Below are 57,671 nucleotides of genomic sequence, written 5' to 3'. Positions count from 1 at the left end.
GCGGCTATAGCATTAACAATAAGCGCATGAGTAGTATAGATGTGCTGATTGATGGTGGAGTGAAAGCGCAGTGGCTATTCAATTATGCGCCCCTATCTCCAGCAACGCGTAACGATGCGGCGAGACTTGCAAGCTTATCTTACTGTGATGGTACTGACCCCAGCCAATGTCTAAATACCGATTTTGGTTGGTTTGAGCGTATTTATCAGCATAACTTGATAACAAACCATGCGCTTGCAGCCATCAATGACAATTACACCGTTGGCTTGGCTGTTCGCAAAGACAACGACTATGACGGTGATGGCGTAGCGGATTTATCGATTCCATTAGATGGTATCTATCTTTCCCGGGGCGGAAACAAGGTCAGTTATCGAACTTTGCCATATAAGAGCACTGAAAACTGGGCCGGAGACATTAATGGCGATGGCATCCCGGCTGCAAATGAATACAGTGGCAATGTGGTCAACGGTGCCATTGATTATGACCTTGATGGGGCGGATGATTTTGTCTACACCGATGATAATTCACAGTTAATCATCACCAGTTTACTTCCTAGCGGCGCTATCAAGCGCACCTATTCCACTGGCATCAATGCCACGTGTTACGCGTCGGTTTATCGCGATATTGGCGATAAGTTTTGCTCCAGCCACGTCATGGATTTTGATGGGGATGGTCGCAAAGACATTCTCTTAGCCACCAATAAGCAGGCCGGTGTTGGTAATTTCACCCTCACCTATAAGGCTTATCAACGCAAAGCCATTGGTGATGGTTTTGATTATCGCGGCAGTTTCAGTGTTAGCGCTGCAGAGCCGTTAATCCCCATGGATGTTGACGGTGACGGTGAGCTTGATTTGGCACCAAGCCAATTTAATTCAGCGCTTAAATGGTACAAGGTTGTCTTTGACCGTGCGAATAAAACTGTTTCATTTGTTGAGAAAAACCAAACCTTTGCCATTAGTGTCGATAAGACTTACCGCGCCACACCAAGTCGGTGGGTCGATTTCAATGGTGATGGATTAAGCGATATTTTAACCCTGCACAAAGTCAAAAGTACCGACAACTTTTTTACTCGTTACATCATTATTAACAAAGGGGCCGGATTATTTGAAGCGCCTTATAACACGGGAATGAAAGAGCTCGCCTGGACGATCGACGGCGGTAAGATTGTCAAAGACCCGCTCTATGGCGGGCCTGCAGGATACGTGCATGAGCGCTTTATTCAGTTTGTCGATTATAACGGTGATGGTCGCCAAGACATTCTATACCCAGATAGACTCCGTAAAAAATACACTTACGAGTGTTGGACTTGGAGTTCCAATGAAGCATGCGATGCTGTCGATGGTGCATCAGCCCCTTATTTTTACGATTACGATGTGTGGCATTGGAATGTGCTACTGACTAACCCTGATGGCAAAACCTTTACCGATGTGCAATTGCCAGTTTATGGCGCGTTAGCAACATTATCACCGATTGATTTAACGGGCGATGGCCGCGTCGATTTCGTCTCCGGGGTCGGTTTTGAGTCGGATGCAGTCAAGCGCACCTGGTTCTATGGCAGTAAGCAAGGTGGCAAGCCGAGTAGTTACCCGGTAGGTTTTTTAGTGTTTGCCCATGCAACGACACAGGATACGGTCATTAGCAATGTTAATACCGGCATGGGGCAGAAACTCCAATTGGATTATGACCAGTTGAAGCCGCGCTACAGTGTTGATGAGTCGACATTAAATTACCCTTATGTTTACTTCACCAACACCATGCGAGTGGTATCAACCTTAAAGAGTGATAATGGGGGTGGCGGGGTCGATACCACCCAATACAGCTATAAAAATGCGCGTTTCCATGTCGCAGGCCGCGGTTTTCAGGGCTTTAGCGACATTATTGAAACGCGCACCGATGCGCTTAACAGTGAAAGCCTCACCACTCTGACTCAATTTGAACAAACCTTCCCTTGGTCCGGGATGGTGAAGTACAAAAAGGTCACCGATAGCCGCAATAACACGCTCAGCGAATATTCAGTACAAAAAAATGCGCCCTTGCCAGGAAGTTACGTCGTGGGCCAAAGCGCGTGTTTTTATCCTCAAGAAAGCACCACCACGAAATGGACGGTTAACCCGAATATCAGTGTTGCAACGGTTAAGGATGTCACGCTTAAAAATGCCCACTGTCAAGTGACCTCAAACACGGTTACCAGTGAAGACAATACGGTGCTGCATACTCAAACTACTAACCAAGCCTTTACGAATAGTCTCGGCTGGTTAATGCCGACGGTGAGCAGCACCAATCAAACGGTAACTTATAAAACAACCCATGAAAGTGTGGTGCTTAATCCTGCTAACACCGCAACGGGACAAAGAGTCACTCATACCTATGGCACCAATGAGCAGGGTGTAATGGCACTCACATCGACTAAGGTCGAGGGTATTGGCTCCTTAACCGGCACTGGAAGTACGACGCAATTTAGTGCTTATGACCCCTATGGGCATGCATTAAAAACCACTGTCGGTGACCGCTATACCCAAGTCTCCATGAGTAATGATGGTTACTTTGTGTATCAAACATTTAATGCCCAGTGGCCGGGCGTTGCGTCGTTAACAACACAATACGACCCCTTGACTGGCGCAGTGCTCACCTCGATAGATATCAACGGTGTGACCACCACTAATACCGTGAACTTTATCGGCAAAATCACCAGTAGCGGCAGCGCTAAAGGGGCCACAGTCGTCACGCCAACCGTGTATAGCAGTATGGAATGGTTAACTGGTTATTATGCCTACAGCGTCACGCAGCGCAGCAGTGGCCAACCGGAAACCATCAGCTATTTTGACAGCTTAAATCGAGAGGTGAAGACCGTTACTGCAGGGTTTGCTGGGGATATTATTACCGAAAAACAATATGACGTTAGAGGCAATTTGGTGAGCGAGACTCGACCAACCCAATCCTATGGGACGGCTGAGGTCGTGCAATATCAAGGTTTTGACGTATTGGGGCGACCCAGTCGCAAATTGTATGACGATGGCATGGTCGCCTATCAATCGCAATACACTTATGTTGATGGTATTCGAACCGACATCAGTGTCTCGGGTGGCTTTAACCTCCAGATGAGCCGCAGCTATAACAGCTTGGGCCAACTGCTGAGTACAACAGATGCCAAAGGGCACAACAGCTATTTTGCCTATAATGCTGCAGGCTTACCGGTACTCATTCAGGATGTGCTCGGTAGTCGTATTACCGCGCAATATGATGATTTGGGGCGCAAGGCATGGTTTGATGACCCCAATATGGGTAAGTGGCTATTCAGTTACAACCAGTTTGCTGAGTTAGCCACCCAAACTGATGCGCGCAATCTCGTCACCACGTTTACCTACGACAAACTGGGCAGACAAACAAAGCAAACCAATACCCAAACTACACGCACTTGGGTGTATGACACCACGGTCGGTAATGGCAAGTTGTATCAAGCCAGTGTCACGGGGCACATCCAAACCCACAGTTACGATACTGTGGGGCGAATGATACAAACTATCACCCAAATGGGCGGCCTTAACTTAACTGAAAAGTATGCCTACGACAGTCAATTTGGCCGCCTCAAAGCGATAGCTTTCCCCAGTGGTGAGCATGTTGCTTACCGTTTTGATGATAACGGTTATCTGATACAAGACTATCAACGCTTTACCGATGGCAGTGAATTGTCTCTACGCACAGTTGAGTCGTACAGTGCCTTAGGGAGTATCAATCAACAACGATTCAGCAACGGTAAGATACAACAATTCTTCCGCAATGAAGCTGGCTCTCCACTTTCAATTTGTACCAGTAATAACGGCAGTTGTAGCACAGTAGGTATTCAGTATCTTAACTATGACTACGATGCTATGGGCAATCTGGTTCGGCAAGAAAATGCCATCGCTCGCTTTGCAGAGGATTATACCTACGATGAACTGATGCGGGTCGATAATTCCACCAAAACCATCAAAGGCACCACGTATGCGCCTATCAATTATGACTATGATGCCGCGGGGAATATTCTGGTCAAAGGTGATTATGGCAGCAGTTATCTCTATGGTAACGTGGGTAAAGGTTTAGGGGGGAATGCAGGCCCCAACGCGATACGGCAGTTTATTCGCGGCGGTACAACCTACAACTTTACCTATGATAACAATGGTAATCGGTTAATTGGCGATGGGGCGACCTTAACTTACGATGACCAAAACAAGCCGTTAACTGTCGTACGTAATGGCACTACCAGTACCTTTAGTTATGATGCGAATGGTCAGCGCTATAAACAGGTTAAGCAGCAAGGTAGCAGCATCACCACTACCTACTATGTAGGCAGTTTTGAACGTGAGGTGAGCAGCAGTGCCACCATCGATAAAACTTACATCGGTGACCACACCATCAAGATGAAAGCCCATGTGGGGAGCTTAGGCAATCAGTCACCATTCCAGCACGTATTAAGGGACCACTTAGGCAGTGTCGATACCTTAATCGATGGACAAACCGGCGCAGTCCTGCAATACCGGGGTTATGATGTGTTCGGTCGGCCACAGGATATTGCCGCAGGCAATGTATTACTGACGGCCTGGCAAGGCGTGACTAAGGGCTACACCAATCACGAGCATTTGAATGAGCAGCAGTTAATTCATATGAACGGGCGGATTTACGACTTCAACGTCGGTCGCTTCCTGAGTGTTGACCCGTTCTTGCAGTTCCCCGAGAACAGCCAAAGTGCTAACCCATATTCGTACATCCTCAATAATCCGATGAGCGGCACAGACCCCACAGGATATGCAGCGACTGGTGGCGGTTGTAGTACAGGGTCAAATACAGGTTTTGAAGGCTTTTGTACCTCAGTGCAGTTGGCAGACACTGAGTCAAAGAAGAAAAATAAAGCAACGGTAGGTAACGGCGAAGCCAACGGTAAACTGACAATTTCTGGAGAAGCTAAAAGAGTTGGGGAAGTTGGCCTCCAATTAGAAAAATCAGGTGGTAAATTAGTATCGGGTCAAACAAACTTAGATGGTAGTGCTACTGCGACTTATAGCTTTGGGGGAGATTCTAGTGGAGGCTGGAGTTATGGCAAGTACAGTGACTTGTATGCCGAAACTGCCTCAACAATTGCCAATGGTGCCGTAGCGGCAGTCGGTAACTTGATACCAGATATGGTAAACGGCATTGCTGACTGGACTGAACGTTTCCTTCATCAAGATTCAGGTTCGTTTGGCAGGATGGACCAGTGGGCTGATGTAGACAATGAAGTTGCCCAAGGAGTTGCTTATGACTTTAGGAAAGTTGGCTCAGTTTTACTTGCGAATACCCCTCTACGTGCAAGTTCCTCAACTTCAATGCGGTTACCTTCTGGTGGACTGTCTGGAAACATGGTTGCCCAGCCCAAGTTGCTATGGGGGCGAAGTGCAGAACAAATAGCTGCCACATTGACTGCTGAAGGTTACCAAGTAGCAGTACGGCAATCGACAAGAGGCTCTGGTAACGCAACAATTATCATCGTAGACGGACATAAACAAGTTACACAAATCCAAGTTCATGCAGGGGGGGGCCGACATGGCGGCGCATATTACAAAATATCTACCAGCACCCAAGGTAAAGTCTGGGTTGTTAATCCTGCAACATTCCGTGCCGACTCTAGCCAAAAAGGCACAATAGTAAGTGGAGTTAATTAATGGTTAGCGAACAATTTGAATGGGCGTTATTAGCACTGGCTCAACCTGCAAAAGTTCAACTTGGATTGTTTCCTGATTTTTCCAATGCGGCCGATGAGCTAGCATTAAGCTGGGAAGAAGCTTTGGAGGATACCAATTTGGATGAACTTCCTGATAGTGCAAGAAGCACTATCAAAGAGCTTGATGACTATATGCTATCTATTAGCGGTCAAGAGAATGCTGGACTGTGGACTAATGACTCGGTGTCAAATAGTGTTCAATGGGCGAAGATGAGAAAAATGGCTAACAAAGTAATTAAGGAGCTTGGTTGGATAAAGTCTTCTCCTCATAAGCCATCATGGGCAATTTATGTTCATGATGACGAATCTACTTAAATATAGAGAATGAACAGGCATCACACTTTTGGTCAATCGACAAAACAGGACAGCCAGATCTTTTTGATGTTCGATAACCCTTCGACTACAAAGAGACAGCAGGCATAACTCTTTTTGTTAATCATCCCCATTTGCTTGGGGCTTTTTCTTGTCTGCAATTGGGCAATTCGACCAGCGGCCTGGGCAGCACGTGCCGGTAGAAGTTATCACTGTTTGCCAGCAGGGCGGGCAGTTTGGTGCCGCGCCGCCAATTGGCGGCACTGGCGCAATTGATCGCTTCTGCTGCCTATGATTAATCACTTCAGCGGTTTTGTGCTGCTCAGTCTGCTGCGAGTTTTGACCAAATGGGTTTTTGGAGCTCATTCGCTTAAGTTCGTGCAAAGAAAATGGCTTGTTTATCGGGTTTAATACTAACGTTCAATAATCGCCTTACAAATAAATAGCGGGGACAGTCACATCTTTTTGTGTTTTTCAGCACCTTCACCTAGGCTTTAAATTATCCTGATTTTGTCTGTGTGGAGTTTGTGATGACCTCGGCCAGAAGACAGCTAATTGATGCCAATGCGACGCCTTTCTATCATGTGATAAATCGCTGTGTTCGTAGGGCTTTTTTATGTGGTGAAGATAAACTCACGGGCCGCAGTTATGAGCATAGACGTGGCTGGATTGTGGATAAAATCAAGGCATTATCTGCGATTTTCTGCATCGATATCTGTGCCTATGCGGTGATGAGTAACCACTATCATTTAGTGCTTAAAATTGATGTCGACAAGGCCAAATCGTTAACGCAAAAAGACATTATCAGCCGCTGGTGTCAAATCACTAAGGGCCATGCTGTCGCGACTAAGTATATGAATGGTGATGGGTTAATCGACGGTGAAGTGATGTTACTCGATAGCTTAATTACCGAGTGGCATGAACGATTAAGTAGTATCAGCTGGTTTATGCGCTGTTTAAATGAAGAAATCGCCCGCAAGGCCAATCGTGAAGATGAATGTAAAGGCGCCTTTTGGGAAGGTCGTTTTAAGTCGCAAGCGCTGTTAGATGAGCAAGCACTACTGGCCTGTATGATGTATGTGGATTTAAATCCCATTCGAGCAGGTATTGCCGATTCTTTGCAATCCTCTGATTTTACATCGATTCAGGAGCGAATTAACTCGCTAAATTCCCCAAATCATCCATTAACCCTCCCTGTGCCACAAACTGACTTCTCAACTAATGAAGCTTATATTCCCCACAAGTCACTCGTCCAATTCGATGGTGCAGCACACCTGAATGAACAAACGGGCATTCCGTTTCATTTTGCTGATTATCTCGAACTCATTGATTGGACTGGCCGAGCCATCCGCCTTGATAAAAAAGGTTATATCGATAATCAACGACCAAAACTGCTCAATGAGTTAGGCATTGCGCCTGATGCTTGGCTTACTTCTGCTAAAGAGTTTCGTCGTCAATACAGTGGTATAAGCGGTCGATGGGATAGCATGTGTGAGTTTAAAAAGCAGCATAACAGCGGGAAATGGTGTAAAGGTAAAGCGTCAAGCCAAGCATTACATCCTTAGGCTAATAACTGCTCACGATTAGCGCTTGGGGATTATTTTTGTTTATCCTAAATGAAGTTTATCCTGCGAAAAATGCAGCGTGCTTTTGCCCAAAAATGACTTTGATGGTGCTAGCTTCTACGAGTAGATTTAACAACACCATCAAAACTGTCAGATCCTGTATGAGTCACTGCATATAAATAATTATCAATTTGCTTTTTTAGGAGTGTTGATAATATCCTTCAAATATTGTGACAATTTTTCTAACGCTTCCCTTCGCTCCTCGAAATAATCATGCTGGTTATAAATCCCTTCAACACCCTTTAGTTTGTGGTTAAGGCAACGTTCAGCGACGTGTCCTGGCGTACCTTGTTTGGCAAGCAGGGTGCGGCAGGTACGACGTAGATCGTGCACAGTGAAGTGGGGCATATCACCCATTAAGTTTTGGGGTTGTTTTTTCTTACCGGCTTCGTGGCCAAATAGTTTAGTGATTGCTCGGTTTAGCGTATCAGGACCCATATGGGGATTTTTACTTGAGCGTCTGCTGGGGAAGACATACTCGGAGTCATATGCTCTGATTTTTAGCTCATATAGCCATTCCATCACTATGGGCGGCAATGGAATCGCAATACCCACACCTGATTTGCTTCTGTCTTTGGACAGATTCCACACCTTTTCATCAAGATTAAACTCCCTCCAAGGCGCTTCAGCCAACTCAGACTTACGTACTCCCAATGTAATCAGTAGTGCACAGGCTAGATAGTTGTCACGGCTAAAGCTGTTACTATTTTCTCTAGCGATTTTAAAAAACGTGGTGACTTCCTCTAGCGTTAAAGCGCGGTCTTTACTTTTTTCTAAGCCACCAGCATCTGATATAGAAAATGCACTTGCGGGATTTGCGCCAAGCAGATCCAGCTTTATGCCGTGATTAAAAAGCTGCTTGCAGTACATTAGAGCATCGTTAGCTATTGCTGGGCGGTTAGTGGCTGCAATGGCTTGTAATACAGCCTTTATGTCTCTGGCTGTGACGCTATCGACGTTGAAGCTGCCTATATGGGGAGCAATGTCTTTACGGTAGATACGTTCGGGGATTTCGTGGTGCTTGAGTCTTTTAACGTTACCTAAATGCCAATCGGCAAAGAGATCGTCAACGGTTTTGATTTGGGATTGCTCTGCACGTTTTTTGGCTATGAGCGGGTCGAGACCATCGCGAAACTGTTTCATTTTGGTAGCAGCTTCCGCACGCGCATCCGCAAGAGACATATCATTGTATTTTGCTAAGGTCATTTCCTTGCGTTTGGATTGCGCCGTGTAACGGAGCATCCAATATGGAACTCCAAGCTTTGGGACAACAAAATACAGACCGCCTCCATCTGCATACCGGCCTGGTTCTCCTTTAGCCTTGGACTCAATCTCTTTTACTGTTAGGTTTCCCATAAATCCATTCCCCATCATGACCTTAAGGTTGCTTTTATGAAAGCCAATAATACCCACCACTGACGATCGGGATTATTGTAGCATACTCACCAATATACCCACCATATAGCGGTGGGTAGTGGTGGGTATAGATGGATGTTAGTAGACGGATGAAATGTTGAAATTGATTAAAAACAATGGTTAATGATGTTTGGTGGATGGCTATGGATATCATTCAACGTTCTGGATCTGCTCTCTCATCTGTTCGATAAGTACCTTAAGTTCCACTGCGGCCGAAGTGATTTCGGTGCTGATGGATTTAGAGGCGAGTGTGTTCGATTCGCGGTTGAATTCCTGCATCATAAAATCTAAACGGCGACCTTCGCTGCCGCCTTTCTTGAGGATGCGGCGGGCTTCGGCCACATGGGCTTCGAGTCTGTCCATTTCTTCGGCGACATCTTGTTTCTGTGCAAGTAGTACCATTTCTTGCTCGATGCGGGCAGGATCCAGTTCACCTTTGATTTCGGCTAGGCGATTGGTGAGCTTTTCGCGTTGATATTCCATCACTTTTGGCATGTGCTCGCGTACGATGGCGATTTGCTCGCTCACGCCGTCTAAGCGGCTTAACAGCATGTCTTTGATGGCTTCGCCTTCACGGCCACGGGCTTCGATAAATTGATCTATGGCTGAATCGAAGGCCGTCATCAAATCTGCACCGATGGCATCCATATCTTGCTCAGAGCTTGATAACACACCTGGCCAACGAAGGATGTCGGTCAGATTCACTTCGCCTTGTCCCGCTTCTTGCTTGAGCCAAGTGGCGGCATCGAGCAATTGTTTTGCGAGGCCTTGATTTAATTGCAGTTCGTTATTGCTATTGTCGGCCAGTTCGTAGCGCAGATTGACTTCGACTTTGCCACGGCTTAAACGCTTACGCAGACGGTCGCGTAGTACGGGTTCGAAGCTGCGAAATTGCTCGGGTAAACGTAGATAGGTTTCGAGATAGCGTTGATTGACTGAGCGAATTTCCCAGGAGGCTGTGCCCCATTGTGCTTTGTGCTCGATGCGAGCGTAGGCTGTCATGCTTTGGATCATGGGTTGTCCTAATGGTGTAATCGTCATAATGAGAGGGGATTATAGAGTCAATGGCTTTAGGATTAAAGGCATACAGTATACTAGTGTAATTTATTGGGTAGATTGGCAAGATGAGTTTGCCAGAGAATTGCCCTAGGCATGGCATCCTAGGGCGCAAGCCCCTATAATATGCAGCCAAAATTGGTCAATGACTCAGAATACAGGAATCCCGCATGCGTCCAAGTAACAGAACGCCAGCACAAACTCGTCCCATCACTATCACTCGCCAGTTTACGGCCCATGCCGAAGGTTCAGTGTTAGTGGAATTTGGCGAAACGAAAGTGCTTTGTACCGCCAGTTTTACTGAAGGTGTGCCACGTTTCCTTAAGGGTCAAGGTCAAGGTTGGGTAACGGCGGAATACGGCATGTTGCCACGTTCGACCCATAGCCGTATGGATCGTGAAGCCGCTCGCGGTAAGCAATCTGGTCGTACACAAGAAATTCAACGTCTTATCGGTCGTGCGCTGCGCGCCTGTGTGGATATGAAGGCCCTAGGCGAAAACACTATAGTGATCGATTGTGATGTGATCCAAGCCGATGGTGGCACGCGTACCGCTTCTATCACTGGTGCCTGTGTCGCCTTAGTGGATGCGTTGAACTGGGCACGCGGTAAAGGCATCATTAAATCTAACCCGCTTAAGTTTTTGATCGCTGCAGTCAGCGTCGGTATTTACAAGGGTGAAGCGATAAGCGATCTCGAATATGTGGAAGACAGCGCCGCCGAAACCGATATGAACGTGGTGATGACTGAAACCGGTAAGATTATTGAGATCCAAGGTACTGCAGAGGGCGAGCCCTTTAGCCACGAAGAGCTGATTGAGCTACTCGGATTGGCGAAGAACAGTATTCGTGAAATCGTCGATGTGCAGAAAGCCGCATTGAACTAATCCCGATTGATAACAAGCCCCGTCATTTATAGAGTGCGGGGCTTTTTATTAGCTGCAGCTTTAATGCGCATCCAGATTTAATACAAACTCTGTACCGAATTAACAGTTAACCATAAAAGACAAAGTCGTAAGGAGAGATTGTGAAAGCCTATCAACGTGAGTTTATTGAATTTGCCCTAGAGCGTCAGGTATTGCGATTCGGCGAGTTTACCCTTAAATCGGGCCGTATCAGTCCTTACTTCTTTAATGCAGGTTTATTCAATACTGGCCGTGATTTAGCGCGTTTAGGCCGCTTTTATGCCGCGGCCTTAGTGGATTCAGGAATCGAGTATGACCTGTTATTTGGCCCTGCTTACAAAGGTATTCCGATTGCGACGACGACAGCCGTGGCACTGTGTGAACACCACAATATCGATATTCCTTACTGCTTTAACCGCAAAGAGAAAAAAGACCACGGTGAAGGTGGTAGCTTAGTCGGTAGCGAGCTGAAAGGCCGGGTGATGCTGGTGGACGATGTGATCACCGCAGGTACTGCGATTCGTGAGTCGATGGAAATCATCGAAGCCCATAAAGCGCAATTAGCGGGCGTGTTGATTGCGCTAGATAGACAAGAGAAAGGCAAAGGCGAGTTATCGGCGATTCAAGAAGTTGAGCGTGATTTTGGTTGCGGCATAGTGGCGATTATCAAACTCGCGGACCTTATCAGCTACTTATCTGAAAAGCCTGGGATGGAAGCGCAACTTGCGGCTGTGAGCCAGTACCGCGAGCAGTATGGCATCGAGGCCTAATTGGCTTAAGCGTGTTATAAATCGCTAAAATAAAAACGCTGCTATTCATCAAGAATGGCAGCGTTTTTTATGAGTGCTTATTAAAACTAATCCCTTATTTGGACTGATTTAAAAACTCGGCGCGAGTCGCTGGGTTGGATTTGAAAATCCCGCCAAGCGCTGTAGTGGTGGTTGAACTGGTTGAGTCCATCACGCCACGGGATTTTACGCAGTAATGTACCGCATCCATTTTGACCGCAACATCTTTGGTTTCGAGCAAGGTTTGTAGCGCGACTAACACTTGTTGCGTCAAACGCTCTTGTACCTGTGGGCGCTGGGCAAAGAAACGCACAATACGATTAATCTTTGATAAACCAATGATTTTTTTGCGTGGCAGATAAGCAATGGTCGCAGTGCCATCGATCGTCACTAAATGGTGTTCACAGGTACTGGTCAGGCTAATATCTTGCACGCGCACCATTTCATCGAAACCCATTTTATTATCGATGACGGTAATTTTAGGGAAATTTTCATAGTCTAAGCCTGAGAAAATTTCATCGACGTACATTTTTGCGATGCGGCGCGGCGTATCTGCCAGGCTATCATCTGAAAGATCCAATGACATAAGTGTCAGTATTTCCTTCATATGATGCTCAATCTTATCCTTACGTTCTTCACTGCTGTAAACGTTTGGGAGCATCGGGGTTTCAAGCCCGCGTTCCTGTAGGGCTGCCTGTACTTTTACTGCTGCTTCACTTAATGCCATCTTATCCTCCACTACATCGTAGCGGCTATAACCAGAAACCTAGGCGAACTAGGGTGCAAATTGGGAGTCTTGCATGGGCAAGAAACGGGTTGGGAGAATAGCGTGAATCGCAGATAATTCATACTAAAATCGTACATTAAACCTATGAAAAAGGCCGCTATTGCGTGCGGCCTGGTAAAGGATTGATATCTGACTTTCAGATATTTGACCTGCGTTTTAGTGGCTAAATTGATAAGTGTTTCTTAATAAAGCTGAGCATGCTTTCGTAATAGATTTCACGACTTTCAGGTGTATAGAAGCCATGACCTGCCTTATCCCAAATCTTTTTATCATAAGGGTAATTGGCTTTTTTCAATGCAGCTTCCATCGCATCGAATTGCTCCATGGGGGCACGAACATCTTCTTCACCATGAAGCAGTAAAACAGACGCTTTGAGTTTATCGACATTGTGGGTCGGCGACATATCTCGTAGCTTCTGTATATTATTGCCGAGCACCCTATCGAGGAATGCACCACCCGAATATGATTGAGGTATATCGCCACTGTCATGTAACTCTTCGAGATCATATACTCCTGCAGTCCCTACTGCACATTTGAACATATCGGGTGCGAGCATAGGAGCCATTAACGCAGAGTAACCACCAAAGCTACCGCCAGAGATACAGATTTTATCTTTGTTTGCCCAGCCTTGATCGATAGCATATTGCGTGGCATCGATAATGTCATATTGGATCTTCTCGCCCCATTGCTGATAGCCATCTTCTTCGAACTTGGGGCCGTAACCGCCAGAGCCTCTAAAGTTTACTTGAAGTACGGCAATGCCATGTTGGGCTAGCAATTGGTTTTCAGAGTTGAACTCCCAATAATCCCTTGGACCATGGGGGCCGCCATGAGGGTTGACTACTAGTGGTAAATTCTTGGCCTCTTGGCCATTTGGCAGCGTTAAATAACCATGGAGCTCTTGACCATCACGGGCGGTAAACGTAATTGGTTTAACTTCAGCCATTGATTCAGGGTCTAGCCAACTTTTTTGTGCAAAAAGGTGTTTAAGCTTGAATTTTTTACTATCAAATAGATAGTAATCTCCGGGGTTTCTGTCATTCATCGCAACCACGATCAATTTTTCACCATCCCGGGTTTCACTAATGATTTGAATACGATGATCTGGAACAGCCTGCATAAGCTGATTAAGCACTTTGGCTTTTTTACTTTCCTTATCTAAAAACTCATATTCTGGATGACCATTTTCAAATTCAACGGCATATAACTCTTTGGTCTTTTTATCGATTAATATCTCGTTAGGATCAACCACCGGATGCTGGATGATCTTATGCTGTTTGCCTGTCTCTAGCTCAATCTTGTAGATAGCGCGCGTTTCATTCTTTTTCGCACCAATTGCATAAATAGACTTGTTATCAGTTGTAAAGGCGAGCGGTCTAAACTCCAGTAAGTCTCCTTTAAATTTATCACCTGAAATCCATTTGTCTTGGTTTTCATCAAAGTAGTAAAGCAAATCATTTAACTTTGCATCTTGGCTAAAGCTAAAGCGTACGTTTTGATTATGATCGATTAAAAAGTTGGCGTTCTGTACTGGTGATGAGGCCAGCTTCTTGCGTTTTCCGGAATAAACGTCGACGCGATATATTTCGGTTATTGCGTGGTTAGTGCCTGTCCAAGGGTATGCGAACACTAAAATATCATCTTCTTCATCTGGCAGTGGATCGAGCATGTAGCTTGTCGCAAAAATCGGTTCTGATTTTTTAATGTTAGTGCCAGCAGAAATGCTGCCATCGCCTTTATAACCAAAGATATATTTAGGTTTACTGCCATCGGCATTCACCGCTAACATTTCACCGTAGTAAGCTGATGTTTCTATACGCTCTTGTTTATAGGTTTTCTGCAGAACGACCCGATTATCATTGACCCAATAATAGGCACCGACTTCACCTGTTCCATCAAAGTTAACGATATAGGACGGTTTCATGGTTTTCATCTCTAGGATGATAAGAGCCCGTTTATCTTCCGCTTTGTCTACGGTTATGCCACCCAGATACTCACCCGTTGGAGATATTTGTATATCGGTAAATTCAGCTGAGGCACTGAAGGCTTTGATTAATTGGCTTGGTTCTGCATAGAGGTTTGTTGCGAGTAACCCGCAAATGAGAAGCAAGCATCTTTGAAGATGTTTCATCTACATTCCTTGTATTCTAATGTTGGTGTTTTGTTATGTGGCTGTAAAGACTAAATCAAACGTTGCAGTGGAGCAAGGGAGAGCAGGTAAAAATAAAGGACGGCTTTACCGTCCTTTGTTCTGTAATTTCATTAGCTTTGCAGTAATTGCTGTTGAATGAAAGTCCATTGTTCGTCGAAGTGATCTGTGGGTTTGAGTTTGAATTCACTTCGTACAAATTGAGCGATTCGGCCTTCGGCAAAGGCTAATAGCAAATTAGCCAATATGGCTTCGTCTAAGTTAAAGCCTTTGCCTTCCCGCAATGTTTTTTCCCGCAAAATTTGCTTTAACTGGGTTTCAATTTTGGCAAATAGGGTGCTGATCCGGCTGCGCAGGCGTTCATTTTCCCCCAGAAGCGCATCCCCATTGAGTACGCGGGAAATCCCTGGATTACGCTCGGCAAAAATCAGCAGTAGTTGCAGCACCAGTTGGCAGCGCTTCATGGTGTCTTTTTCATCATCCATGATTAAGTTAATGCGCGAGAGCAGTGACTCTTCGATAAATTCAATTAAGCCTTCGAACATCCGCGCCTTGCTGGGGAAATGGCGGTAAAGTGCGGCTTCCGATACACCCACTTCCGAGGCGAGTTTGGCGGTGGTGATCCTTTGTCCGGGACTGGTTTCTAGCATTTGTGCTAGGCATTGCAAAATATGTTCACGACGATTAATTTTTGGGCTTACAGCCATTGCAGTATCCTTGGCTTAATAACGACTTGGGGGATTATTTAGTGCCTGAATGGCCAAATCCACCTTCACCACGATCTGAACTGTCGAACTCATCAACGAGTTTGAATTGGGCCTGTACCACAGGAACAAACACCAACTGTGCGAGACGATCGCCAATTTCTAAGGTAAATGGGCAATCGCTTCTATTCCAGCAAGACACCATTAAGGGTCCTTGGTAATCGGAATCGATGAGTCCGACCAGATTCCCCAGTACGATACCGTGTTTATGACCAAGACCGGAGCGGGGTAAAATCACCGCAGCCAGCCCTGGGTCGGCAACATGAATGGCGATACCCGTTGGGATAAGCCGAGTTTCACCGGGTGCTATCGTCATTGTGGTGTCTATCATGGCACGAAGATCCATACCCGCACTGCCTGGAGTGGCGTAAGCGGGTAGGGGAAACTCAGAACCAATACGGGAATCGAGGATCTTTAATTCAATCGGTGTTTTCATGTATTTGTTTTTTCTTTCACTATCAACGAAAGTAATTGCCGTGCCAGCGTGAGCTTGTCAGTGGCGGGCAAATCTTGGCTACCTTGCGGCCAGAACACGCGCAGGGCATTGGCATCGGCATTAAAACCAAGGCCTGCGACGGAAACGTCGTTTGCGGCGATCATATTCAAGTTTTTACGTTTGAGTTTATCGCGGGCGTAGGTTTCTACATCATGGGTCTCTGCGGCAAATCCCACCACAAAAGGACGGTTAGGTAAGCTTGCGACCGTGGCTAAGATATCAGGATTCCTCACCAGTGCAAGTTGCATTTCTTCCGCCGATTTTTTGATTTTACAGGTGGCAACATCGCTAATGCGGTAGTCGGCAACGGCGGCGCAACCAATGAAAATATGTTTTTTATCAACATTATCTATTACAGCGTCGAGCATATTTTGCGCCGATTCAACATCGATACGAGTGACGCCTTCGGGAGTGGCTAGATTAACTGGCCCTGAGACCAAAGTCACAGTTGCGCCCATTTCGGCGGCGGCCTTTGCCAAGGCGAATCCCATCTTGCCAGAGCTGTGATTAGAGATATAACGCACGGGGTCGATAGCTTCGCGGGTCGGGCCGGCGGTGATCAGTACCGATTGTCCTAGCAGAGGTTTAGGCTCTGGGGTGTTATTCACTGCAAAAAATTGCGTCGCCAATTCGGCAATGTCCAATGGCTCTAACATACGTCCTGGGCCGACTTCGCCACATGCCTGGCTGCCGCTCGCGGGTCCCCAGAGGGTAAAACCACGGCTTTGCAGGCTCGCTAAATTCGCTTGAGTTGCGACATTGCGATACATCTGCTGATTCATCGCAGGACACAAGGCGATAGGTGCCTCGGTGGCAAGACAAGTGGTGGTGATCAGCTCATCTGCCATACCGGCATTGATTCTGGCGAGTAAGTTGGCCGTTGCGGGGGCGATAATGACTAGATCGGCCCAGCGAGCGAGTTCAATGTGGCCCATGGCAGCCTCTGCCGCAGGATCGAGCAAACTCGACGCGACGGGATGTCCAGACAAGGCTTGCAGTGTGAGGGGGGTGATAAACTCCATTGCACTTTGACTCATCACCACGCGCACATCAAAGCCGCGTTCTTTTAGTCGGCGCACTAAATCAGCACTTTTATAGGCCGCAATACCGCCGCCAATGCCCAGAAGGACGTTTTTATTTGTCAGACTCACAGACATCATCCGAGATTGAAATAATGCCGCCAACGATATCACAAAGCGGTTAATTTTAGTGACTATCCCAGTTCAAAAAATCTCGTCCATACTCTGTAAACTGAAAATAAGGGGAATGACAGGAGGTCGTATGGCGATTAAGGACTGGCCAGAGGGAGAAGGGCCCCGGGATAAACTGTTACAAAAAGGAGCCGCGCATCTGTCCGATGCGGAATTGCTTGCCGTTTTACTGCGCAATGGCTTATCTGGGCTCAATGCGGTGGATTTGGCGCGTTCACTTATCCAGGAATTTGGCGGATTAAGAAGCTTACTTTGTGCACCAAAGCATCAGGTGTGTCGACTTCCGGGCGTGGGACCTGTAAAATACGCCCAGCTTCAAGCTGCGGCTGAATTAGCGCGGCGTGTGGCACAAGAAAACCTGCAGAGAGGTCAGGTTTTGACAAATCCCGATTTAACTCGGGACTATTTAATGCGACAATTAGCTGACCGCTCCTATGAAGTGTTCGCAATTTTGCTGCTGGATAGCCAGCATAGAGTAATTCAGTTTGTCGAATTATTCCGCGGAACCATAGATTCAGCCTCAGTATATCCACGTGAAGTGGTGAGCTTAGTGCTTGAAAAAAAGGCTGCTGCCGTCATAGTGTGTCACAATCATCCGTCGGGTATTGCCGAGCCCAGTCAGGCTGACCGACGAATAACTGAGCGATTAAAAAATGCGTTAGCAACCATAGATGTATCCTTGTTGGATCATATGGTTGTCGGTGATCGAGAGATAGTTTCTTTTGCAGAACGAGGCTGGATTAATTAATCTAACACTTGATCTTCACTCTGTGATCGTGTATAAAATGCGCCCTCTTTGTGCCTCGGGCGACGGCCATACGAGGCACATTAATGCTCGAGCGTTAAAATTGTTTTTTGGAGAAGATTGACATGTCAAGAGTATGCCAAGTTACTGGCAAGAAGCCGATGGTTGGTAACAACCGTTCGCATGCAAAAAACGCGACCCGTCGTCGTTTTTTACCTAACCTACAAAACCACCGTTTTTGGTTAGAAGAAGAAAAACGTTTCGTACAGTTACGTGTATCTACTAAAGGTATCCGTCTGATCGATAAGAAAGGTATTGAAGTTGTTGTTGCTGAACTTCGTGCCCGTGGCGAGAAGGTGTAATAGATCATGGCTAAAGCTAAAGGTAATCGTGAGAAGATCAAATTAGTTTCTACAGCTAAAACTGGTCACTTCTACACAACTGAAAAAAACAAGCGTAACATGCCTGAAAAAATGGAAATCAAAAAATTTGATCCAGTTATTCGCCAGCACGTTATCTACAAAGAAGCCAAAATCAAGTAATCTTTGGTTAGTGTTTCGAGAAAAGCCCCTTATTTAAGGGGCTTTTTTTTTGCGTTTTTTAGCTGCCAGTCATCAAGCTGAGATAATTTTATCGCAAACTTAAGTCTTAGAATTTTGTGCCGTACAGTTAAAAAAATGTAAACACTTACTGAAAGTGTAAAATTGTGCGAATGTAAGCACTTTAATGTATTAAAACTGCATTTTAATGAGAATAAATTCTTTATATGTGAATTAAAATGCAATACCATACGCGAAACTTAACGATTCATTCCTGGCGTGTTCATAGTGACGTTGCCAGCTCAAAAATGAGGTGTAAATAACGCGTGCGTACCACTGAACTGGTTGATGGATTTCGTCATTCTGCCCCCTATGTTAATGCTCACAGAGGTAAAACTTTTGTGGTCATGCTGGGTGGCGAAGCTTTGGCTCAAAATCAATTTCGCGCCATCTTAAATGATGTCGCTTTGCTGCACAGTTTAGGGATTAAAGTCGTATTGGTATATGGCGCTAGGCCGCAGATAGATGCTGCGCTGGCGGCCAACGGTATTGAACCTGCCTACCATGATGGTGTACGCATCACGGATGAAGACTCTCTCAAAGTGATCAAACAGGTGGCGGGTGCGCTGCAGTTTGATATCACCGCACGTTTATCCATGAGTTTAAGTAACACTCCAATGCAGGGCGCGCAAATTAACTTAGTGAGTGGCAACTTTGTGATTGCCCAGCCGCTGGGTGTGGATAATGGCGTGGATTTTTGCCTGAGCGGTAAAGTACGCCGGATTGATGCTCAAGGTTTGAAACGTCAGCTCGACAACCACTGTATCGTATTGATGGGGCCGATTGCCGCTTCGGTTACCGGTGAAAGCTTTAACTTAACGGCGGAAGAGATTGCTACTCAAGTGGCGATTAAGCTTAAAGCCGATAAGATGATTGGCTTTAGTTCGCAGAACGGCATCCTCGACCGTAATGGTGATGTGATTGCCGAGTTAATGCCCAATGATGCGCAGAACATTCTCAATAAGCTTGCCGAGCAAGGCTCTGCCTGTGTGGGCACAATGGCCTTCTTGAAGGCGAGTATCGATGCCTGTCGCAATGGTGTACCACGCTGTCATTTAGTCAGCTATCTCGAAGATGGTGCGCTGCTGCAGGAACTGTTCTCCCGTGAAGGTATTGGTACTCAAATTGTGACTGAAAGTGCCGAGCGATTACGCCGTGCTTCGATCGCCGATATCGGTGGGGTGTTGAACCTTATCCGTCCATTGGAGGAGCAAGGCATTCTGGTGCGCCGTAGCCGTGAGCAACTCGAGATTGAAATCGAGCAGTTTATGCTGATTGAGCGCGATGGCTTAGTGATTGGCTGTGCCGCGCTTTATCCTTTTGAAGAAGATAATGCCGGTGAGTTTGCTTGTCTTGTGGTGCATCCCGATTATCGCGATGCCGACAGAGGTAGCCTGCTGCTGAAGAATATTATTGGCCAGGCGCGCAGCCGTGGTTATTCACGCTTGTTCGCGCTGACAACACGCAGCATTCACTGGTTTTTAGAGCATGGTTTTGTGATTGAAGATGTGGAAGCGCTGCCGCAGAAGAAAAAGCAGCTGTATAACTATCAGCGCCGTTCAAAAATTCTCGCCCTCGATCTATAAGCTTAAAGTACAACTTTATTATTAATGCCAGCCGAGTGCTGGCATTTTTGTTGACACAAAAGGCTACAGTTTATTACTGACAGTGCCACAAGGGATTGAATTTTTAGCACAGTTACAGAAGTGATTATGTCATCACTTCAGTAACTGTTTTGTTGGCGTGATAATGTTTACGCCGTTTTGCGTTTATAGGCCATATCTAAGGTAAAGACGAGCAGCGCGCTCCAGATAAAGCCGAAGGTCACCCCTTTTTCGGCATCGAAGGGCTCATTAAATAGGCTCACTGCGAGAATAAACATAATGCTCGGGCCGATATATTGGAAAAAGCCGAGCATAGACAATGGAATGCGAACCGCCGCCCCCGCAAAACACAGCAGTGGAATCGTGGTCACAATCCCCGCAGCGATAAGCAGTAAGTTTAAGTGCCAATCATTGGTTAGCATGTTGGCGGTTGCGGTATCCAGCGTTGCAATAAGATAAATTAACGCAACCGGTAATAGCACTGCGGTTTCAACTAATAGGCCAGCCTTGGCGTCCACATTGACCTTCTTTCGCAGCAGTGCATAGAAGCCAAAGGTGCCGGCAAGTGCCAGTGAGACAATGGGAATTGAGCCAAATGAGATCAGCTGGATCAACACGCCTGCGCTGGCGAGTGCGACCGCAAACCATTGCAATTTACGTAACCTTTCCCCTAAAAACAGCATGCCCAGCAATACATTCAACAGTGGGTTGATAAAGTAGCCTAAGCTGGCATCAAGCATATGATCGTTATTCACCGCCCAAATAAATAGCAACCAATTCCCTGCGATTAAGATAGAGGTAATGGCGAGTACTATTAGCTGTTTAGGTTGCTTGAATAGCAAGCGTAGTCGAGAAAATCCGCCGATAAATTGCATGATGATCAGCATAAACACAAATGACCAAATGACGCGGTGGAGCAATATTTCGGTGGCGGAAACATGGTGGAGTAACTTGAAATATAAAGGTGCAAAACCCCACATACAGTATGCACTGACGGCGAGTAGGATCCCTTTGCGGTATTCAAAATCTGGCATGAGATATCTTCGAAGGACAACGAGACCGCGATTGTAGGTGTGTCTGTCTACTGACTCAAGGAATTCGCAGGGTTCTTTCGTTACAGAATATCTCAATCAAAGGCTTGAGCTAATATTTTTATATTGTAATTGATTGATTAGTATGAATATTGTCTTCAGTCTGTTTTGAGGTTAGCCCGTAGATGAGCATCGCGAGTGAGCCCGCTAACCCACCATATAAGTCCCTGTCCCAAAAGCGATATGCGTGCCTTGCTCATTATGCAATTCCATGCGACATACTGACACTCGGTTACCCGCTCGGATGACGCTACCTGTGCCCGTAAAAGTGAGGCCGCGCCCCGGCCGCAGATAATCGACCCGCATATCAATCGTCCCAAGCGTTTGCAGGCGTTGCTGTAATTCTTCGATTGTCCAATCATCACGGCTGGCGACTAAGCCTGCAAAAGCTGTGAGTCCACCAACCACATCCAGTACAGTTGCAGTGACACCACCATGGAGAATTTGTTGATGAATATTGCCGATAAGTTCTGGTTTCATATTGATGACCACCTCTACGCCATCGATATCGTAGCGCTTAATATCGAGCCCGAGCAGATTATGAAAAGGTACATGCTTATCAAATACTTCTGCGACACGTTTTAATACCTCTGCTTGGATCTGGGTCGTCATTATGTTCATCCTTGTGGCGAAATTCGGCTTAATTGGATTTATTATCGACACTTAATCTATCGGTAAGTGCGGCTAGAGCAATTAATCTACAGTGAAGCTAACGATAAATGCAACTCTACAGCTTAGCGAAAGCCGCACCAGCGGAGGATCCGATATTGACGCAAGACAGGAGCGGTTCAGTCCTTTAGAATAAGCCCCTCACTTTTTAGATAGCAGATCCATGGAAACGCCTTTACTCAACATACATGATGATCCCCTTTCCCAGCGCCTCGCACAGGTATTTGGTTACCGTGACTTTCGAGATGGCCAGCGAGAGGTCATTGAGCGTGTATGTAGTGGGCAAGATTGCTTAGTGATTATGCCTACGGGCGGCGGTAAGAGCCTGTGCTACCAATTGCCCGCGCTGCTGATGGATGGCATTACTATTGTCGTCTCCCCATTGATTTCTTTGATGAAAGACCAAGTCGATAGTCTGTTGCAAACCGGTGTCGCTGCGGCTTATCTCAATTCTTCTTTGCCGCGCGAGCAGAGTGCCGAAGTGTTACGGCAGTTACGCCACGGTGAGTTAAAACTGCTCTATGTATCACCTGAGCGCTTATTAACCGCTGATTTTATTGAGCGCATGCAGTCGCTCCAGCTGGCAATGTTTGCCATCGATGAGGCACATTGTATCAGTCAGTGGGGTCATGATTTTCGCCCTGAATATGCCGCGCTTGGCCAGTTAAAACAATTGTTTCCCTATGTACCTATGATGGCGTTAACGGCGACTGCGGATCAGGCGACTCGGCAGAGTATTTGTGAGCGTTTAGGTATCGATCCTTACCGACTATTATCAAGTTTTGATCGGCCGAATATTCGCTATACAGTAGCTGAAAAACTCAATGCTGCTAATCAGTTACGACATTTTCTACTACAACAGAATGGTAGCAGTGGGATTATTTATTGCAGTAGCCGCCGCCGTGTCGATGAAGTGGCCGATCGTTTATGCCTGCAAGGTTTTAATGCTAAGGCTTACCATGCGGGAATGACCCAGGAAGACCGTGGTGCCGTGCAGGACAGTTTTCTTAAAGATCAAATTGATATCGTGGTCGCCACTGTGGCTTTCGGTATGGGGATCAACAAGTCAAACGTACGGTTTGTGGTGCATTACGATATTCCTAAGAGTATAGAAGCCTATTATCAAGAAACGGGCCGGGCGGGCCGAGATGGGCTCGATGCTGAAGCCTTTATGTTGTTTGACCCCGCCGATATTGGCCGGGTCAGGCATTTGATTGAACAGTCCGAACCTGGGCCGCAACAGCAGGTCGAATTCCATAAACTCAATACCATGGCAGCGTTTGCCGAGGCACAAACCTGTCGACGCCAAGTGTTGCTGCATTACTTTGATGAAAGTGCATTAGAGCCATGTGGTAACTGCGATATTTGTCTCGATCCGCCTAAGCGCTATAACGGCACCGAAGATGCGCAAAAGGTGCTGTCGTGTATTTATCGACTAGGGCAACGATTCGGTATCAATCACTTAATCGAAGTATTGCGAGGTTCGAAAGGTGCACCAATAGTCGACAGGGGCCATGATAAACTCACGACTTGGGGGATTGGTAAAGACAAGAGCCATGAGTATTGGTTGAGTGTGATCCGTCAACTCATTCATCTGGGACTGGCGAGTCAAGATGTGACTCGAGGTTCGTCTATTACCTTAAACCCTTCAGCGCGACCCATTCTCAAGGGGGAGGTCGCCTTAATGTTAGCCGAGCCTCGTATTTCGCTGACAACAACCAAGCGTAAAGCCGGGCAATCTAAGGCGCCACTCAATTACGACCGAAAATTATTTGCACGGCTGAAGCTATTGCGTCGAACCATTGCCGAACAACAGGATGTACCGCCGTATTTAGTGTTTAACGATGCGACGCTTGCGGAAATGGCGGCCATGATGCCAACCAGCGCAGGAGAAATGCTTGCAGTCAACGGCGTTGGCGAGCGTAAATTGAGTCGTTTTGGTGACGCATTTCTCGATGAAATTGCCGCTTACTTAGCGGGAGAATAGTGATTTTGAGGGGATTCCCCTACTTTCAATTTCCCCAGTTGATTAATACTCGCACGTTTTATTAACGACTCTAAGGTATCAAATTGTTGTAACGCAGCTATGCCAATATTGACTCTGCTTGAACCCTGCCAGGGTTGAATGGCTGCCGTTAATTGATTGACCACCCGCTGGGCGCCCATCGTCGACGTGTGGGGGAGGAGGATGATAATTTCATCCATAGAATAACGAATGAGTTTGTCCTGCTCGCGCAGTTTGTGCAGCAATTCATCTTGGAGCGGTGACATATCAACCTGACGTATCTGACTCGCGTTAAAAAGTAATAACGTCAGTGGGTAATTTCCCTGTTTTGCGCTGTGGAGCGCCATTTTGAGTTGTTCTAATGGTGAGAGTGGTTGCTCGTCTATCGTTGAACTTGGGGCGCGATTATTCTGCTTATCGATGAAATACCAAATAGCGCCGCCTAATACTGCCATGATCACCAAAAAGAGCGTGCTATACGCCCAATCCAGATCCAGTTCTTGAATAAGAGAAGGATTACTGATGATGCTGTCCGTTGTTACTTGTTGGATATCTTGCTGATTGAGGCGGGCTTTGAACTGCAAAATGCGTGTATGGTTCATTACCTGATTTGCAAGTTCAGCAACTTCAAAGCGTTTAAGTAAGTATGCATGGGCCTGCTGAAAATCCTCTTTCTTAGTGTAATAATCATCCAAAATTCCATAGAACCATTTTAGATCTGAGTACTGCTTTAAACTTTCTCCCTGCTCAATAGCGGATTTCATTAGGATTAAGGCTGCTTCGTCTTGATTTTGGGCAAAGCGTATTTGAGCTAACAGTCGAGTCGAACGCATCATTGCCAATAGCTGGTTTTGTTTTTTGAAGGTATTGATGGCGATAGAAAGGTATTCTTCTGCTGTGTCGATACGGCCTTTATCGAGCGAGATCGAGGCCAAAATGGCATAGCTGTAGGCAAGTTCTAGTGGCGAGCCGAGTTCAGGCAAAAGGGCTTTAGACTGTTGTTCTAGTTGATCACTGTAAGCGAACTCTTGATTATCAAAAGCTATTCTGGCCGCATTACGTAGAATGATGTGTAACACTTTCCCTTTGGCATCAGGGCTTTGTATTCCTAGATTTGTATAATACATGGCCTGGGGAAAATCATGGGTAGCATAGAGTAAATTGCCCATGGCCGCATAAATATAGGCTTGCGGTGGCCACACCCAATTTTGGGTTTGAGTATGAAGATCAGGGTAAATATCGATAGCGAGCCGTAAATCTTCAATAGCAGACGAGAAATTATCGGTATCAGTATCGAGTTGCCCCCGTAGGCGCAGGGCATCAACGAGTGCTTGGGGTTGTTGATAGCGGCGGGCTAGGGTGATCGCCGAGTCGAGCAAAGGTAGGGCATTTTGAATATTATTATAGTTGAGGTTGGCGTCTGCTTGGCAAATCAAAAAATAGGGGCGTGCTTGATCTAGTTTGAGTTGTTTTGCTTTTGCCTCCCCTAATTGAGCGAGATTAATGGCAGCTTCATTCTCACCTAATTGCAGTAGGTTTTGGCATTTTAGAATGCTAACGCGCAACCTATCGATATCTGTTGAGTTTTCAGGAGTTTGTTGCTTTTCTAATGTGGAAATCTGAGAGAAGGCTTTCGCTGGATACTGATAGATAAGTGCCGTTAACTCATCTAGTTGTTCGCTAGCACTGGCCCCATAGGGAAACAGCCATAACAGCAGGCTCAGCGCAAAGATGCGAAAATCCATTTTTTGCTCCATAAAATGCGTTTAATCAAATATCCATAACTGAGGGCGGCGATTATAACTTTTCCAAATCATTTTTTGCATAAAAAACTGTTTTTTTCTTCAGGGCGTAAGCCTACACATTGTATCGATTTTTCTGCACTAACAGCGGGTTAATTATGGGGGGGTGATCACTTTTTTACGAATAAAACGCGCCAACATTTGCTTTGGGACGAAAAAATCAGTGGAACATGAAAAAATTAGGGTTGACACTCTTGGCTAGGCAAGTTAAATATTAACCGTCCTAGATTATTTGAACAGAATAAATATTTAAATTAAATGAATAGAATTTACCGCAAACTCGACCTCCTCCTCTCTCTCCTCGCGGTATATACGCGGAGGTCTTAGTGTTGCACGCTCGATAAATAGGCAAAGCATTCACAAACCCCGCACCAATGTTGCGGGGTTTTTTGTATCTGAATACGGCAAAAATTAACTAACGAACGGTGACGTTCCATGGAGAAGCGAGATGTCTAACAGAGTAATTATATTTGATACTACCTTGCGGGATGGTGAGCAGGCGTTAGCCGCAAGTTTGTCGGTCAAAGAAAAACTACAGATCGCCATGGCGCTGGAACGTCTAGGTGTTGATGTGATGGAAGTGGGCTTTCCTGTGTCATCACCCGGTGATTTTGAGTCAGTGCAGACCATAGCGCGTACCATTACAAATAGCCGCGTTTGTGCATTATCCCGTGCATTGGAAAAGGACATAGATGCCGCGGCGCAGGCCTTGTCTGTTGCAGATCAATTCCGTATTCATACCTTTATCTCGACCTCGACGATTCACGTTGAGAGCAAGTTGAAGCGCTCCTTTGACCAAGTGTTAGAGATGGCCGTAGGCGCAGTGAAATACGCCCGCCGTTTTACCGACGATGTGGAGTTTTCCTGTGAGGATGCGGGGCGTACGCCCATCGATAATCTGTGCCGTATGGTGGAAGCAGCCATTCGTGCAGGCGCGCGCACCATTAACATTCCCGATACGGTCGGTTACACAGTGCCCAGCGAGTTTGGCACTATTATCCAAACCCTGTTTAACCGTGTGCCGAATATCGACCAAGCGGTGATCTCAGTGCATTGCCACGATGACTTAGGTTTATCTGTGGCGAACTCGATAACCGCAGTGCAGCACGGTGCCCGTCAAATTGAATGTACCATCAATGGTATAGGTGAGCGTGCGGGTAACTGTTCATTGGAAGAGATCGCTATGATTTTAGCGACACGTAAGGGGATGTTAGGGCTAGAAACCGGCATTAATGCCAAAGAAATCCACCGTACTTCTAATTTAGTCAGCCAGTTATGCAATATGCCAGTGCAGGCAAACAAGGCGATTGTCGGTGCCAATGCCTTTACCCATTCGTCGGGCATCCATCAGGATGGTATGTTAAAAGCGCAAAATACCTATGAAATCATGACGCCAGAAAGCATAGGTTTGAATCGCAATAACTTAAATATGACCTCGCGCTCGGGTCGCCATGTGATCAAGCATCGCATGGAAGAAATGGGCTATAGCGAGCACGATTACAATATGGATACTCTGTATGAAGAGTTTCTAAAATTGGCAGATAAAAAAGGCCAAGTATTTGATTATGATTTAGAAGCCTTGGCCTTTATGGAAGCGCAGGCCGAAGAAGATAATCACTATCAATTGCAGCAATTAGTGGTGCAGTCTGACTCTACCGAAGGCGTTGCCACAGCTACTGTGCGTATCGAAGTGGGCGGCGAAGTTAAAACCGAAGCCGCAACCGGTAATGGTCCCGTCGATGCTGCCTATAACGCGATTGCCCGCGCAACCGATCGTCGAATCGATATCATCAGCTACAAGTTAGGTGCTAAGGGTGTGGGCCAAAACGCCTTAGGTCAAGTGGACATTACCGCCGTTTACCATGAGCAAAATTTCCATGGCGTGGGTTTAGCTACAGATGTGGTTGAGGCCTCGGCGCGCGCTTTAGTGCATGTGATGAACCTCACCTGCCGCGCAGATAAGGTTGCCGATTACAAACAAAGCATGCAAAAAAATCGAGAGCTAGGTGGCGTCTAGTCGCTAAAAGCATCCAAAGAATAGCAAGGTCGAGCATAAAGCATTTACATTTAAAGGAGTTGGCTGGCGTATGAGTTATCAAATAGCAGTATTAGCAGGGGATGGGATCGGCCCAGAAGTGATGGCAGAAGCGCGTAAAGTGCTGCGTGAGGTTGAAGCGCGTTTCGATTTGAGTATCGAATACACTGAATTCGATGTTGGCGGTATTGCCATTGATAACCACGGTTGCCCACTACCTGATGCCACGCTAAAGGGCTGTGAAGCGGCCGATGCGATCCTGTTTGGTTCGGTAGGCGGTCCTAAGTGGGAAAAGTTACCGCCAAATGAACAACCTGAGCGCGGTGCGCTATTGCCACTGCGTGGTCACTTCGAACTGTTTTGTAATCTGCGCCCAGCTAAATTGCACGATGGCTTAGAACATATGTCGCCGCTGCGTAGCGATATTTCCGCCCGTGGCTTTGATGTCTTATGTGTGCGTGAGTTAACCGGCGGCATTTATTTTGGTAAGCCAAAGGGCCGCCAAGGTGAAGGCGAAAATGAAGAAGCCTTCGATACCATGCGTTATAGCCGCCGCGAAATTAGCCGTATCGCCCGCATCGCCTTCGAAGCGGCCCGTGGTCGCCGTAAAAAAGTGACCTCAGTGGATAAAGCCAACGTACTGGCTTGTTCAGTGTTATGGCGCCAAGTGGTAGAAGAAGTCGCGGTGGACTTCCCCGATGTCGAGCTGGAACATATCTATATCGATAATGCGACTATGCAATTGCTGCGCCGTCCCGATGAGTTTGATGTGATGCTATGTTCTAACCTGTTCGGTGACATTTTATCCGATGAAATCGCGATGTTAACGGGCTCTATGGGCTTGTTGTCCTCGGCGAGCATGAACAGCACTGGCTTTGGTTTATTTGAACCCGCGGGTGGCAGCGCACCGGATATCGCGGGCAAAGGCATTGCAAACCCTATCGCCCAAATTCTGTCGGCGGCATTAATGTTGCGCCACAGCTTAAAGCAAGAAGAAGCCGCCTGTGCGATTGAGCGTGCCGTAAGCAAAGCATTAAATTCTGGCTACTTAACTGGTGAGCTATTGAGCAGCGACAAGCGTAGCCAAGCGAAATCCACTCGCGAGATGGGTGACTTTATCGCCAATGCAATAAAGGCAGGTGTGTAATGACGAACGCAAAGACCTTATATCAAAAAGTATGGGATGCCCACGTTGTCGCGACTCCAGAAGGTGAAGCGCCGATCATTTATGTCGACAGACATTTAGTCCATGAAGTGACTTCTCCCCAAGCATTCAGTGGCTTAAAAGTGGCGGGGCGTAAGTTACGCGCCCCTGAGAAAACCTTCGCCACCATGGATCACAACACTTCGACCCGTAGCGCTAGCTTAGATGCCCTAAGCCCAATGGCGCGCACTCAGGTAGAAACTCTAGCGCAAAATTGTAGAGACTTTGGTGTGCGCTTATATGACATTCACCATCCTAATCAAGGGATTGTGCATGTGATGGGGCCTGAGTTGGGGATTACCTTACCCGGCACTGTGATTGTCTGCGGCGATTCCCATACCGCTACCCATGGCGCCTTTGGCGCATTGGCGTTTGGGATTGGTACATCTGAAGTTGAGCACGTGTTAGCGACGCAAACCCTACGTCAGTTAAAAGCGAAAACCATGAAGATTGAAGTGCGTGGCCATGTCACCGATGGCGTGACCGCCAAAGATATCGTCCTCGCTATTATTGGTAAAATCGGCATGGATGGTGGCACGGGCTACGTGGTGGAGTTCTGCGGCGAGGCGATTGAAGCCCTGTCGATGGAAGGCCGCATGACAGTGTGCAACATGGCGATTGAGATGGGCGCTAAGGCGGGCATGGTCGCGCCGGATCAAACCACTTTCGATTATTTAGCAGGCCGCGAGTTTGCGCCAAAGGGGGAAGATTGGGCAGAGGCTGTCGCTTACTGGAAAAGCATTAAAACCGATGACGGCGCCGTATTTGATGCAACTGTGGTACTCGATGCCGCCGATATCGCACCGCAATTGACCTGGGGCACTAACCCTGGCCAAGTCGTGGAAATCGATGGCAAAGTGCCAAATCCTCTTGATGAAGCTAATCCAACGACCCGAGCTAGCATGGAAAAGGCCCTAGAATACATTGGCCTGAGTGCGGGTACGCCGATGACGGATATCAGTATCAACAAGGTATTTATCGGTTCATGCACTAACTCACGGATTGAAGATTTACGCAGCGCTGCCGTGCATGCTAAAGGCCGTAAAGTCGCGAGTGGCGTCACCGCGATTGTCGTTCCAGGTTCTGGCCAAGTGAAAGCCCAAGCCGAAGCCGAAGGCTTAGATAAAATCTTTATCGAAGCTGGGTTTGAGTGGCGTTTACCGGGCTGTTCCATGTGTTTGGCGATGAACGATGACAGATTAGAAGCGGGTGATCGCTGCGCGTCGACCAGTAATCGTAATTTCGAAGGGCGCCAAGGTCGCGGCAGTCGCACCCATTTGGTGAGTCCAGCAATGGCCGCAGCCGCTGCGGTGGCAGGGCATTTTGTCGATATTCGTAAACCTTACTAATAACCGTAAACCCAAGAGGAGAAGTTAATGCAACCTTTTACGACCCATAGCGGGCTTGCGGTCATGATAGACAGCACCAATATCGATACGGATCAGATCATTCCGAAACAGTTTTTGTCTAAGGTGACGCGCGATGGTTTTGGCGTGCATTTATTCCACGACTGGCGCTATTTAGATGAGGCGGGCGATGTGCCCAATCTTGAGTTTTCATTAAATCAACCCCGTTATAAAGGTGCGTCGATTCTGTTGGCGCAGGAGAACTTTGGTTGTGGCTCGAGCCGAGAACATGCGCCTTGGGCGCTGGCGGACTTTGGTTTGCGCGCCATTATAGCGCCCAGTTTTGCCGATATTTTTTACGGTAACTCAATCAATAATGGCCTATTGCCTGTAGCGTTAACCCATGCAGAGGTGCGTCAGTTGATGGATGAAGTGGCCGCGGAAGAAGGTGCACAAATCACGGTCGATCTCACAAGCTGCAAAGTGATTTCACCGTCGGGGGCAGAGTTTAGTTTTACGCTGGCTGAGTCGGCGAGACATAAGTTACTCAACGGTTTAGATGCGATTGGCTTGACCTTATCCCACGCTGCGCAGATTGAACGGTATGAAACTCAAATTGAAGGTTGGCGCCGCTAAACTTTCAGCGCACATTTGTACCAGATGATGGATGTTGATCATGCGCCTAGATGGAAATCTAGGCGTTTTTGTTGCTGCCTATTAAATGCCTATTAGTTAACGTATTGTATTTAATGTTTATTTAAACTGATTGTACTATCTAAATATAAAATCATTCAGACGTTAGTGATTTATGCTAAATGTGGCTAAGAAAAATGAGTTACAGTTGTTTATAGTTTTTATTTTTGTAATTTACTGATATTAATGGGTTTATGTTTTTTGTTGCTTTTGTGGTTTTCTCCAATAGCGAGTTTTAAGTCTAGTGATGACTGTGTTTTGATGTTTGAATATTGATCTTTATCACTAAAAGTATCCAATATTGGAATTTATTTAGTTTTTTCATCTGTTTTATCTCCTTTGGTTGCAAACATCTTCTGCATAAGTAAACTGCTGCGCATTCAATCTGGAGTGTTTGCTCTATTTTGCCTGAATGCCGCAGTACTCATTTAAGTAGTACAGATAACAATAAGATGATTAGAGAATGATAATGCAAAAACGTCTTCTGACTTTGGCTGTCACTGCAGCCTTGTTAAATTCAACGACTCAACTCCATGCCGCAGGTTTTCAATTAGCCGAATATTCTGCCACAGGTTTAGGCCGCGCCTTTGCGGGTGAAGCCGCTATGGCGGATAACGCTTCGGCTCAAGGTCGAAATCCAGCCATGCTAACTTACCTTGAAGGTCGTCAGCTCTCTGCGGGTGGCATTTATGTGATGCCAAATGTCGATGTGACTGGTGATGTGAGCCTAAGCTCGCCGTTGCTTGGTCCAGATCCTGTTGTTATGAAAGGTGGCGATGCACTGGATGTGGCCGATGATGCGCTGGTACCTAACTTTTATTATTCAAATCAGCTAAATGACCAATGGACTTGGGGCCTAGCGGTAAACTCTAACTATGGCCTCGCCACTGAATTACCTGCGACCCACGCCGCGGCTATTTTTGGTAATAAGACTTCGGTAACGACCGTTGAGTTTAATCCCAATATTGCTTACCGCATCAATGACGCAGTCAGCGTCGGTGCTGGTGTGCGGATAGTTTATGGTGAAGGTGAAATTGGTGCCTCATTACCCGGTTGGGTCGATGGCATTAAACCGGCTTTGCCTCCTCAGGTTGCTGGTATGTTACCTCCTGGAGGCACTGAGCTTAAGAGTATGGAGGGGGATGATGTAGGTTACGGCTGGCAGTTAGGTGCAAGCTGGCAGATTAACCCTGCTCACCGTTTAGGTTTTGCGTATCACAGTGGCGTTAAATTAGAGCTAGATGGTCATGCTTCAGGTGTGATTTATACCGGCGGCCAAGATGTGTCTATCGAAGGGTATTTACCCCTTGAATTACCCGCTTTTGCTGAGCTTGCTTCCCATCACCAACTGACCGATAACTGGGCCATGCATGCGAGTGTGAACTGGACCGATTGGAGTGTATTCGATCAGCTGGTGGCATATTTCCCTGGTGAGGTTAAACCTAAGGGCGGTTTAGAGTCTGATTTAGTTAAAGAAGAACACTTCGAAGATAACTGGCGCTTCGCGCTGGGAACCACTTACCAAGTCAATAATGCTTGGTTAGTGCGTGCCGGTGTCGCTTTAGATAAAACGGCGGCGCAGGACGAGTGGCGCACGACGACGATTCCTGATTCAGACCGTCTGTGGTTCTCTGTCGGCGCAGGTTATCAGGCGACTAAGCAGCTGAATGTCGATTTCGCGGTGACCTATATCAAAGCAACAGGCGATGCGCCCATCAACGAACAGCAAAATCTATTAAACCTAGCGACAGTTAACTTTAACGGCGAAGCGAGCGGTGATGTGTGGCTTGCGGGTATCCAGATGAGCTATAAGATGTAAGTTCTTAGTAGTCTTAAAACGCCCTGAAAATTCAGGGCTTTTTTATGTCTATAGCATGATGGCGTTATCTTGTTTTACGGCTTGATTGCTGGTCACAGCGGAAAATTGCGAATATATTCATTGCATAAGTAGTGGATCATGTTAATTCTCGCCAGCATAAAAAGGTGGCTGAGAGTTCAGATAGGATAGTAGCGTGCAGAAAAAATACGTGGTGGCCTTAGATCAAGGCACGACCAGCTCAAGGGCGATAGTGTTCGATCACGATGCCAATATTGTCAGCGTGTCCCAGCGGGAATTTACCCAGTTGTACCCTAATCCCGGTTGGGTCGAGCACGATCCTATGGAGATTTGGGCAAGCCAAAGTTCAGTGTTAGTTGAAGCGCTGGCGCGTGCGGGGATCCACAGCGATGAAGTGGCGGCGATTGGCATTACCAATCAGCGGGAAACTACTGTTATTTGGGAAAAGGCCACTGGCAGACCTGTCTACAATGCGATTGTGTGGCAGTGTCGGCGTAGCTCTGAAATTTGTGAGCAACTCAAAGCTCAAGGGCTAGAAGAGTATGTGCGTGAAAATACTGGACTGTTGCTCGACCCTTATTTTTCAGGCACTAAGATTAAATGGATTCTGGATAATGTGCCCAATGCCCGTGTGCAAGCCGAGCGCGGTGAGTTGTTATTCGGCACTATCGATACTTGGCTGGTGTGGAAGTTAACCGAGGGTAAAGTGCATGTCACCGATCCCACCAATGCTGCTCGCACTTTGTTGTTCAATATCCATAGCCTGACTTGGGATGATAAGTTACTTAAGGCCTTAGACATTCCTTTATCTTTGTTGCCCGAAGTTAAACCTTCCTGCAGCGTGTATGGCACCACACGGATTGCCGGTGAAGGCAGTGAAATCCAAGTCGCTGGGATGGCGGGGGATCAACAGGCTGCGCTTTTTGGCCAGTTATGTGTCGAGCCCGGCATGGCGAAGAATACATACGGCACAGGTTGTTTTTTGTTGATGAATACCGGGACCAAAGCGGTGCGCTCTAACCATGGGTTACTGACCACTGTTGCCGTGGGGCCGAAGGGCGAAGTGAACTACGCCCTCGAAGGCTCCGTCTTTATGGGCGGTGCGACTATTCAATGGCTGCGGGATGAACTCGGGCTTATTCGTGATGCCAGCGATACCGAATATTTTGCCTCTAAGGTTGCCGATACCAATGGCGTGTATCTAGTGCCCGCCTTTGTCGGACTCGGGGCGCCCTATTGGGACCCCAATGCCCGTGGCGCGCTATTTGGGTTAACCCGTGGCGCCAATCGTAATCATATTATTCGGGCGGCGTTAGAATCCATCGCTTACCAGAGTAAAGATTTACTCGATGCCATGATCAAAGACAGCGGCGTCAGTCTTAAGCGTTTGAAGGTGGATGGTGGCGCGGTCGCCAATGACTTTTTAATGCAGTTTCAAGCGGATATTACCGATGTTGAAGTGCTAAGGCCAAGCGTTTGTGAGACAACCGCTTTGGGCGCGGCATTCTTAGCTGGGCTGGCGGTGGGTTTTTGGGAGAGTGTGATAGAGCTTGAGCATAAGGCCTGTATCGATAAGCATTTTATCCCCAACATTGACGCCCAGACTCGGGGGAGCTTATACGCAGGTTGGCAGGATGCGGTCGCTAGAACCCGCGCTTAAGCGATTGGCGTTAAGATGTGTTGAGCTTTGAGATTGGGTTCGCTTGAAATGTACTCGATTGCCGCTAAGAAAAAGGCGCAAATTCCATTGAATTAGCGCCTTTTCGTTTTATATCAGTACGGGTTTAGACTTCAACATCAATAATATGTTGACTCGATTGCTTGTTGATTTCCGCCGTATCGTCAGTCACCTCAAGCATTAGACCTTCTTTTAATTTCTTTGGCTTATCGGACGCGCGGCGCTTTTTATTGCGCTTGGCATCGGATTCTTTGCGTCTGTCCCTGACTGTGGCATCACGACCCTCTATGGTTGGGGGGAGTTGCGATTGGGGTGATTCATGGCTATCAGGTGCATTAGCAGTGGTACTGCTCACCTGATCGACGACCCGTTTAGGGTGAAATACTGCTTTTGCTGGCTGTGCCAACATGGCATAAATACTGTCCAATCCACTCATAACGCCTCCTTTTTTAAGCCACTTGTCATTCTATCGGCAGGAGCTGGTTAATATTTAGACTATACGCTGTTTAAGATCCTTTGGCGATTTGCCGCGATGAGCAAAAAATAGATGTCTGCCATATCAGCGCATTCAGATTGCGATCGGCATAAGAGTGGAGCCTTCGTTAGCAACAGTGCTTTTGGGTCTAACCCTAGGTTAACGGGGCGCGATCTTTGATCTTTCTCGCAATCATTAAATAAATTTCTTAGTCGAAGCTTTTGGCCAAAAATAAATATTTAGCGATTTATGCTGCATCAGGCGATTTTGTGGCGCTGACGACAACTGAAATTGAAGCCATATTTTATGGCAATGCGTGCGTCTATCGTGATTTATCTCAAGGCCAAAGCCCGCAATTACAGAAATTTAGCGGCATAATTTGTATTGCAACTGCCTGAAAGCTAACGATTGCTGCTTATTTGCCCTCTACTTATCTCCCTCCTTTCCATCGTTTAGCCGATTTTATACCGATTTTTTTGTCAAAACTTTGTCACTAGGTTATAGGGGCAACATGCTGCTAACCCGCTTGCCGACTGGCTTTATAAAAGGATCCCATCCCTTGACAATGCTTGTCCACTGTCCCTAAACTTAGCAGTTGTGGGAAATAGTGGATATTTGTGGATCAAAAATCAAAGGATAGGATGAATTAGCGTGTTTCGTGGAGCCAGTGCCATCAACCTAGATACAAAGGGACGGATCGCTATTCCAGTGCGATACCGCGAACCTTTGCAGCTTGAGCACCAAGGCCGCATCGTGATTACCGTCGATATTCAATCCGCCTGTTTACTCTTGTATCCAATCCATGAATGGGAATTGATCGAAGCTAAGTTGCTAAAGCTTTCAGATACCGACCAAACCCAGAGATCCTTAAAACGACTGTTGCTCGGTTATGCCCATGAGGTAGAACTCGACGGCAATGGACGCATATTACTGCCACCGCCGCTGCGGCAATACGCCAGCTTAGATAAGCGCATCATGTTGGTGGGGCAGTTAAACAAATTTGAGCTGTGGGATGAGCAAGCTTGGCTGCAGCAAATTGATGAGTGTCAGGAAACGATTCGAAGCGAGGAGCTTGCTAACAACGAGCGTCTGGCGGATTTTTCACTCTAACGCGTCGCATAACTAAATAAGAAGAGAGTAATGAGTCAGGAATTTGCCCATTTATCCGTTCTGCTAGAAGAAACGGTCGGCGGTTTGAACATCAAAGACGATGGCATCTATATTGATGGCACGTTCGGCCGCGGTGGTCATTCAAGACAAGTGTTGCAACGACTCGGTGCCAATGGTCGCTTGATTGCCATCGACAGAGATCCCCAAGCGATTGAAGCCGCAAAACAATTTAGCGACGATCCCCGCTTTCAAATCGTCCACGGTGGTTTTGGTCAGTTAGCCGATTATGTCGAGGAATTGGGCCTTGTCGGTAAAATTGATGGCGTGCTACTCGATTTAGGAGTGTCTTCGCCGCAACTTGACGATGCCGAGCGTGGGTTTAGTTTCCTGCGCGATGGGCCGCTCGATATGCGGATGGATAATAGCCAAGGTGAAACCGCAGCCCAGTGGATTGCCCGCGCTGAAATTGAAGATATGGCCTGGGTATTCAAAACCTATGGTGAAGAGAAAAACGCCCGCCATATTGCCCGTTGTATTGCTGCTGACCGTGACAAAACGCCATTTTTACGCACTAAAGATTTGGCCGATTTAATTGCCCGTATCACTAAGAATAAAGAACGCAATAAGCACCCGGCAACCCGCGTGTTTCAAGCGATCCGTATCTATATCAATAGTGAATTAGACCAGATAGATCAAGCTCTTGAGGGAGCGTTAACCGTACTTGCACCTCAGGGACGTTTATCGATTATCAGCTTCCACTCCTTGGAAGACCGCATCGTTAAGCGTTTTATTCGTCGCCACAGTCAAGGCGAAAGCGTGCCCCACGGTCTGCCGATTACTGAAGATCAAATTAACAAGTCGCGCAAGCTGCGCGCCATTGGTAAGGCAATTATGCCGTCCGATGAGGAAATTGAACGCAATGCTAGGGCCCGCAGTTCGGTGTTACGCATTGCCGAGCGATTAGATTACTAAGGGGCAAACGCAGTGAGTAAGCCCTCTTTAAATCTGCCACGGATCGTTTTGCACGATTTATGGCGTCACAAATGGCTCTTGTTATTGGCTTTGCTCGTGTTAGGTCATGCAGTTGCCGTGGTTTATACCAGCCATGTTAGCCGTAAACTCACGACCCAGTGGGACCAACTGCTACAGGAGCGGGACAGATTAGATATTGAGTGGCGCAATTTATTATTGGAAGAGCAATCGCAAACGGAACATAGCCGTATTACGCGTATTGCATCGAAGGAGCTCAACATGAGTCGCCCCTTGCCCAGCGAAGAAGTTGTGGTAAAGGTGCCGTGAGTATAGGGAAAATATGATTAGGCAAGCAAAAACCAAACAGGCGAGCAAAAAGCAAAAGCCACAACTTATCCACTGGCGTCTATACGTTGTGGTGGGGTTTGTGCTTGCGCTATTTTGCAGTCTAGTGGGACGCGCGGCCTATATTCAAATCATCGAGCCCGATAAGCTACGCCACGAAAGTGATATGCGCACCCTGCGCACCACCAGTCGTGAGGTGCAGCGTGGCTTGATCACTGACCGCAATGGTGACATGTTGGCCGTCAGTGTGCCAGTGCGTGCGGTCTGGGCCGATCCTAAGCAAGTGAATGATAATAATGGTTTTGCCGATATGCGCCGTTGGCAAGCCCTCGCCGATGTGCTGCACGAGCCTATCGAAGATGTGCTTGACAGGGTGCGCAGTAATCCCACTAAACGTTTTACCTACCTTAAACGCCAAGTCACTCCCGCGGTGGCCGATTATATTACCCAATTGAAGTTACCCGGGGTGTTTTTAAAGTCTGAATCGCGCCGTTATTACCCAGGTGGCGAAATCACCGCCCAATTGATCGGTATCACCAATATTGACGATGTCGGTATTGAAGGCGTTGAAAACGCGTACAACAGCTGGCTCACGGGCACGCCATCGAAACAAAAAGTGCGTAAATCCCGTGATGGCCATGTGGTGGAGCGCCTTGATATTGTTCAAGAAGGCGAGAGTCCAAATGATCTGGTGTTGAGTATCGATCATCGCATTCAACAACTTGCCTATCGCGAGCTAAAACGCACCACGGAAATGAACCAAGCTACTTCGGGTTCGATTGTCGTACTCGATATCCACACGGGTGAAGTGTTGGCGATGGTGAATACTCCTTCGTACAACCCTAATGCGCGCGACAATCTGCAAACCTTCAGAATGCGTAACCGCGCTATGACAGATACCTTCGAGCCCGGTTCGACCATTAAACCTTTTGTGGTAGTGGCGGCGCTTGAGGCGGGTACAGTTAAGTCGACCGATATTATCCCGACGTCCCCTGGTTGGATGCGCTTGGGTGGCCGGCAGGTGCGCGACCCTAATAATTATGGTGACATGAGCTTGGCGCGCATTTTGGCCAAATCCAGTAACGTGGGGATCAGTAAATTAGCCCTTTCGATTCCAGTACAACAACTGCTGGGCACTTATCAATCTATGGGTTTAGGTAACTTTTCTGGCATTAACCTTGTGGGCGAAAGCGCGGGTTTGATCCAAGACAGGCACCGTTGGTCCGACTTTGAACGCGCTACTTTATCCTTCGGTTACGGTTTAACGGCCACCACACTGCAGCTTGCTCGCATGTACGCCACCTTAGGTAATGGCGGCACTTTATACCCAGTTTCTATTTTAAAGCTCAAGAAGCCGCCCGAGGGTGAACGAGTTATTTCACAAGACGTGGCTAATAATGTGCTGCAGATGATGGTCAGTGTTACCGAAAAAGGCGGCACGGGCACATTGGCCCATATCGATGGTTATCCGGTTGCGGGTAAGTCCGGTACTAGCCGTAAGGCGATTGCAGGGGGATATGGTGATGATTATGTGGCCTTATTTGCAGGCGTTGCCCCAGTAAATAATCCAAAACTTGCGATTGTGGTTGTGGTTAACGAGCCTAAGGGCGATCTCTATTATGGTGGTTCAGTGGCAGGGCCGGCGTTCGCAAAAGTGATGTCCGGTGCACTGCAAATGCTAAACGTTGAACCCATTTCCGATAAAGAACAGGTGCAGTTGGCGGGTATCGCCGCAGGGAGAACAGAATGATGTTGTTACGGGATCTGCTCGCACCTTGGTTTGAGTATTTGGGCAATCAGTCCTTCAATCATTTGATCTTAGATAGCCGCGCAATATGTCGCGGCGATGTGTTTTTGGCGCTGCCAGGGCATAAAGTTGATGGTAGACAGTTTATAGATAAAGCCTTAGCTCAAGGTGCCACCGCAGTGTTAGTCCATACGGACAACCCAAGTGAGCATGGCAAAGTGCTAACAAGCGAGCATGCTGAGCAAGGCGTACAGATTTATTTTTATCGGCTTAGCCAGCAGGTTTCGGCGTTGGCCTCCGTGCGTTACCCCGTGAGCCAAGGCCAATCCATGGGTGTTATCGGTATCACAGGAACGAACGGTAAGACCTCGACCAGCCAGTTAATTGCCCAGCTAACTACCTTATTAGCACGCAAAGCGGCGGTAATGGGCACTTTAGGTAACGGCCTTTGGGGTGAGTTGGTCGATAGCGGCAATACCACGGCCGATGCCATTACCCTGATGCGACAATTGAATGAATTTGAAGCGCAAGGTGTGAGCGTGTGCGCGATGGAAGTCTCGAGCCATGGTTTAGTCCAAGGACGAGTCGATGCCGTGCCCTTCGATGTCGCCGTGTTTACTAATCTAACCCGTGACCATCTCGATTATCACGGTGATATGGAAAGCTATGCCGCGGCTAAACAAATGCTATTTCGCTTCGATGCCTTGCGTCACGGGTTGCTGAACTTAGACGATGCCGTTGGCGCCGTTTGGTTATCTGAGCTGCAAAATGTCGCCGCTAAGATCTGGGGCTTTAGTATTGAAGGCCATCCTGAAGCCACCTTTTATACCAAAGCTGTGCAATTTAATGACCAAGGAGTGCAGGCTACATTAGTTTGGCCCGAGGGCGAAGTCGAAATCCGTTCTCCTTTATTAGGCGCGTTTAACCTATCGAATTTACTCGCGGCATTATCTGCCTTGTATTTACAGGGAATAGATATGCGGGCATTGGCTGAGCAGGTGCCTTACTTAGTGCCTGTGGCTGGCCGCATGGAGCGTTTTACTACGGCGGACAACATCACCTTAGTGGTCGATTATGCCCATACGCCAGATGCTATTGAACAGGCGTTAAACGCCCTACGCCGCCACTGTACTAGTGAGTTATGGTGTGTATTTGGCTGTGGTGGCGACCGTGATAAGGGCAAACGTCCACTCATGGGACAAGCGGCGGAGCAATTTGCCGACCGCATTATGGTGACCAGCGACAATGCCCGCAGTGAAGATCCTAAGCAAATTATTACCGATATTATCCAAGGGCTTATTAATCCAGAGCTCGCATTGACTCAGGTTGACCGTGTCACAGCCATTAAAGAGGTTGTGGCATTGGCTAAACCTGGGGATGTGATTTTGCTCGCGGGTAAAGGCCATGAAACTTACCAAGAGGCGGCAGGCGTGCGTTATGACTACGATGAACGCGCCCTGGCACGCCAGTTATCGGAGCAAACCAGATGATCCCTCTTTCCCTCGAGGCCCTATGCCAACACTTAGGTGAGCGTCGAGTCGGTGACGATGTCACCATCCAAGATTTAAGCAGCGATAGCCGTAAAATCGGCGTTGCAACTCTGTTTGTTGCCTTAAAGGGTGAGCGTTTCGACGGCCATGACTTTGCGGCCACGGCCATTGAGAACGGTGCTAAGGCGTTAATGGTCGAACGTGAACTCCCCTTCGATATTCCGCAGCTTATCGTCGCCGATTGTCAAAGGGCCATGGGTGCGATAGGTGCTTATGTCCGTGACCAAGTGAATCCCATTTGCGTGGCTTTAACGGGTTCTAACGGCAAGACCAGTGTGAAGGAAATGATTGCCACTATTCTGTCGGCTAAACATCAAGTGCTTTACACCGCGGGCAATTTTAATAACGAGATTGGCGTGCCCTTAACCCTACTGCGCTTAACGCCCGCGGATGAATATGGGGTGTTTGAGCTGGGTGCTAACCATAAAGGTGAAATCGATTACACCTCAGGCTTGGTGCGTCCAAATGTAGCGCTGGTGAATAACGTTGGTAGTGCCCATTTAGAAGGGTTTGGTTCCCAAGCGGGGGTTGCACAGGCCAAGTCGGAAATTTTTAATCATTTGCAACAGGGTGGCACCGCCATTATCAACGCCGATGATGCCTTTGCAGATGTGATGAGGGTGAAGGCTAAGCACTATAAGCAGCTGAGCTTTTCCCAGCAAGAAGGTGCGGCAAAACGGCATATCGATGTGATTGCAAGCGGACATAAAGCGGATAAAGAGGGTTGTTATCGTTTTATGCTCAATTACTTAGGTGAATCTTGCCCTGTGGTTTTACCACTGGCTGGCCGCCATCAAGTGAGTAATGCACTCGCCGCTGCAAGTGTTTGTATTGCTTTGGGATTGAGTTTGACTGAAATATCGAATGGCTTAAGCCAGTTGACTCCCGTGAAAGGGCGGATGCAGCCAACTCAATTAGGACGAATTCGTTTAATCGATGATAGCTATAACGCCAATCCTGTGTCTGTCGGAGCCGCAATCGCTTGGTTAAAGGAAATTTCTGAAAATCGTTGTTTGGTACTGGGAGATTTGGGCGAATTAGGCGACAATGCGCCCCTTTTGCACGCTGAGCTCGGACAACTGGCCAAACAGCAGGGGATTGATGCGCTGTTTTGTACGGGGAATTTGAGTCAGCACACGAGCCAAGCTTTCGGGGCGGAGCACCATGACAGCGTGGCGACGTTAGTAGAAAAACTGATAAAACACATCAACCAGTTGCCGGGACAGGTGACGGTTTTAGTTAAAGGTTCACGTAGCGCCGCCATGGAGCGGGTCGTGGATGGCCTAACAGTAGCCTTCGGGCGTGGGGAGTTAGTGTAGATGCTGGTGTATCTGGCCGAGTATTTAACCCAGTTTCATACAGGGTTTAACGTATTTTCTTATGTGACATTTAGAGCCATTTTAGGCCTATTAACCGCATTAATTTTTAGCCTCTGGTGGGGACCAAAACTGATCGAACGTTTGCAGTTAATGCAAATTGGCCAAGTAGTGCGTAACGATGGCCCAGAATCACACTTTAGTAAACGCGGTACGCCAACTATGGGTGGTCTGCTGATCTTAGCCGCCATCTTTATCAGCGTATTGTTGTGGGGCGACCTAGGTAGCCGCTATGTGTGGGTGATGCTGTTTGTGCTCGGTAGCTTCGGCCTGATTGGCTTTATCGACGATTACCGTAAAGTAGTGCGTAAAGACACTAAGGGCTTGATTGCGCGTTGGAAGTATATTTTGCAATCCTTAGCCGCATTGTTAATCGCCTTCTTTTTATATGCAACCGCAGCTAACCCGGGTGAAACCCAGCTAGTGGTGCCTTTCTTTAAAGACGTGATGCCGCAACTTGGCGCCGTATTTATTGTATTGGCGTACTTCACTATTGTGGGTTCGAGCAATGCGGTGAATTTAACCGATGGCCTCGACGGTTTGGCGATTATGCCGACTGTGATGGTCGCGGCGGCGTTTGCCTTGATTGCGTATTTATCGGGTCACGCTCAGTTTGCCAATTACTTACATATCCCGCATTTGCCGGGGTCGGGTGAACTCGTTATCGTCTGCACCGCCATTGTCGGTGCAGGTTTAGGCTTTTTATGGTTTAACACTTACCCAGCACAAGTCTTTATGGGCGATGTGGGTTCACTCTCATTAGGCGCAGCCCTTGGTGCGATTGCGGTGTTAGTTCGCCAAGAAATCCTGTTAGTGATCATGGGTGGTGTGTTTGTGATGGAAACTGTGTCAGTGATCCTACAGGTGGGATCCTACAAGTTGCGTGGCCAACGGATTTTCCGCATGGCGCCCATTCACCACCATTACGAGTTAAAAGGTTGGCCGGAACCACGCGTGATTGTCCGTTTCTGGATTATCTCGATTTTCTTAGTGTTACTCGGCTTAGCAACGTTGAAGTTAAGGTAATAGGTTATGCAAAATCAGTATTCACACATAGTGTTGGGTTTGGGTGCTACAGGGCTCTCTGTGGTGCGCTATTTGTGTGAAAAAGGCATTACGCCGCTGGTCATGGATAGCCGCAGGCAACCACCGGGAGCTGATACCTTAGCGGCTTCTTTCCCTGAGGTACAGTTGATTGCGGGCGGATTTGATTGCCGTTATTTAGTGCAGGCGACGCAAATCATTATTAGCCCAGGTATTGCTATCGATACGCCAGAGGTGCGCGCCGCACTGGATATGGGGATTGAGGTGATTGGTGATGTCGAGCTATTTGCCCGTGAAATTGCCGAGCGTAAACCCTGCGTGATTGGAATTACAGGCTCAAATGGCAAAACGACAGTGACCACCTTAGTCGGTGAAATGCTGCGCGAAGCGGGTATGGCGGTCGCCGTGGGTGGGAATATCGGTATTCCGGCGCTGGATTTGCTGAAAGAGAATGCCGAGATTTTTGTGCTTGAGTTGTCGAGCTTCCAGCTTGAAACCACCCACAGTTTGAATTGTGTGGTCGCAACCTGTTTAAACGTGACCGAAGATCATATGGACAGATACAGCGATATGGATGCCTATCGCAACGCTAAATTGCGTTTGTATCATCAGAGTCGCGCCATCCTCTTTAATCGTGACGATGCCTTAACTATGCCAACGGAACCGATGAACCAAAACAGTTTTGGTTTAGCCGCGCCCGAAGGTGATGAATGGGGCATCAGCGACAGCAAGATTTACCATGGGCACAGTGAAATTATGCCAATCACAGAAGTATCGCTGATTGGTAGCCATAACCACGCCAATTTACTCGCCGCCATGGCCTTAGTTGATGTGGTTGGCGTGGATAAGCAGGTGATGGCCAAAGTTGCCCGTACCTTTACTGGGCTTTCGCACCGCTGCGAAGTTGTGGGCGTTAAAGCGGGCGTCACCTATGTCAACGACTCAAAGGCTACCAATGTGGGTGCCACAGTCGCGGCGCTCGAAGGCTTAAGTGATCACTTAGGCGATATTATTTTAATTGCTGGCGGCGATGGTAAAGGGGCTGATTTTGGCCCGCTCGTAGAGCCGTTAGCTGCAGTGACTCACCTGATTACCTTAGGCCGTGATGGTAATAAAATTGCCGCGCTTAAAGCGGGGGCGATTAAAGTCGACTCTATGGCTGCAGCAGTGACTAAGGCGGCAGAATTAGCCTCATCCGGTGATATCGTTTTGCTGTCGCCCGCCTGTGCCAGCCTAGATATGTACAGTAACTTTATGGCCCGTGGTGATGACTTTAGAAGCCAAGTGGAGCAACTCGATGGCGAGTGATGCAAGACAACTCAGCCTGTTTGGGCGGGTGTTGAATGCACTCCCCAACTGGCAACGTGATACCGAAGTCCCGGGCGTGCAATTGTACGATCGGGCTTTGCTCACTGCTGTGTTGTCTTTGATTGGCTTTGGTTTTGTGATGGTGATGTCGGCGTCTATGCCTGAGGCTCAGACGTTAACGGGTAATCCGTTTTACTTTATGACGCGCCATGTGGGCTATTTACTCGGTTGCCTCATCATTGCGGCGTTCGTGTTACGGATCGAAATGCAAACTTGGCAGCGTATGAGTCCCATTATGTTGCTCGTCGTGGGGCTGATGCTTGTGGCGGTATTAGTGGTTGGGACCACAGTCAACGGGGCGACGCGTTGGTTATCCATAGGCCCGATCCGTATCCAAGTCGCGGAAGTGGCAAAGTTTGCCTTCTCTGTGTATATGGCGGGTTATTTGGTGCGTCGTCATCAGGAAGTACGTGAAAATGCGAAGGGTTTTTATAAGCCGATCGCGGTATTTGCAATCTACGCCATCTTGATTTTGATGCAACCAGACTTAGGGACTGTGGTGGTGCTGTTCGTCGGTACGGTTGGGCTGCTGTTTTTGGCGGGTGCGCGTTTGCTCGACTTCTTCGCCCTGATCTTTGCCGGAGTCCTAGCCTTCGTTGCCTTAGTGTTATTAGAACCTTACCGTATGCGCCGGGTCACTTCGTTTATGGATCCTTGGCAAGATCCCTTCGGTAGTGGCTATCAGTTAACTCAATCTTTGATGGCCTATGGTCGCGGAGATTGGTTTGGTCAAGGGCTAGGTAACAGTATTCAAAAATTGGAATACTTACCCGAAGCCCATACCGACTTTATCTTCGCCGTGATTGGGGAAGAGTTAGGTTTTATCGGCATTATTGCCGTGTTATCCGTGTTGTTGTTTGTGGCATTGAGGGCGATTCGATTAGGCAACCTTTGCCTAGTGATGGATAAAGCCTTCGAAGGTTACTTAGCCTATGCCATTGGTATTTCTATTTGTTTCCAAACCGTAGTGAATGTGGGCGCCAGTATCGGCATGTTACCCACTAAAGGGCTAACACTGCCCTTTGTGAGCTACGGTGGCAGTAGTTTATGGGTCATGACGGTAGCGGCAATGACACTGCTACGCATCGATTACGAACGGCGCATGAGTTTAGTTCAGGCCGTACAAGGGAGATTAAAGTGATGACCCCAAAGGGTAAACGTATTTTAGTCATGGCAGGTGGCACGGGAGGTCATGTATTCCCGGCATTGGCTGTGGCTAAATATTTAGCACAACAGGGTTGGCAGGTGCGTTGGTTAGGCACGGCCGATCGTATGGAAGCGCGTCTTGTGCCCCAGTATGGTTTTGATATTGATTTTATCGATATCAAAGGCGTCCGTGGTAATGGCTTAGTGCGTAAATTGGCGGCGCCCTTTAAAGTGGTGCGCTCAATTTTGCAAGCTAAGGCCGTGATTGCCGAGTTTAAACCCGATGTGGTACTGGGTATGGGCGGCTTTGCCAGTGGTCCGGGTGGTGTGGCGGCAAAATTAGCCGGAGTGCCCTTAGTGCTCCATGAGCAAAATGCTATTCCAGGGATGACCAATAAGTTGTTATCGCGGATTGCGAGCCAAGTGCTATGTGCCTTTAACAATACCTTTACCAAGGTGAAGGCAAAAGTCGTTGGCAATCCGATTCGCCGCGAGCTGATTGCCCTTGGCGCCGAGCCTAAGCAAGTCGCCGATGATGCCCTAAAAGTGCTCGTCGTGGGCGGTAGTCTGGGTGCGAAAGTTTTTAACGATTTAATGCCAGAGGTGGTGGCTGCGTTGAGTAAACAGCAATCGATTACCGTGTGGCATCAAGTGGGTAAAGATAATCTTGCCATCGTAAAAGCGGCATACCAACAGCAGGGGCAAGATGGCGGGGTGAATGTCGCCGAATTTATTGATGATATGGAGGCCGCGTATCGTTGGGCAGATGTGGTATTGTGCCGTGCCGGTGCGCTGACGGTATCCGAGTTGGCGGCGGTAGGGCTGCCAAGCATTTTGGTGCCTTATCCCCATGCGGTAGATGATCACCAAACCCGTAATGCTCAGGTTTTGGTTGAGGCTGGCGCCGCTTTCCTATTGCCGCAGGCTATCTTGGACGTGAACAAACTGGTGAGTAAGTTACAGTTACTTGCCAATGATAGAGCAGAATTAGCCCATATGGGCCAAAGAGCGAGGGACGTTGCCGTGTTGGATGCAACCGAGCAGGTCGCCCAAGTGTGTATCACTCTCGCCGAGAAAGGATAAGTATGACTAAGACAGAAAGATACATACAACTCAGAAGTATGATCCCAGAAATGCGCCGGATTAAGCGTATTCATTTCGTCGGCATTGGCGGCGCGGGCATGGGCGGGATCGCTGAGGTATTAGTAAACGAAGGTTATCACGTCAGTGGTTCGGACATAGCGCAAAATGCGGTGACCGACAGACTGTGTTTACTCGGCGCTAAGATCTACATCGGCCACGGGGCCGACAATGTGCAGCAGGTGGATGTGGTCGTAGTGTCAACCGCGATCAACCCTGAAAATCCAGAGATTATTGCGGCAAAAGAGCTGCGGATCCCTATCGTTCGCCGCGCTGAAATGTTAGCCGAGTTAATGCGTTATCGCCATGGTGTGGCGATTGCGGGCACCCATGGTAAAACGACAACCACTAGCCTTATCGCCAGTGTTTATGGTCAGGCTGGGCGGGATCCCACCTTTGTGATCGGCGGTTTGCTGAATAGCGCAGGGACTAATGCAAGATTAGGTACCAGTCGTTATTTGATCGCAGAGGCGGACGAGAGCGATGCCAGCTTCCTGCATTTGCAGCCCATGGTCAGTGTGGTGACTAACATCGAAGCCGATCATATGGATACCTACGGTGGCGACTTTGAGAAACTCAAATCCACCTTCGTCGATTTTCTGCATAATTTGCCATTTTATGGCGTAGCTGTGGTCTGTATCGACGACCCTGTCGTGCGGGAAATTATGCCGCGTATTGGTCGCCATTTAGTTACCTATGGCTTTAGTGATGATGCCGATGTGCAGGCGCTGAATTTCAGTCAACAAGGGCATCAATGCCGTTTTACCGTAAGACGTAAAGGTAAAGACGATTTAGATCTGCTGCTCAACCTGCCAGGTCAGCACAATGTACTCAATGCGCTGGCCGCCATTGCCGTGGCAACCGAAGATGAAATCGATGACAGTGCCATCATGCAAGCCTTGGCTGAATTCCAAGGTATTGGCCGTCGTTTCCAACATTTAGGAAAGTTCGCCACACCTAAGGGCGAAGTGATGTTAGTCGATGATTATGGTCATCACCCCAGCGAAGTGGCGGCGACCATTAAAGCGGCGCGTGCAGGCTGGCCTGAAAAGCGTTTAGTCATGGCCTATCAGCCCCATAGATATACACGTACCCGAGATTTGTACGAAGACTTTATTGAGGTGTTATCCCAGGTGGATTGCCTGCTGTTGCTCGATGTCTACAGTGCAGGCGAGGCGCCCATTACTGGGGCCGATGGGCGGGCATTGTGTCGCTCGATCCGTCTGCGTGGCCAGCTCGATCCTATCTTCATTGCCAGCCCAGATCAGCTAGCCGAAGTGCTACCCGATGTGTTGCAGGAAGGGGATTTATTGTTGACCCAAGGTGCGGGTAATATAGGCGCCCTGTCGCGCCAGTTAGCAGTATCAGAATTAGGCTTTGCAACGGTTGTGGCTAACGCAGCAAAACCTTGATGCATCCCGCGGGATCTCGGGTTAAAGGAAATTTTGACCAAAAGATTTAGCTCTATATAATGGCCGATTTTCTGTGGTTTTTAGTAGTGTCGTTGAAAGGTGGAAACAAACGTGTCTTGGAGTGATAAGAGGCGACACTGGCGGGCGAGGATGTCCCGGGTCAATTGGTACCTGTGGAGTGGGATTGGTTTTTTATGGCTAGTCATTGGTAGCTTCGTCTTTGGTGGCTACCAGTTACATAAGTTTTTAAATGATGCCAGCACCTTGCCAATTGAGGCGGTTGCCATCAAAGGTGAACGGACTTACACCACAGATAGAGATATACAAATTGCACTACAGGATTTAATGCAGCGGAGTTTTTTTAGCGCAGACATTACCTTAGTGCAACAGGCGCTAGAAGCCTTACCTTGGGTGTATCGCGCATCGGTCAGACGTGAGTGGCCTGCGAAACTCAGGGTGTATTTACAAGAACAGCAACCCGTTGCCCATTGGAACGGTAGCTCATGGTTAAATGTGCATGGCGAAGTGTTTGAGGCGTCATCCCGTCCAGAGCTTGAATATCTGCCGCAATTATCTGGGCCGGATGATATGGGCACTGAGGTATTAACCGCCTACGCGCAGGTTAACTCCTTGCTAAAGATTAATGGCTTTACCTTAGCCAGCTTAAATTTAACGCCGCGCCATGCGTGGCACGCGACCCTAGGTAACGGTATTGTTTTAGACCTAGGTCGAGAAGATAAAATGGCAAGAATACAAAGGTTTATTACAGTTTATCCGCTATTGGCTAAACATGATAAACCGATTGCCAGAGTGGATTTGCGCTACGACACAGGGTTGGCCGTAGGCTGGGGCGATGCACAAACAAGAGAGCCGATAATTAATGATCAAAAACCAAGATAGAAATCTGATCGTCGGATTGGACATAGGAACCTCTAAAGTCGCAGTGATCATAGGCGAAGTTCTGCCCGATGGCGAAATCAGCATAGTCGGCCTTGGTAATCATCCTTCAAGGGGGATGGATAAAGGTGGCGTTAACGATTTAGACTCCATCGTGCGCAGTGTACAACGCGCGCTCGATCAAGCGGAATTAATGGCGGATTGTCAAGTGTCATCGGTTTACCTGAGCATTTCAGGCAAACATATCGCCTGCCAAAACGAAAATGGCATGGTGTCGATTAACGATGAAGAAGTGACACAGGAAGATGTCGATAACGTGATCCACACCGCTCGCTCGGTGAAGATCCCGACGGAACGTCGCATCTTACACGTACTGCCGCAGGAATATGCGATCGACGTACAAGACGGTATTCGCAGCCCTATCGGTATGTCAGGAATGCGGATGGAAGCCAAGGTACACATAGTGACCTGCGCCAATGATATGGCGAAGAACATCACTAAGAGCGTTGAGCGCTGCGGTTTAAAAGTGGATGATTTAGTGTTCTCTGGAATCGCCTCGGCCGATGCTGTGTTGACCTTCGATGAGAAAGACCTAGGTGTGTGTATCGTCGATATCGGCGGTGGTACTACGGATATTGCGGTGTATACCAATGGCGCCCTGCGTCACTGTGCAGTTGTGCCAGTTGCGGGTAACCAAGTGACCAACGATATTGCGAAGATTTTCCGCACGCCGTCGTCACATGCCGAACAAATTAAAGTGCAATTCGCCTGTGCGCGCAGCTCCATGGTGAGCCGTGAAGACAGTATCGAAGTGCCCTCTGTAGGCGGGCGTCCATCGCGTAGCATGTCACGTCACACACTGGCTGAAGTGGTCGAGCCAAGATATCAAGAGCTGTTTGAGTTAGTGCTCAAGGAGCTAAAAGACAGTGGTTTAGAAGACCAAATCGCCGCAGGTATTGTGCTCACGGGTGGCACAGCGTCGATTCAAGGCGTCGTCGATATTGCGGAAGCAACCTTCGGCATGCCAGTTCGGGTGGCTTCACCGCTACCGATCAAAGGGTTATATGAATACGTGGATCAGTCTATTTACTCCACTGGAGTCGGGCTGCTTCACTACGGTGCAAGACGGGTGATCGAACGTCAATTCGAACGTCCTGAGCGTCAAGGGGTAACCAGTGCTTGGAATCGGGTCCAAAGCTGGTTTAAGGGCGAATTTTAATTTTCATAACGCAGGCAACACGGAGATCAGACAATGTTTGAGATCATGGACACTCACTCAGATGACGCGGTGATTAAAGTCATCGGCGTTGGCGGCGGCGGCGGTAATGCTGTCGAACATATGGTCAAACACAACATTGAAGGTGTTGAGTTTGTCGTTACCAACACAGACGCGCAGGCACTACGTAAATCCAGTGCTGGCTCAACAATTCAATTAGGCCGTGATGTCACTAAAGGCCTAGGTGCAGGTGCTAACCCGGATGTGGGTCGTGCAGCCGCTGAAGAAGATCGCGAGAACATTCGTGCCGCAATTAAAGGCTCGGATATGATCTTTATCGCCGCAGGTATGGGCGGTGGTACAGGTACAGGTGCTGCGCCAGTCGTGGCGCAAATCGCCCGTGAAGAAGGTATTCTTACCGTTGCGGTTGTGACTAAGCCTTTCCCCTTCGAAGGCAAAAAGCGTATGGCTTATGCCGAGCAAGGTATCGCCGAGCTCGCTAAGCACGTGGATTCGTTAATCACGATCCCGAACGAGAAATTATTAAAAGTATTGGGCCGTGGCACTTCATTACTCGATGCATTTGCTGCAGCGAATAACGTGTTACTTGGCGCTGTACAAGGTATTGCTGAGCTTATCACTCGTCCAGGTTTGATTAACGTCGACTTCGCCGACGTGAAGACTGTGATGTCTGAAATGGGTAATGCCATGATGGGTACAGGCGTCGCTCGCGGTGAAGACCGTGCAGAAGAAGCGGCGGAAGCTGCCGTTGCCAGCCCATTATTAGAAGATATCGACTTAGCCGGTGCCCGTGGTGTGTTAGTTAACATTACCGCAGGTATGGATATGAGTATCGAAGAATTCGAAACTGTCGGTAACCATGTTAAGGCTTACGCCTCTGACAACGCGACTGTGGTCGTGGGTGCGGTTATCGACCCAGAAATGAGCGATGAGCTGCGTGTTACAGTGGTTGCAACCGGTATCGGTGCTGAAAAGCGTCCTGATATCCAATTGGTTTCTAAGCCTGCACCTCGCCCTGAGCCTGTCGTTGTGGAACCAAAAGTTGAAGCTTATGTCGAAGAAGTTGCCCATGTGAGCTATGCTGCACCAAAGGGCAATGTATTGCCAACGGCGGCTCAACCTGCTCCGGCACCTGCACCTTCAACGAAGCATGAATTGGATTACCTTGATATTCCAGCGTTTTTGCGTAAGCAAGCTGATTAATAAGGGCATTTGAGTCCAGCGTGTATTCTGTGGTGTCACTCGTTGTCGAGCGATACCACAGGATAGCTGCATTTGTATGACATGGTTAAGTTATGTTACCATGTCATATCTCTGTGGCTGTTTTGCCGCCGCTGGGTGTACAAATATTAGGCTTTGCAATTCGAATTTAAACGGGTAACTGAATGATATTTCAAAGAACTGTTCAAAAAATGGTGAAAACTACCGGCGTCGGATTACACTCCGGCAATAAGGTCACCTTGAGCATTATGCCCGCACCAGTTAATACAGGGATCGTACTTGTGCGTACCGATATGAGTCCTGCCGTTGCAATTCCTGCGAAGGCGGAACAAGTTCGTGAAACTACTATGTGCACGGCTCTTGTCAATGACGAAGGTATTCGAATTTCGACTATTGAGCATTTGTTTGCTGCACTCGCAGGTTTAGGCATAGACAACGCCGTAATCGAAGTGGACGCACCTGAAATCCCTATTATGGATGGCAGTGCGAGCCCATTCGTCTTCTTATTACAGTCTGCCGGTATTAAAGAGCAGGCTGCACCTAAGAAGTACTTAAAGATTAAGCGCCCTGTGCGTGTTGAAGATGGTGATAAGTGGGCCGAGTTAAAACCTTTTAAAGGTTTTAGAGTCAATTTTAAAATTGACTTTGCTCACCCAGAGATCGCTCGCAGTCAACAGCATGTGGTGATGGACTTCTCAACATCTGCTTTTGTGAAAGATATCAGCCGTGCCCGTACTTTCGGTTTTATGCGTGATATCGAGTATCTGCGTGCGAACAACCTTGCATTAGGTGGCAGCATGGAAAATGCGGTTGTGCTTGATGAATACCGCGTCCTCAACCCCGACGGCCTGCGTTATGAGGACGAGTTTGTTAAGCACAAGATTTTAGACGCATTTGGTGATCTCTACGTAGCCGGACACGCCATTTTAGGTGAGTTCACAGCCTATAAAACGGGTCATGCACTGAATAACCAATTAGTGCGAGCACTGCTGGCGCAACAGGATGCGTGGGAGTTAGTCAGCTTTGAAAAAGAAGCCGATGTTCCCGTCAGCTTTACTGTGCCAGGTGGCGCCGTATTTGCTTAAAAAAGTGTGAGTTTATTTATTACGGCTGGCCAATGAGGCCAGCCGTTTTAGTTTTTCGCCCAGTGTGCCACTCACATTTTCTGCTAGCGCGGCAATATGTTCCGCCGCAACAGGGCTCATTTCTTTGTGAGCTTGTTTAGGCTTTGCATCATACATTGCTAATCTCGGGTTGACTTTGACTTCAATTGCGGTAAGGATTGGGAGCGTTTCTGCTTGAAGTTGCGCGAGTAGCTTCGACTTTTGGAAATTAATTCGTGCGGCCCAGGCTGCCGAAGTGGTTTCAACTACAAGAACACCCTGGCGGAAGTTAGCGACTTTCAGCTGTTCCGCAATAGGACCTGCGACAATCTGCTTCACATGCTGATCCAGATACAAAAGTAGTTCCGCTTTCTCAGCGATGTCGGGTAATTTACCCGACTGGTGTAGTAATTGGCTGAGATCTTGAGGGGGCTTTTTCATATGATAATAAGATGGCTGAATTAGGCTATGAGTGTAACAGTATTTATTCAAGGTCGGAATGGCGTCACGCGCTGGCAACCCAGTAAACGCTGGTTGCTCCTACCCATGTTATTGTTGGCTACAGGTGCCGGTATTTATCAACACAACTCCGCTCGATTTGAAGATCAGCAAGCCAGTGTTGATAATGATCGTATCCAACGTGAACAACAGAAGAAACAAGTCTTAGAACTCAAGAGTGCTACCGAGTCTCAACTAGCCATGCTAGTGACTCATGTTGCCCGTATGCAAGCAAAAGTCACTCGTCTCGAAGCCTTGGGTCAACAAGTTGCCGAACGAAATAAACTCGAAGATGATTTCGATTTTTCATCCGAGGTGGGTGTCGGTGGCTTGAGCGAACTAGGCACTAACATCGAACTTGGACAGCTTATCGACGATATGGATAAGCTCGCCTCACGAATTGATAACAATAATGTTCAACTGTCACTACTTGAAACAGTGTCATCTAACCTCCATATAGATGAAGAGCGTTATGTATCTGGGCTGCCACTCGATAAAGGTTGGCTTTCATCGCCCTACGGATTACGTAATGACCCTTTCAACGGTCGCAGAACCATGCATAAAGGCATAGATTTTACTGGCCGAGAAGGGGCGAAAGTTGTCGCGACTGCCTCAGGGGTGGTGACTTGGGCTGGGAATATGTTCGGTTATGGTGAGTTGGTCGAAATTGACCATGGTAATGGGTTACGTACTCGCTATGGCCATAATAAAGCTTTGTCAGTGACTGTAGGTGATGTGGTCGCAAAAGGCGATACCATCGCCAGTATGGGAAGTACTGGGCGCTCGACAGGGGCCCATGTACATTATGAAGTGTTGCGTGGCGGACAGCAGATAGATCCACAGAAGTTTGTCTACCGCAAAGCAAGTTAATTGAAACATTGGCTTCTAGGTTCCATCATGGACTTGGCCTACAGAGAATAAGTGATTCAGATGTTTGGTAAATTACTGACAAAAGTATTTGGTAGTCGTAACGACCGTACCCTTAAAGGTTTACAAAAAGTCGTTAATCAGATTAATGCGCTTGAAGCCGATTATGAAAAATTAACCGATGACGAGTTAAAGGCCAAAACCGCCGAGTTTCGTGAGCGTTTAGCAGCAGGTGAAACCCTCGAAGCGATTATGGCCGAGGCATTTTCCACCGTTCGTGAAGCATCGAAGCGTGTGTTCGAAATGCGCCACTTCGATGTGCAGTTGCTCGGTGGCATGGTGCTCGATAGCAACCGTATTGCCGAGATGCGTACCGGTGAAGGTAAAACCTTAACGGCAACTTTGCCCGCTTACTTAAATGCGCTGACGGGAAAAGGCGTGCACGTCATTACAGTGAACGATTATTTGGCACGCCGTGATGCCGAGAATAACCGTCCACTATTTGAATTCCTCGGTTTGACCGTCGGCATCAACGTGGCTGGTCTTGGTCAGCATGAAAAGAAAGCCGCCTATAATGCCGATATCACCTACGGTACTAACAACGAATTCGGCTTTGACTATCTGCGCGATAATATGGCGTTCTCGCCACAAGAGCGTGTTCAACGTCCATTGCATTACGCCCTGATCGACGAAGTCGACTCAATCTTAATCGACGAAGCGCGTACGCCGTTGATTATCTCTGGTGCCGCTGAAGATAGCTCTGAGCTATACATCAAGATCAACACCCTGATCCCAAGTCTTATCCGTCAAGATAAAGAAGACTCGGAAGAATATGTGGGTGAGGGTGACTACAGCATCGATGAAAAAGCCAAACAAGTGCATTTCACCGAGCGCGGTCAAGAAAAAGTCGAAAATCTGCTGATCGAGCGTGGCATGTTAGCCGAAGGCGATTCACTCTATTCGGCTGCCAATATTTCATTATTGCACCATGTTAATGCGGCCCTGCGTGCTCATACGTTATTCGAGCGCGATGTTGACTATATAGTCCAAGATGGCGAAGTGATCATCGTCGATGAGCATACTGGCCGTACTATGCCGGGTCGTCGTTGGTCAGAAGGCTTACATCAAGCCGTTGAAGCCAAAGAAGGCGTACACATTCAAAACGAAAACCAAACCTTGGCTTCGATCACTTTCCAGAACTACTTCCGTCAATATGAGAAGCTGGCGGGTATGACAGGTACTGCCGATACTGAAGCGTTTGAATTCCAACACATCTACGGATTAGACACTGTCGTAGTGCCGACAAACCGTCCAATGGTGCGTAAGGATATGGCGGACTTGGTTTACTTAACCGCCAATGAAAAATATCAAGCGATTATCAAAGATATCAAAGATTGTCGTGAACGTGGCCAGCCAGTATTGGTAGGTACAGTATCTATCGAGCAATCTGAGTTATTAGCTCGTTTGATGGTGCAGGAAAAGATCCCACACCAAGTACTTAACGCTAAGTTCCACGAAAAAGAAGCGGAAATTGTGGCACAGGCAGGTCGTACTGGCGCTGTGACCATTGCCACTAACATGGCCGGCCGTGGTACTGACATCGTGCTCGGTGGCAACTGGAATATGGAAATCGATGCCCTCGATAATCCAACTCCAGAGCAAAAAGCCAAGATCAAAGCCGATTGGCAAGTGCGCCATGATGCCGTAGTTGCCGCCGGTGGTTTACATATTTTAGGTACCGAGCGTCATGAATCTCGTCGTATCGATAACCAGTTACGTGGCCGTGCGGGTCGCCAAGGTGATGCGGGGTCTTCACGTTTCTACCTATCGATGGAAGATAGCTTAATGCGCATCTTCGCCTCGGATCGTGTCTCTGGCATGATGAAAAAATTGGGGATGGAAGAAGGCGAAGCGATCGAACATCCATGGGTGTCCCGTGCTATCGAAAACGCCCAGCGTAAAGTTGAAGCACGTAACTTCGATATCCGTAAGCAATTACTCGAGTTTGACGATGTGGCCAACGACCAACGCCAGGTTGTATATGCTCAACGTAACGAGCTGATGGATGCCGAAAGTATTGAAGATACTATTCAAAACATCCAAGACGATGTGATTGGTGCGGTAATCGACCAGTATATCCCACCACAATCGGTTGAAGAGTTATGGGATGTTCCAGGTCTAGAGCAACGTCTCAATCAAGAGTTTATGCTCAAATTACCTATCCAAGAATGGTTAGATAAAGAAGACGATCTGCACGAAGAGAGTCTACGTGAGCGTATTATCACCTCTTGGTCAGATGCCTATAAGGCAAAAGAAGAAATGGTTGGCGCGCAAGTATTACGTCAGTTCGAGAAAGCCGTAATGCTACAAACTCTCGATGGCCTGTGGAAAGAACATTTAGCGGCGATGGACCATCTGCGTCAAGGTATCCACCTACGTGGTTACGCACAGAAGAATCCAAAGCAAGAATATAAGCGCGAGTCGTTTGAGCTATTTCAACAATTGCTCACAACCTTGAAGCACGACGTCATCAGTGTGTTGTCAAAAGTACAAGTGCAAGCTCAATCTGATGTCGAAGAGATGGAAGCCCGTCGCCGTGAAGAAGATGCCAAGATCCAACGGGATTACCAACATGCTGCAGCTGAGTCACTCGTCGGTGGTGATGCCGAGCCTGAAGTAGTAGCTGGTCATACTCCAATGGTCCGTGATGGTGAGAAGGTTGGTCGTAATGATCCTTGCCCCTGTGGCTCTGGCCGTAAATATAAACAGTGTCACGGTAAATTGAGTTAATTCACTGTCATTGATGACCGTAAATACACTAAAGCAAAAGGCGACTTAACTAAGTCGCCTTTTTCATCTCTATCCTTTTTCGTTTTTCTCTAGCGTAATGCCCATCTCAGTTTAAATTGGCTCTATCCTCAGGATCTTAAATTGGTCTTGAAGCGGATTACGCAATAAATAGTTTGAAATTTAAGCGTTATGCACCTTTATGTGGATAAGTCTGAGGATAAATAGTGGGTATTTTGTGACTAACTGAAACCATTGAAAAAAGATCAAAATTTCTCAAAAAAGCCCTTGCACAAAATCTGCAGCTCCCTATAATGCGCATCCACTGACACGGCAGACAGCGAAACGCAAGTTAAGCCAAGAAAGCTAAGCAGTTCATCGGTTAGCGAGCTACACGATGAGAGTTAAGAAAGTTGAAAAAACTACTTGACGCACTAATGGGAATGCGTAGAATACGCAGCCCTGACCCGCTGAAAACACTGAGTGTGTAAGCGAATGGTCAACGCTCTTTAACAATATATCAAGCAAATCTGTGTGGACACTCACAGGTGTTGAGTTAATCGAAACTGCTTAACCTTAGGGTTGGCAGTCAAAGAATTAAATCAATGTAATAATGAGTGTTCATAGCAATATGTACAGTTTGTTTTGGCTTTTAAGTTGAAACAAAAAATCAGAATTCATTGAGCCGTTTCTTCGGAAACAAAAAACTTTAATTGAAGAGTTTGATCATGGCTCAGATTGAACGCTGGCGGCAGGCCTAACACATGCAAGTCGAGCGGCAGCACAAGGGAGTTTACTTCTGAGGTGGCGAGCGGCGGACGGGTGAGT

Annotated in this window: 45 protein-coding genes and 1 rRNA gene (1 of these 46 running past the window's edge); 34 read left to right on the top strand and 12 right to left on the bottom strand. The window is 47.6% G+C overall.

The features are described from left to right. The 3 genes from MJO46_RS10895 to MJO46_RS10885 all read left to right on the top strand — a co-directional run. Positions 1-5,675 carry the 3' portion of a SpvB/TcaC N-terminal domain-containing protein gene (locus tag MJO46_RS10895; protein WP_253989327.1) on the top strand. 1,216 nt of this gene lie to the left of the window's left edge, so the window shows 5,675 of its 6,891 coding nt (coding positions 1,217-6,891); its start codon lies beyond the left edge, outside the window; it ends in the stop codon at positions 5,673-5,675. Then, the gene (locus MJO46_RS10890) at positions 5,675-6,049 is read left to right on the top strand and encodes a hypothetical protein (RefSeq protein WP_253989326.1); all 375 of its coding nucleotides are present in this window, start codon (positions 5,675-5,677) and stop codon (positions 6,047-6,049) included. The genes MJO46_RS10895 and MJO46_RS10890 overlap by 1 nt, the downstream gene beginning before the upstream one ends. 527 nt (positions 6,050-6,576) lie before the next feature. Continuing rightward, positions 6,577-7,611: a transposase gene (locus MJO46_RS10885; protein WP_253989325.1), complete on the top strand. Its 1,035-nt coding sequence runs from the start codon at positions 6,577-6,579 to the stop codon at positions 7,609-7,611. A 186-nt stretch (positions 7,612-7,797) separates the two neighbouring features. Here the strand turns inward: MJO46_RS10885 and MJO46_RS10880 are convergent, their stop codons facing one another. Both MJO46_RS10880 and MJO46_RS10875 read right to left on the bottom strand, forming a co-directional pair. Further along, positions 7,798-9,027: a site-specific integrase gene (locus MJO46_RS10880; protein WP_253989324.1), complete on the bottom strand. Its 1,230-nt coding sequence runs from the start codon at positions 9,025-9,027 to the stop codon at positions 7,798-7,800. 210 nt (positions 9,028-9,237) lie between these two features. Further along, positions 9,238-10,101: a YicC/YloC family endoribonuclease gene (locus tag MJO46_RS10875; protein ID WP_253989323.1), complete on the bottom strand. Its 864-nt coding sequence runs from the start codon at positions 10,099-10,101 to the stop codon at positions 9,238-9,240. 212 nt (positions 10,102-10,313) lie between these two features. On the opposite strand from MJO46_RS10875, the gene rph reads away from it, so the two are divergent. Both rph and pyrE read left to right on the top strand, forming a co-directional pair. Continuing rightward, positions 10,314-11,027: a ribonuclease PH gene (rph, locus tag MJO46_RS10870; protein ID WP_007651307.1), complete on the top strand. Its 714-nt coding sequence runs from the start codon at positions 10,314-10,316 to the stop codon at positions 11,025-11,027. A 140-nt stretch (positions 11,028-11,167) separates the two neighbouring features. Then, the gene (pyrE, locus tag MJO46_RS10865) at positions 11,168-11,815 is read left to right on the top strand and encodes an orotate phosphoribosyltransferase (protein WP_253989322.1); all 648 of its coding nucleotides are present in this window, start codon (positions 11,168-11,170) and stop codon (positions 11,813-11,815) included. A 94-nt stretch (positions 11,816-11,909) separates the two neighbouring features. On the opposite strand, the gene folE is transcribed toward pyrE, so the two are convergent. From folE to coaBC, 5 genes are all read right to left on the bottom strand, one after another. Further along, the gene (gene folE, locus MJO46_RS10860; RefSeq protein WP_253989321.1) at positions 11,910-12,560 is read right to left on the bottom strand and encodes a GTP cyclohydrolase I FolE; all 651 of its coding nucleotides are present in this window, start codon (positions 12,558-12,560) and stop codon (positions 11,910-11,912) included. Between the two features lie 223 nt (positions 12,561-12,783). Next, positions 12,784-14,751, bottom strand: a complete 1,968-nt coding sequence (locus MJO46_RS10855; protein WP_253989320.1) for a S9 family peptidase — start codon at positions 14,749-14,751, stop codon at positions 12,784-12,786. A 131-nt stretch (positions 14,752-14,882) separates the two neighbouring features. Beyond that, complete coding sequence (gene slmA, locus MJO46_RS10850) at positions 14,883-15,476, bottom strand: nucleoid occlusion factor SlmA (protein ID WP_253989319.1); 594 nt, start codon at positions 15,474-15,476, stop codon at positions 14,883-14,885. Positions 15,477-15,510: 34 nt separating this feature from the next. Then, a complete protein-coding gene (gene dut, locus MJO46_RS10845) occupies positions 15,511-15,969 on the bottom strand; it encodes a dUTP diphosphatase (protein WP_253989318.1) in 459 nt (152 codons plus the stop codon). Then, a complete protein-coding gene (coaBC, locus tag MJO46_RS10840; protein ID WP_253989346.1) occupies positions 15,966-17,189 on the bottom strand; it encodes a bifunctional phosphopantothenoylcysteine decarboxylase/phosphopantothenate--cysteine ligase CoaBC in 1,224 nt (407 codons plus the stop codon). Before coaBC ends, dut begins: the two co-directional genes overlap by 4 nt. A 121-nt stretch (positions 17,190-17,310) precedes the next feature. Here coaBC and radC point away from each other — a divergent pair, with 121 nt between their 5' ends. From radC to argA, 4 genes are all read left to right on the top strand, one after another. Continuing rightward, positions 17,311-17,988: a DNA repair protein RadC gene (gene radC / locus MJO46_RS10835; RefSeq protein ID WP_198782036.1), complete on the top strand. Its 678-nt coding sequence runs from the start codon at positions 17,311-17,313 to the stop codon at positions 17,986-17,988. Positions 17,989-18,110: 122 nt separating this feature from the next. Next, complete coding sequence (rpmB, locus tag MJO46_RS10830; protein WP_006079870.1) at positions 18,111-18,347, top strand: 50S ribosomal protein L28; 237 nt, start codon at positions 18,111-18,113, stop codon at positions 18,345-18,347. A 6-nt stretch (positions 18,348-18,353) separates the two neighbouring features. Continuing rightward, positions 18,354-18,527: a 50S ribosomal protein L33 gene (gene rpmG, locus MJO46_RS10825; RefSeq protein ID WP_006079871.1), complete on the top strand. Its 174-nt coding sequence runs from the start codon at positions 18,354-18,356 to the stop codon at positions 18,525-18,527. 323 nt (positions 18,528-18,850) lie between these two features. Next, a complete protein-coding gene (gene argA / locus MJO46_RS10820; RefSeq protein WP_198782037.1) occupies positions 18,851-20,170 on the top strand; it encodes an amino-acid N-acetyltransferase in 1,320 nt (439 codons plus the stop codon). A gap of 167 nt (positions 20,171-20,337) precedes the next feature. On the opposite strand, the gene rarD is transcribed toward argA, so the two are convergent. Next, the gene (gene rarD / locus MJO46_RS10815; protein ID WP_198782039.1) at positions 20,338-21,222 is read right to left on the bottom strand and encodes an EamA family transporter RarD; all 885 of its coding nucleotides are present in this window, start codon (positions 21,220-21,222) and stop codon (positions 20,338-20,340) included. A 204-nt stretch (positions 21,223-21,426) separates the two neighbouring features. Beyond that, a complete protein-coding gene (locus MJO46_RS10810) occupies positions 21,427-21,891 on the bottom strand; it encodes a thioesterase family protein (RefSeq protein WP_198782040.1) in 465 nt (154 codons plus the stop codon). Between the two features lie 220 nt (positions 21,892-22,111). Between MJO46_RS10810 and recQ the strand changes: the two genes are divergently transcribed. Further along, positions 22,112-23,935, top strand: coding sequence for a DNA helicase RecQ (gene recQ / locus MJO46_RS10805; RefSeq protein WP_253989317.1), 1,824 nt, complete (start codon positions 22,112-22,114; stop codon positions 23,933-23,935). On the opposite strand, the gene MJO46_RS10800 is transcribed toward recQ, so the two are convergent. Next, positions 23,917-25,698: a diguanylate cyclase gene (locus MJO46_RS10800; RefSeq protein ID WP_253989316.1), complete on the bottom strand. Its 1,782-nt coding sequence runs from the start codon at positions 25,696-25,698 to the stop codon at positions 23,917-23,919. The genes recQ and MJO46_RS10800 overlap by 19 nt on opposite strands. Positions 25,699-26,203: 505 nt before the next feature. Between MJO46_RS10800 and leuA the strand changes: the two genes are divergently transcribed. From leuA to glpK, 6 genes are all read left to right on the top strand, one after another. Next, positions 26,204-27,772, top strand: a complete 1,569-nt coding sequence (gene leuA / locus MJO46_RS10795; protein WP_253989315.1) for a 2-isopropylmalate synthase — start codon at positions 26,204-26,206, stop codon at positions 27,770-27,772. Between the two features lie 70 nt (positions 27,773-27,842). Continuing rightward, entirely contained in the window at positions 27,843-28,937 is a 1,095-nt protein-coding gene (gene leuB, locus MJO46_RS10790; RefSeq protein ID WP_253989314.1) for a 3-isopropylmalate dehydrogenase, read from the top strand. After that, positions 28,937-30,343, top strand: coding sequence for a 3-isopropylmalate dehydratase large subunit (gene leuC / locus MJO46_RS10785; RefSeq protein WP_253989313.1), 1,407 nt, complete (start codon positions 28,937-28,939; stop codon positions 30,341-30,343). The genes leuB and leuC overlap by 1 nt, the downstream gene beginning before the upstream one ends. Positions 30,344-30,370: 27 nt before the next feature. Next, positions 30,371-30,976, top strand: coding sequence for a 3-isopropylmalate dehydratase small subunit (gene leuD / locus MJO46_RS10780; RefSeq protein WP_253989312.1), 606 nt, complete (start codon positions 30,371-30,373; stop codon positions 30,974-30,976). Between the two features lie 526 nt (positions 30,977-31,502). After that, the gene (locus MJO46_RS10775; RefSeq protein WP_253989311.1) at positions 31,503-32,852 is read left to right on the top strand and encodes an outer membrane protein transport protein; all 1,350 of its coding nucleotides are present in this window, start codon (positions 31,503-31,505) and stop codon (positions 32,850-32,852) included. A 193-nt stretch (positions 32,853-33,045) separates the two neighbouring features. Continuing rightward, positions 33,046-34,530, top strand: coding sequence for a glycerol kinase GlpK (gene glpK / locus MJO46_RS10770; protein ID WP_253989310.1), 1,485 nt, complete (start codon positions 33,046-33,048; stop codon positions 34,528-34,530). A 124-nt stretch (positions 34,531-34,654) separates the two neighbouring features. On the opposite strand, the gene MJO46_RS10765 is transcribed toward glpK, so the two are convergent. Further along, positions 34,655-34,984: a hypothetical protein gene (locus MJO46_RS10765; RefSeq protein ID WP_253989309.1), complete on the bottom strand. Its 330-nt coding sequence runs from the start codon at positions 34,982-34,984 to the stop codon at positions 34,655-34,657. 690 nt (positions 34,985-35,674) lie between these two features. Here MJO46_RS10765 and mraZ point away from each other — a divergent pair. The 15 genes from mraZ to lpxC all read left to right on the top strand — a co-directional run bounded on the left by mraZ (position 35,675) and on the right by lpxC (position 52,673). Next, positions 35,675-36,133, top strand: coding sequence for a division/cell wall cluster transcriptional repressor MraZ (mraZ, locus tag MJO46_RS10760; RefSeq protein ID WP_198782050.1), 459 nt, complete (start codon positions 35,675-35,677; stop codon positions 36,131-36,133). A gap of 30 nt (positions 36,134-36,163) precedes the next feature. Then, positions 36,164-37,105, top strand: a complete 942-nt coding sequence (rsmH, locus tag MJO46_RS10755) for a 16S rRNA (cytosine(1402)-N(4))-methyltransferase RsmH (RefSeq protein ID WP_198782051.1) — start codon at positions 36,164-36,166, stop codon at positions 37,103-37,105. A gap of 12 nt (positions 37,106-37,117) precedes the next feature. After that, positions 37,118-37,432, top strand: a complete 315-nt coding sequence (gene ftsL / locus MJO46_RS10750) for a cell division protein FtsL (protein WP_253989308.1) — start codon at positions 37,118-37,120, stop codon at positions 37,430-37,432. 13 nt (positions 37,433-37,445) lie between these two features. Further along, entirely contained in the window at positions 37,446-39,200 is a 1,755-nt protein-coding gene (locus MJO46_RS10745; RefSeq protein ID WP_253989307.1) for a penicillin-binding transpeptidase domain-containing protein, read from the top strand. Next, positions 39,197-40,687 carry a UDP-N-acetylmuramoyl-L-alanyl-D-glutamate--2,6-diaminopimelate ligase gene (gene murE / locus MJO46_RS10740; RefSeq protein ID WP_253989306.1) on the top strand — a complete coding sequence of 497 codons (1,491 nt, stop codon included), beginning with the start codon at positions 39,197-39,199 and terminating at the stop codon, positions 40,685-40,687. The genes MJO46_RS10745 and murE overlap by 4 nt, the downstream gene beginning before the upstream one ends. After that, complete coding sequence (gene murF / locus MJO46_RS10735) at positions 40,684-42,066, top strand: UDP-N-acetylmuramoyl-tripeptide--D-alanyl-D-alanine ligase (RefSeq protein ID WP_253989305.1); 1,383 nt, start codon at positions 40,684-40,686, stop codon at positions 42,064-42,066. Before murE ends, murF begins: the two co-directional genes overlap by 4 nt. Further along, positions 42,067-43,149 (top strand): phospho-N-acetylmuramoyl-pentapeptide-transferase, encoded by a 1,083-nt coding sequence (gene mraY / locus MJO46_RS10730; protein WP_198782056.1) that lies wholly within the window; start codon positions 42,067-42,069, stop codon positions 43,147-43,149. Between the two features lie 6 nt (positions 43,150-43,155). After that, a complete protein-coding gene (murD, locus tag MJO46_RS10725) occupies positions 43,156-44,475 on the top strand; it encodes a UDP-N-acetylmuramoyl-L-alanine--D-glutamate ligase (protein WP_253989304.1) in 1,320 nt (439 codons plus the stop codon). After that, the gene (gene ftsW / locus MJO46_RS10720; protein WP_198782058.1) at positions 44,465-45,676 is read left to right on the top strand and encodes a cell division protein FtsW; all 1,212 of its coding nucleotides are present in this window, start codon (positions 44,465-44,467) and stop codon (positions 45,674-45,676) included. The genes murD and ftsW overlap by 11 nt, the downstream gene beginning before the upstream one ends. Continuing rightward, a complete protein-coding gene (murG, locus tag MJO46_RS10715) occupies positions 45,676-46,764 on the top strand; it encodes an undecaprenyldiphospho-muramoylpentapeptide beta-N-acetylglucosaminyltransferase (RefSeq protein ID WP_253989345.1) in 1,089 nt (362 codons plus the stop codon). Before ftsW ends, murG begins: the two co-directional genes overlap by 1 nt. Positions 46,765-46,766: 2 nt before the next feature. Next, the gene (gene murC / locus MJO46_RS10710) at positions 46,767-48,233 is read left to right on the top strand and encodes a UDP-N-acetylmuramate--L-alanine ligase (RefSeq protein ID WP_253989303.1); all 1,467 of its coding nucleotides are present in this window, start codon (positions 46,767-46,769) and stop codon (positions 48,231-48,233) included. A 150-nt stretch (positions 48,234-48,383) separates the two neighbouring features. After that, complete coding sequence (locus MJO46_RS10705; RefSeq protein WP_253989302.1) at positions 48,384-49,133, top strand: cell division protein FtsQ/DivIB; 750 nt, start codon at positions 48,384-48,386, stop codon at positions 49,131-49,133. After that, positions 49,114-50,349 (top strand): cell division protein FtsA, encoded by a 1,236-nt coding sequence (ftsA, locus tag MJO46_RS10700; RefSeq protein ID WP_006079897.1) that lies wholly within the window; start codon positions 49,114-49,116, stop codon positions 50,347-50,349. Before MJO46_RS10705 ends, ftsA begins: the two co-directional genes overlap by 20 nt. A gap of 33 nt (positions 50,350-50,382) precedes the next feature. After that, positions 50,383-51,570 carry a cell division protein FtsZ gene (gene ftsZ, locus MJO46_RS10695; protein ID WP_198782061.1) on the top strand — a complete coding sequence of 396 codons (1,188 nt, stop codon included), beginning with the start codon at positions 50,383-50,385 and terminating at the stop codon, positions 51,568-51,570. 182 nt (positions 51,571-51,752) lie between these two features. After that, the gene (gene lpxC, locus MJO46_RS10690; protein WP_198782062.1) at positions 51,753-52,673 is read left to right on the top strand and encodes a UDP-3-O-acyl-N-acetylglucosamine deacetylase; all 921 of its coding nucleotides are present in this window, start codon (positions 51,753-51,755) and stop codon (positions 52,671-52,673) included. Between the two features lie 12 nt (positions 52,674-52,685). Here lpxC and MJO46_RS10685 read toward each other — a convergent pair whose 3' ends face one another. Then, on the bottom strand, positions 52,686-53,132 hold the full coding sequence (locus MJO46_RS10685) for a DUF721 domain-containing protein (protein ID WP_253989301.1): 447 nt from the start codon (positions 53,130-53,132) through the stop codon (positions 52,686-52,688). Positions 53,133-53,159: 27 nt separating this feature from the next. On the opposite strand from MJO46_RS10685, the gene MJO46_RS10680 reads away from it, so the two are divergent. The 3 genes from MJO46_RS10680 to MJO46_RS10670 form a co-directional block, all read left to right on the top strand. Further along, the gene (locus MJO46_RS10680; RefSeq protein ID WP_253989300.1) at positions 53,160-54,059 is read left to right on the top strand and encodes a M23 family metallopeptidase; all 900 of its coding nucleotides are present in this window, start codon (positions 53,160-53,162) and stop codon (positions 54,057-54,059) included. 60 nt (positions 54,060-54,119) lie between these two features. Beyond that, positions 54,120-56,846, top strand: coding sequence for a preprotein translocase subunit SecA (gene secA / locus MJO46_RS10675; RefSeq protein ID WP_253989344.1), 2,727 nt, complete (start codon positions 54,120-54,122; stop codon positions 56,844-56,846). A gap of 707 nt (positions 56,847-57,553) precedes the next feature. Beyond that, a 16S ribosomal RNA gene (locus tag MJO46_RS10670) occupies positions 57,554-57,671 on the top strand; the annotation flags it as partial.

It is taken from the genome of Shewanella sp. KJ2020, assembly GCF_024197625.1.
In the GTDB taxonomy this organism is placed as follows: domain Bacteria; phylum Pseudomonadota; class Gammaproteobacteria; order Enterobacterales; family Shewanellaceae; genus Shewanella.
Note: the sequence above shows the minus strand (reverse complement) of the source record. Positions and strands in the feature narration are given on the sequence as shown.

Coding starts and splice junctions, on each gene's coding strand:
- murE (WP_253989306.1), top strand. CDS start 39,197: ATGATGTTGTTACGGGATCTGCTCGCACCTTGGTTTGAGTATTTGGGC.
- murG (WP_253989345.1), top strand. CDS start 45,676: ATGACCCCAAAGGGTAAACGTATTTTAGTCATGGCAGGTGGCACGGGA.
- rpmG (WP_006079871.1), top strand. CDS start 18,354: ATGGCTAAAGCTAAAGGTAATCGTGAGAAGATCAAATTAGTTTCTACA.
- coaBC (WP_253989346.1), bottom strand. CDS start 17,189: ATGATGTCTGTGAGTCTGACAAATAAAAACGTCCTTCTGGGCATTGGC.
- lpxC (WP_198782062.1), top strand. CDS start 51,753: ATGATATTTCAAAGAACTGTTCAAAAAATGGTGAAAACTACCGGCGTC.
- mraY (WP_198782056.1), top strand. CDS start 42,067: ATGCTGGTGTATCTGGCCGAGTATTTAACCCAGTTTCATACAGGGTTT.
- leuA (WP_253989315.1), top strand. CDS start 26,204: ATGTCTAACAGAGTAATTATATTTGATACTACCTTGCGGGATGGTGAG.
- rsmH (WP_198782051.1), top strand. CDS start 36,164: ATGAGTCAGGAATTTGCCCATTTATCCGTTCTGCTAGAAGAAACGGTC.
- MJO46_RS10705 (WP_253989302.1), top strand. CDS start 48,384: ATGTCCCGGGTCAATTGGTACCTGTGGAGTGGGATTGGTTTTTTATGG.
- radC (WP_198782036.1), top strand. CDS start 17,311: ATGGCGATTAAGGACTGGCCAGAGGGAGAAGGGCCCCGGGATAAACTG.
- MJO46_RS10680 (WP_253989300.1), top strand. CDS start 53,160: ATGAGTGTAACAGTATTTATTCAAGGTCGGAATGGCGTCACGCGCTGG.
- ftsZ (WP_198782061.1), top strand. CDS start 50,383: ATGTTTGAGATCATGGACACTCACTCAGATGACGCGGTGATTAAAGTC.
- MJO46_RS10745 (WP_253989307.1), top strand. CDS start 37,446: ATGATTAGGCAAGCAAAAACCAAACAGGCGAGCAAAAAGCAAAAGCCA.
- ftsA (WP_006079897.1), top strand. CDS start 49,114: ATGATCAAAAACCAAGATAGAAATCTGATCGTCGGATTGGACATAGGA.
- leuB (WP_253989314.1), top strand. CDS start 27,843: ATGAGTTATCAAATAGCAGTATTAGCAGGGGATGGGATCGGCCCAGAA.
- ftsW (WP_198782058.1), top strand. CDS start 44,465: ATGGCGAGTGATGCAAGACAACTCAGCCTGTTTGGGCGGGTGTTGAAT.
- murD (WP_253989304.1), top strand. CDS start 43,156: ATGCAAAATCAGTATTCACACATAGTGTTGGGTTTGGGTGCTACAGGG.
- dut (WP_253989318.1), bottom strand. CDS start 15,969: ATGAAAACACCGATTGAATTAAAGATCCTCGATTCCCGTATTGGTTCT.
- leuD (WP_253989312.1), top strand. CDS start 30,371: ATGCAACCTTTTACGACCCATAGCGGGCTTGCGGTCATGATAGACAGC.
- MJO46_RS10685 (WP_253989301.1), bottom strand. CDS start 53,132: ATGAAAAAGCCCCCTCAAGATCTCAGCCAATTACTACACCAGTCGGGT.
- secA (WP_253989344.1), top strand. CDS start 54,120: ATGTTTGGTAAATTACTGACAAAAGTATTTGGTAGTCGTAACGACCGT.
- MJO46_RS10810 (WP_198782040.1), bottom strand. CDS start 21,891: ATGACGACCCAGATCCAAGCAGAGGTATTAAAACGTGTCGCAGAAGTA.
- MJO46_RS10875 (WP_253989323.1), bottom strand. CDS start 10,101: ATGATCCAAAGCATGACAGCCTACGCTCGCATCGAGCACAAAGCACAA.
- MJO46_RS10880 (WP_253989324.1), bottom strand. CDS start 9,027: ATGGGAAACCTAACAGTAAAAGAGATTGAGTCCAAGGCTAAAGGAGAA.
- MJO46_RS10800 (WP_253989316.1), bottom strand. CDS start 25,698: ATGGATTTTCGCATCTTTGCGCTGAGCCTGCTGTTATGGCTGTTTCCC.
- MJO46_RS10890 (WP_253989326.1), top strand. CDS start 5,675: ATGGTTAGCGAACAATTTGAATGGGCGTTATTAGCACTGGCTCAACCT.
- slmA (WP_253989319.1), bottom strand. CDS start 15,476: ATGGCTGTAAGCCCAAAAATTAATCGTCGTGAACATATTTTGCAATGC.
- murC (WP_253989303.1), top strand. CDS start 46,767: ATGACTAAGACAGAAAGATACATACAACTCAGAAGTATGATCCCAGAA.
- rpmB (WP_006079870.1), top strand. CDS start 18,111: ATGTCAAGAGTATGCCAAGTTACTGGCAAGAAGCCGATGGTTGGTAAC.
- MJO46_RS10855 (WP_253989320.1), bottom strand. CDS start 14,751: ATGAAACATCTTCAAAGATGCTTGCTTCTCATTTGCGGGTTACTCGCA.
- rph (WP_007651307.1), top strand. CDS start 10,314: ATGCGTCCAAGTAACAGAACGCCAGCACAAACTCGTCCCATCACTATC.
- MJO46_RS10765 (WP_253989309.1), bottom strand. CDS start 34,984: ATGAGTGGATTGGACAGTATTTATGCCATGTTGGCACAGCCAGCAAAA.
- recQ (WP_253989317.1), top strand. CDS start 22,112: ATGGAAACGCCTTTACTCAACATACATGATGATCCCCTTTCCCAGCGC.
- MJO46_RS10885 (WP_253989325.1), top strand. CDS start 6,577: ATGACCTCGGCCAGAAGACAGCTAATTGATGCCAATGCGACGCCTTTC.
- rarD (WP_198782039.1), bottom strand. CDS start 21,222: ATGCCAGATTTTGAATACCGCAAAGGGATCCTACTCGCCGTCAGTGCA.
- folE (WP_253989321.1), bottom strand. CDS start 12,560: ATGGCATTAAGTGAAGCAGCAGTAAAAGTACAGGCAGCCCTACAGGAA.
- leuC (WP_253989313.1), top strand. CDS start 28,937: ATGACGAACGCAAAGACCTTATATCAAAAAGTATGGGATGCCCACGTT.
- MJO46_RS10775 (WP_253989311.1), top strand. CDS start 31,503: ATGCAAAAACGTCTTCTGACTTTGGCTGTCACTGCAGCCTTGTTAAAT.
- murF (WP_253989305.1), top strand. CDS start 40,684: ATGATCCCTCTTTCCCTCGAGGCCCTATGCCAACACTTAGGTGAGCGT.